Below are 55997 nucleotides of genomic sequence, written 5' to 3' on the forward strand. Positions count from 1 at the left end.
CGGCCAACGTCAAGCGCGATGCGTACCGCCATCCGGCACAGACCCTGTCGTTCTTCGGCGTTGCGCCGGGCCAGACCGTCATCGAGATCACCCCGGGCAACGGTTGGTACTCGGAGATCCTGGCGCCGCTGCTGCACGAGAAGGGCCAGTACGTGGCCGCCGTGGTCGATCCGATGGCCGTGGCGGAAGGGCGTGGCCGCGACTACCAGCAGCGCAGCCGAGAGGGACTTGAAAAGAAGTTCGCCGGTGACGCCGCGGTGTTCGGCAAGAGCCGCGTAGTCGCCTATGACCCGAAGGCCCCGGTGTTCGGCCCGGCCAACTCGGCCGATGTGGTGCTGACCTTCCGCAACGTGCACAACTGGCGCAGCAGCGGCCAGGCCGAGGGCATGTTCAAAGGCTTCTTCTCGGTGCTCAAGCCGGGCGGCGTGCTCGGCGTGGTGGAACACCGTGCCAAGGCCGACGTGCCGGCCGACGACAAGACCGGTTACGTGGGCCAGCAGCAGGTGATCGCGATGGCCAAGGCTGCCGGTTTCGAACTGGCGGGCAGCAGCGAGATCAATACCAATCCGCGCGACACCAAGGATTACCCGAACGGTGTGTGGACGCTGCCGCCGACCAACCAGCATGACGCGGCCGACGAGGCCAAGTACCAGGCGATCGGCGAAAGCGACCGCATGACGCTGCGCTTCGTGAAGCCGGGCAAGTAAGAAACCCGCGCATGAGACAGGGCGCGCGGGCCATTGCCCGCGCGTTCCAGGGACGGTAAAGGAATGCACCATTGAAGAAGCTGCTGTTGATCGGTCTTGCGGCGATGACGCTGATCAAGATCGTTGATTTCGTGTTTTACGGGCAGCACGGCTACGATCTGATGGGGGCGGCCGGCTTCGGGCTGCTGCTCACGGGCGCTGCGCTGGATGGACGCAGCGCGTTCAACGCGCCCGCCACGGGGCGCTGGGCACGGGAAGCCCGCATCGCCAATGTCTGTGGCGTGGTGCTGGTGCTCAGCTACTTCCTGCTCAAGATGAACGTCATCGGCTGACGATCGGGCGGATCGCGGCGGCACCACGGGGATGGGACAATGGGCCATCCCACCGCCGCTGTTGCCTCGATGCTGATCGCCTTCAACAAACCGTTCAACGTGCTGTGCCAGTTCACCGACCGCAGCCAGCCGCCGCGCGCGACCCTGGCCGGCTTCGGATTACCGCCGGCGGTGTATGCGGCCGGACGCCTGGACTACGACAGTGAAGGCCTGCTGCTGCTCACCGATGATGGCGGCCTGGCGCACCAGTTGACCGATCCGCGCCACAAGGCCGACAAGACCTATTGGGTGCAGGTGGAAGGCACGGTGACCGATGAACAGGTGCAGGCGCTGCGCCGTGGCGTGCTGCTCAACGATGGGCCTACCTTGCCGGCGGGTGTCGAACGGTTGGAACCGCCGCCCGGGCTGTGGCCGCGCACGCCGCCGGTCCGCTTCCGCAAGACGGTGCCCGATGCCTGGCTGGCCATCACCCTGCGCGAGGGCCGCAACCGGCAGGTACGCCGCATGACCGCCGCGGTCGGACTGCCGACGCTGCGGCTGGTACGTGTCTCGATGGGCGAGCATGCGATCGGCGACCTGCAACCCGGCCAGTGGCGGGAGATCGGACACTAAAAAACCGCCGGTGGAGACCGGCGGTTTCGATACGCATGCGGTGATGCGTCAGCGGATCAGGCGTCGCTGCCGATATCGCTGGTCTCATCCACCACGGTGTCGTTGCGGCGGTTGCGGGCGCTGATGCGCTGCGCCTGGCCGTTCACCACGCCACCGTTGGCCAGTTTCTTCTTCTGCTGCTTGCGGTACAGCGCGTAGCCCAGCAGGCCCACGCCGACCGCCGCGGCTGCGATGGTCACGGCCGGATTGCGGCGCACCACCTTGGCAGCCACCTTGCTGCCGGTCTTGACCGCGCCGAGTGCGGCGCCCGTCTTGATCCAGTCGGTGGCCTGCGGGCCGAAGTGGCGCAGGTTGCTGCCGGCATGCTTGAGGCCGTCACCAGCGGTGCTGGCGATGTCCAGGGCGCGCTCGAGGGCGCGGTCGGTAATCACAGTCAATCTGCTCATGGGGGGTCCTTGCCTGAGGTTCTGTTCCAGTGTGTCGCGTGGGCCGTGTACGGGGCGTCATCCGCCTGCTACGACCGCATCACGACTGTAGCCGCTCCCCAACCGTTGGAGGCGGGCTTGGACGCGGCACGGTCAGGCGCCAGCCATGAATGCGCGTATCCGGTGACGGTGGTGGTGGGGCGTGCTCAGGTGCCGCGCGGTTTCGCCCGGTGGGTCGCGTTGGCCGTCCACGGGTCGTCCGGCCACGGGTGGCGCGGGTAGCGGCCCTTCATTTCCTTCTTCACTTCCGCGTAGGTGTTCGCCCAGAAATTGCGCAGGTCCTGGGTGACCTGCAGCGGGCGCCCGCCGGGGGAGAGCAGATGCAGCGTCAGCCGAATGCGGCCGTCGGCGATGCGCGGGGTATCGCTCAGGCCGAACAGTTCCTGCAGTTTGACCGCCAGCACCGGCGCCTGCGGCGTGATGCCATCGGCGTCGAGCGCGTAATGGATCGGACGTTCCATGCCCGAAGGCACGGCAATGCGGACCGGTGCGTGGCGATCGACCAGCTGGCGTTGCGCCCAGGGCAGCGGCGACTTCAGCGCTTCACCGAGGGTGGATTCATCAAGGGCATCCAGGCGCGTCCTGCCGTTGAACGCAGGCGTCAGCCACGTCGGCAGCGTCGCCATCAGGGCCGCATCGGAGATGTCCGGCAGATCCAGTTCCGGCATCCACGCGCGCACGGCCAGCGCACGCGCCTGCCATTGGCGCAGGCCCTCCGTCCACGGCAAGGCATCCAGGCCGAGTTCGGCGACGGCGTCGGTCAGGGCTTTCGCGGCGTGGGCGGGGTCCACGCGGCCGGCCGAGCGGCTGTCCAGCACGATGCGATCGAACCGGGTCTCACGGCGGGCGACCAGCGCGCGCTTTTCGCCGTCCCAACGCACCACGTCGTCCTGCGTGAAACGCTCCGGGAAGTCTCGGCGCAGGCGGTTCTCGTCCACCGGCGCGGCGCGCAGCAGCAACGCGTCGCGTGCCTCGTAGCGCAGTTCCACCGCCACCAGCCACGGCTCGCCGCGCAGGTCGCTGGGGTCGAACAGGCGCGCGCTGCGGCCGTTGGCCAGCAGGTAGCGCAGCGGATCGGTGGGATGGCGGGCGGCGATGCGGTCCGGGAAGGCATGGGCGAGCAGGTCACCGAGTTGATGCGCTTCGACCGAGGACGGCGGCGCGGCATCACACCGCAGGCGTCGCCGCCATTGTCTGCTCGCGGCATCGATCGTGGCCAGGCCACCGCGGTTCGCGTCGTGCGGTGCGCGCCCCTGGCGGAACGCGGCCAGTGCACGCCACCGCGCCGCGAGTGCGTCACCGCCCTGGCGCAGGGGATCGCGCGCTTCCACCAGCGCGGCCAGATCGCACGCGAGCGCCTGTTCGACACCACTGCCTGCCGCCATCAGCATCGCCGCCAGCCGCGGATGCGTGCCGAGGGTCAACATGCGCCGGCCCAGCGGGGTCAGCGTGCCGCTGTCGCTTAGCGCGCCCAGGCGCTGCAGCAGTTCCCGCGCGGCGGCCAGGGCACCGGCTGGCGGTGTATCGACGAAGCGGAGGTCGTCACTGCCCCACGCAGCCAGTTCCAGTGCCAGCGAGGCCAGCTCCACCTGGGCGATCTCGGGCCGTCGCTGTGCCTCCAGCCGCTGCGACTGCGGCCACAACCGCCAGGCCCAGCCCTCAGCCACGCGTCCAGCGCGCCCGGCACGCTGATCGGCCGAGGCCTGCGTGATGTTCACCACGTCCAGGCGCGCAAAGCCGCTGTTGGGGTCGTAGCGCGGCTCGCGCGCCAGTCCCGCATCGATCACCACGCGTACGCCGGGCAGGGTCACCGATGACTCGGCCACGTTGGTGGCCAGCACCACGCGGCGGCGACCACCGGGATCGGGCTGCAGCACCTGCGACTGCTGGTCCACCGGCAGTTCGCCGTGCAGCGGCAGCACCTGTACGGCCGGGTCGAGCACGGTCTGCAACGCCGTCTGCACGCGCGTGATCTCGCGCTGGCCCGGCAGGAACACCAGCACGTCGCCGGGATGCTCGGCCAGGGCCTGCTCCACCGCACGCCGCGCCTGCGGCTCCAGCGCCTCGTCGCGGCGCGCGGGGAAATGCGCGACCGTCACCGGGAAGCTGCGGCCTTCGCTGCTCAGGCGCGGCGCATCGAGGAACTGCGCCAGTCGCTCGCCATCGAGCGTGGCCGACATCACCACGATGCGCAGATCCTCGCGCAGCTGCGACTGCACATCCAGCGCCAGCGCCAGACCGAGATCGGCGGCCAGGTGCCGCTCATGGAATTCATCGAACAGCAGCGCGCCCACGTCTTCGAGCAGCGGATCGTCCTGCAGCATCCGGGTCAGGATGCCCTCGGTGACCACTTCGATGCGGGTCCGCGCGGAGATCCTGTTCTCGAAGCGGATGCGGTAACCCACGGTCTCACCGACGCCCTCACCGAGCTGCCGCGCCATGAACTGCGCGGCGCTGCGCGCGGCTACACGACGCGGCTCCAGCATGATGATTTTCCGGCCTTCCAGCCACGGCGCATCCAGCAGGGCCAGCGGCACCTGGGTGGTCTTGCCGGCGCCGGGTGGCGCTTCCAGCACCAGCCGTGTGCCGCTCCCGAGGGCGGTCAGGATCTGCGGCAGCAGCACGGAAATCGGGAACATCGGGGTGGTCATGCGGCAAGGATACGGGGCGCAGGCGAGGGCGGCGAGACGTGCGCGCCGGGGCATCGCCGGGCAGCACGGTAGAATGCGCAGGTTCACTGTCCTGTAGCCCCCCATGCAACTGATCGATATCGGCGCCAACCTCACCCACGACTCCTTCGATCGCGACCGCGACGCCGTGCTGGCGCGTGCGCGCGAGGCCGGGGTGGTGCAGATGGTGATCACCGGCGCCAGCCGCGAGCATTCGCCGATGGCGCTGGATCTGGCCCGGCAGCATCCCGGCTTCCTGTACGCGACGGCTGGCGTGCACCCGCACCATGCGGTGGAATACACCGACGAATGCGATGCGGAGATGCGCGCGCTGCATGCGCATGCCGAGGTGGTCGCCGTGGGCGAGTGCGGGCTGGACTACTTCCGTGATTTCGCGCCGCGTCCGGCGCAGCACCGTGCCTTCGAACGCCAGCTGCAGCTGGCCGCGGAGAACGGCAAGCCGCTGTTCCTGCACCAGCGCGACGCGCATGCCGATTTCATGGCGCAGATGAAGAACTTCGACGGCAAGCTCGGCCCGGCCGTGGTGCACTGTTTCACCGGCGAGCGCCAGGAGCTGTTCGACTACCTGGACCAGGACTGGTACATCGGCATCACCGGCTGGTTGTGCGATGAGCGCCGCGGCGCGCACCTGCGCGAGCTGGTCAAACACATCCCGGCCAACCGGCTGATGATCGAGACGGACGCCCCGTACCTGCTGCCGCGCACGCTCAAGCCGTTGCCCAAGGACCGCCGCAACGAGCCGATGTTCCTCTCGCACATCGTCGAGGAACTGGCGCGCGATCGTGGCGAGGACGTGGAAGCCACGGCAGCCAATGCGACGGCGGCCACGCGCGCGTTCTTCCGGTTCCCGCAGACCCGGTAGGCACCGACCGTTGGTCGGTACGCGTGTCGGTGCGCGGCACCCACGACCGACGGTCGTGGGCTACCGCCCGTCTCCATGGGCCCACGCATCGGCCAGCCCTTCGCGGTAGGTCGGGAACCGCGGCTGCCACTGCAATGCCTCGCGCGTGCCGCGACTGTCGATGCGCTTGTTGCTGCTGTAGAAACGCCGCAGCGAGGCAGGAAGGGCCGGGTCATCCCAGCCCTGAGCGACGGGCAGCGGCACGCCACTCAGTGCCGCCGCATACGCCAGCACGTCCTGCGACGGGGCGGGTTCATCGTCGGCCGGCAGATACAGCGCGTTTTCCTGCGAGCGATGCATCGCTGCCAGCGCTGCGGTGGCGAGGTCCTCGACGTGCAGCCGGTTGAACACCTGGCCCGGCCGCACGACCTGCCGCGCCGTGCCCTGCGCCAACTGGACCAGCGCGTTGCGCCCACGCCCGTACAGCGCGGGCAGCCGGAATACCGCCGAGGCGATGCCGCGCGCCTGTGCGAACGCCTGCCACTGGCCTTCGGCACGCAGGCGCTTCAGTGCGGTGTCGTCGGTGGCATCGGCCGCCGCGTGCAGGTTGATCCAGCCGCCATCACGATCGGCGTAGACGGCGGTCGAAGAGAAATAGCCCAACCAGCGCAGCGCGGGCGCATCCTGCAGCGCTTCGCCGAGCAGGCGTAGCGCAGGATCACCCTCGGCATCGGGCGGAATGCTGCACAGGATCGTGTCGGCGCTGCGGATCGCCTCCTCCAGCGCCGCATCGATGGGGTATCCCTCGGCCAGCCGGTGGCGGATCACACCATCGTCCGGTGCGGTGGAGGGATCGCGCACGGTGCCGCTGCAGGCAATGCCCTGCGCGTGCAGCAGGGCGGCCAGGTGCCGCCCGCTGTAGCCCAGGCCCAGCACCAGCACGCGTGCCGGTGCGGTGTCGGCCGGCACGCTCAGTCCTTGCGCTGCTGCTGGTAGGCCTGCAGGTGCGCATAGGCCACGGCCAGCAGCGGTGCGGCCTGGCCGGCCGCCCGTGCCCGTACCAGCATGTCGCCGACGATGTGCTCGGCCTCGACCTGCTGGCCGGCCTCCAGATCGCGCAGCATGGAGGCTTTCAACGCCGAGCCGGACTGGGTGGTCGCGGCCAGCGCGATCTCGCGGGCCTTGCCCGGGATCGGCTCGCCGGCCGCCTCGGCCACTGCCACGCACTCGTCATACAGGCCACGCACGATCGCCGCGCCGTCATCGGTCGCCACGATCGTGCCGACATCGGCGCGCATCAGGCAGGTCGCCGCCGCCAGCGTGGTCAGGAAGGTGTACTTGATCCACTGCTCCTGGCCGATCGCATCGGTGGCGACGTGGTCCACGCCCGCCTGCACGCAGGCCGCCGCCAGCGCCAGCACGCGCGCGCTGCTGCCGGTGCCGTCCCGCTCGCCGAAGGTCAGCTTGGCCGCCGGCGCCAGATGCACCACCGCGCCGTCGCTGGCCTTGGTCGCGCTGATGAAGCACAGCCCGCCCAGCACTGCGTCGCGGCCGAAGCGTGCGTCGAGATCGGCGTAATGCCGCAGCCCGTTGAGGATCGGCAGCACCGTGGTGCGCGGGCCGACCGCGGGGGCGATCGCCTCGATGGAGCTGGCAAGGTCGTAGGCCTTGCAGCTCAGGATCACCAGGTCGAACGGCTCGGCCGTCGCCAGCGCGGGCAACGCGTCGGCGGTGACGTGCTTGACCGGGAACGTCGCATCGCCCAGCGGGCTGCGGATCACCAGCCCTTCGCCCGCCAGCTGCGCCGCACGCGCCGGGCGGACGAGGAAGGTGACGTCCACGCCGGCCTGGGCCAGGCGACCACCGAAGTACCCGCCGGTCCCGCCGGCGCCGAGGATCAGGATGCGCATCAGCTGCGCATCCCCACGCCACGCTTCAGCAGCCACAGCGCCAGCGCGGTGAGCGCCACCACGAAGCCGATCATCAGCGCATACGCCACCCACAACGGCACGTCGCTGGTGCCGAGCAGGCCGTAGCGGAACGCGTTGACCATGTAGAAGATCGGATTGGCGTGCGTGGCCGCTTCGGCCCAGGTCGGCAGCAGCTTCACCGAATAGAACACACCGCCCAGGTAGGTCAGCGGGGTCAGGATGAAGGTCGGCACGATCGCCACGTCATCGAACTTCTTGGCGTATACCGCGTTGATGAACCCGGCCAGCGAGAAGATCGTCGCGCCCAGCAGCACCGTGGTCAGCGTCACCAGCGGATGCGGGATGCGCACCGGGGTGAAGAACATGGCGATGATCAGCACGATCACGCCGACCATCAGGCCGCGCAGCACAGCACCGGACACATAGCCCCACAGGATCACCCAGTTCGGCATCGGGCTGACCAGCAGCTCTTCGACGTGGCGGCCGAACTTGGCGCCGAAGAACGAGGAGCTGATGTTGCCGTAGCTGTTCTGGATCACGCTCATCATCACCAGGCCCGGCACGATGAACTGCATGTAGCTGTAGCCGCCCATCTCGCCCACGCGCGAGCCGATCAGGCCGCCGAAGATCAGGAAGTACAGGGTCATGGTGATCGCTGGCGGCACCAGGGTCTGGCCCCAGATGCGCAGGATGCGCGCCACTTCGCGGCGCACGATGGTCATCAGGGCGATGCGGTTGCGCTGGCCGTCGGTCAGGACCGGGGTCGGGGTGCTGCTCATGCCACGTTCTCCTGGTTGCCGGTGAGGCGCACGAACAGCTCCTCCAGGCGGTTGCTCTTGGTGCGCATCGAACGCACGCGGATGCCCGCGGCGTTCAAGGCTTCAAACACCCGGTTGAGGTCCATCGCGCGCGGCATGTCCACGTCCAGCGTGTGGCTGTCGGTGGCGATCAGGATCGCGCCCTCGATCTCCGGCAGCTGGGCCGGCAGGCTGCCGTCGATGTCGAACAGGAAGCCTTCCACGTCCAGCTTGGCCAGCAGTTCGCGCATCGGGCCCTGGGTGACGATCTGGCCATGGTTGATGATGGCCAGGTTCCGGCACAGATGCTCGGCTTCTTCCAGGTAATGCGTGGTCAGGATGATCGTGGTGCCGGCGGCGTTGATCTCCTTGAGCACGCGCCACATGTCGCGGCGGATCTCGATGTCCACGCCGGCGGTCGGTTCGTCCAGGATCAGCAGGCGCGGACGGGTCATCATCGCGCGGGCGATCATCAGCCGGCGCTTCATGCCGCCGGACAGGGTGCGGCTCATCACCTGCGCCTTCTCCCACAGGTGGGCGCGCTTGAGCTCTTCTTCGGCCATCTTCTCGGCCTCGGCACGGGCCACGCCATAGAAGCCGGCGTAGTTGACCAGGATGTCGAAGGGCTTTTCGAACAGGTTGAAGTTGATTTCCTGCGGGACCAGGCCGATCAGGCGCATGGTGGCGCTGCGGTTGCGCACCAGGTCGCTGCCGAAGACCTCGACCTGGCCCTCGCTGAGGTTCACCAGCGAGCTGATGATGCCGATCAGGGTCGACTTGCCGGCGCCGTTGGGGCCCAGCAGGGCGAAGAAGTCGCCCGGGGCCACGTCCAGCGAGACGCCCTTCAGCGCCTGGGTGCCGTTGTCGTAGGTTTTGCGGAGGTCACGCACCCGCAGGGCGGGCACGGCGGTGGGCGCGGGAGTGTTCTGGGAAGCCAAACTCTTGCCTTCGCGCCTATGGGCTGGCGCTGGATAGGGGCGGGGAGGGGCTATTATAGAAGACCCCGAGGGCTTGCCCCGGCTACACACTGTCCCGAAAAGTCGTGCCTGCCCAATTCCCCCTCAAACTGGTCGACCGGCGCATGCTGGCGCCGACCGTCGGCCATTACCAGTTCCTGCGTGATGACGGCCAGCCGCTGGATTTCCAGCCCGGCCAGTTCATCCAGGTCCATTTCGAGTACGCCGACGGCACCGCCACCAAGCGCAGTTACTCGCTGGCCACCATTCACAACCACGCCCTCGGCGCGGGCGAAGCGGTCGATATCGCGGTCAGTTTCGTCCCCGGCGGCGCCGCCACGGCCCTGTTCGAGGGCCTGGACATCGGCGGCCACGTCAGCGCCAGCGGCCCGTTCGGCCGGTTCTGCCTGCAGCCGGGCGACCACAATGCCCGCTACCTGCTGATCGCCACCGGCACCGGGGTCACCCCGTACCGCTCCATGCTGCCGCTGCTGGCCACCGCCATGGCCGGGCGCGGCGTGGAGGTGGTCCTGCTGCAGGGCGCCCGCACGCCGACCGAACTGCTCTACAGCGAGGACTTCTACGCCTTCGCGGCTGCCCATCCGGGCTTCCGCTATGTGCCGTGCCTGTCCCGCGAATTGCCGGAAAACCCGCATCCGGACGTGCGCCACGGCTACGTGCAGCAGCATCTGGCCGAATTCGTCCCGGACCCGGCGACCGACATCGCCTACCTGTGCGGCAACCCGGACATGGTCGATGCCACCTTCGAGGTGCTGAAAGCGGCCGGCCTGCCCACGCCGCAGGTGCGGCGCGAGAAGTACGTCAGCAGCAAGTAACCGTGCCCGGCGGCCCTGCCATCGGGCCTGGCCGCCAGCGGCGTCGGGATGCGGGCGGCGGTAAGATGCGCCGCGCGCCGCTTCCGCCTGGCTGACACGATGCCCCTGGATTTCCCCACCATTGCCGTGCTCGGCTTCCTGCTGTGCCTGGGCATCGCCATGGGCTTCTCGCTGTTGCTGCTGGTGCTGCGACGGCAACCGGCCCTGCGGCTGTGGACGGCCAGCCTGTGGATGCTGTCCGTCAGCCTGACCCTGGTCGCGCTGCGGCCCCATCTGCCCCAGGTGCCGGGCATCCTGGCCGGCAACGTTGCCGTAGCGCTGTCCGGCGTCCTGATGCTGTATGGCGTGGCGCGCCATCTTGGCCGTCGGCTGCCGGCGTGGCAGCCCCTGGCATTGGCGACCACCTACCTCGGCGCAATCACGTTCTTCCTGGTCGTCCATCCCAGCCTGGTCATCCGGCTGGATGTCTTCAGCGTGTTCGCGGTGTTGCTCAACGGCTGGATGGCGGGGTTGCTGCTGCGGCATTCACCGTCGGCGCAGCGCATCAGCTGCCGGCTGGCGGCCGCGGTGTTCGCCGCGCAGGCCGTGCTGTACCTGGTCCGTCTGTTCCTGCCGGTGGCGCCCGATGCGGGCGACGACATCCTGCGCGCCGGGGCGCCGGTGTTCGCGACCTATCTGGTCGGGCTGATCCTGGAACTGGCCCGGTGCTTCGCGCTGGTGCTGCTGCTGGTGGAGCGCATGCTGGTCGACCTGCAGCGGCTGGCGCGCACCGACGTGCTGACCGGCCTGCTCAACCGGGGCGCAGTGCTCGCCGACGGTGCCACGCTGCTGCAGCTCAGCCGGCGCCCGCCGAGGCCGCTGGCGCTGCTGCTGCTGGACGTGGATCACTTCAAGCAGATCAATGACCGCTGGGGGCATCTGGCCGGCGATGCGGTGCTGCGCCACGTCGCCGACGTCCTGGCCGCGTGCGTGGCCGATCGCGAGCACCTGCTGGGCCGCTATGGCGGTGAAGAGTTCGTCCTGCTGCTGCCCGGGGCAGACCCGCACCAGGCACGCCAGTGCGCCGATCGCCTGCGCGAGGCACTGCGGGAGTCGCCCGCCCGGATCGACGGTCTTCCGGTACGAGTGACGGCCAGCATCGGCCTGGCCATCGACCAGGGCACGGGCGACCTGGCGCGCCTGCTCGGCGAGGCCGATGCGGCGCTTTACCGGGCCAAGGCCGAGGGCCGTGACCGCACCATCAGCGCGCTGGCCCCCGCGGCCTTCCCCGGCACCGGGGCAGCCGTGTAAGTTGAGTCACATCGCCCACGCCCGTGCGTCGTGGTGACATGATCTTCAACAAGGGGAAGTACGGAAGATGTCTACACACCACCTGAGGCTGGCCGTCGCGCTGGTCGCCGCCCTGTGTGCCGGCTGCGCGCCGGTACCCGACGCTGCACCCGCCGCCGCGGCCGCCCAGCGCCTGTACGGCACGCTCGCGTTCCAGCCCTGCACCCTGACCAGCGCGCAGGCCAGTGCGAATGTCGAGGCGCAGTGCGCCACGCTGCAGGTGCCGGAGAACCCGGCGGCACCGGACGGTCGCAGGATCGGCTTGAACATCGCCTGGCTGGACGCCGGCAATGACGGCGCGGGCAAGGCCGACCCGGTCTTCTTCCTGGCCGGTGGCCCGGGCCAGGCCGCGACGGAGGTCGCCGCCCCGGTCAACATGGCGCTTCGGGACGTGCGCAAGCAGCGCGACATCTTCCTGATCGATCAGCGCGGCACCGGCAAGTCCAACCCGCTCACCTGCCTGGATGCACAGGGCAAGGAGCTGCCGCTGGACGAGAACGCGGCACCGAGCGCCGCGCTCATCGAAGACTACGCCCGCCGCTGTGCGCAGTCGCTGACCGGTCGCGCGGACACCCGCTTCTACACCACCACCGAGGCCATCGGTGATCTGGATACGGTGCGCAAGGCGCTGAGCGTGGACAAGGTCAACCTGGTCGGTGGTTCCTACGGCACCCGCGTGGCGCAGCAGTACGCCGCGCGCTATCCGCAGCACACGCGCACGGTGGTGATCGACGGCGTGGTGCCGAACGACCTGGTGGTCGGCGGTGATTTCGCCACTACTTTCGAAGATGCGATCACCCTGCAATCGGCACAGTGCCGCCAGGATCCGATCTGCGCCAAGCGCTTTCCGGTCGATACCCGCAGCCAGCTGCGCAACGTGATGGCCGCACTGGCCAAGGCACCGGTCGAGGTCGACTACCGCAATCCCGGCACCGGTCAGGCCGAGCGCGATGTGTTGACCGCCGACTCGGTTACCGGACTGGCCTTCATGTTCTCGTACATGCCGGAGTTGTCGTCGCTGCTGCCGGTCACGCTGGATGAAGCCGCGCAGGGCCGCTATGCACCGTTGATGTCGCTGAGCAAGATGGCCAGCCGCACGCTGGGCGTGCAGATGAACCGTGGCATGCAGTGGTCGGTGCTGTGCGCCGAAGATGCCGATCGCTACAAGGAAGGCGACGCGGGCGATCGCGTGCTGGGCCCGGAAGTCGCGCGCATGTTCTTCGCGGCCTGCCCGGCCTGGAATGCCGGTTCGCGGCCGAAGGATTTCATCGCGCCGTTCGCCTCGACGCTGCCGGTGCTGTTGTTGTCGGGCCAGTTCGATCCGGTCACGCCGCCGCGCTACGCCGAGCAGGTGCTCAAGCAGCTGCCCCAGGGGCGCCACCTGCTCGCCAAGGGACAGGGTCACGGCACCATCAACGCCGGCTGCATGCCGCGCATCCTCGGCCAGTTCATCGACACCGCTGACGCGAAATCACTCGACGCCACCTGCCTGGACACCCTCAGCCCGGTGCCCGCCTTCACCTCGTTCAACGGATGGGCCCCATGAACCGTACTTCGTACCGCACCGGGGAGGTGCGCGCATGATCGTCGCCGAGCATCTGCACAAAGCGTTCAAGAGCAAGACCGGCGTGATCCAAGCCGTCCAGAACGTCGGCTTCCAGGCCGACAACGGGCGCATCACCGGCCTGCTCGGCCCCAACGGCGCCGGCAAGACCACCACCATGCGCATGCTGTACACGCTGATGAAGCCCGACGAGGGCCGCGTCGTGGTCGATGGCATCGACGCGGCGATGGACCCGGTCGCGGTGCGTCGCCAGCTGGCGGTGCTGCCGGACGCGCGCGGCGTCTACAAGCGCCTCACCGCGCGCGAGAACATCGCCTACTTCGGCCAGCTGCACGGCCTGAGTGCCGCGCGGATCCGCGAGCGCACCAAGGTACTCTCGGCGGCGCTGGAGATGGAGGACATCCTCGACCGCCAGACCGAAGGGTTCTCGCAGGGACAGCGCACCAAGACCGCGATCGCCCGCGCGCTGGTGCACGATCCGCGCAACGTGATCCTCGATGAGCCGACCAACGGCCTGGACGTGATGACCACGCGCGCGCTGCGCGGGTTCCTGCGCGGACTTCGCGACGAGGGCCGCTGCGTGATCTTCTCCAGCCACATCATGCAGGAGGTGGCCGCGCTGTGCGACCACGTGGTGATCATCGCGCAGGGCACGGTGATGGCGGCCGGCAGCGCCGATGAGCTGCGCGCACAGACCGGGGAAAGCAACCTCGAAGATGCCTTCGTCAAGGCGATCGGTACCGAAGAAGGATTGCACGCATGAGTTCGTTCGCTACGCTGTTGACCGTGATGCGCAAGGAACTGCGCGACCTCTCGCGTGACCGCCGCACGCTCGCGCTGACGCTGCTGCTCGGGCCGTTGCTGTACCCGGTGCTGATCCTGGGCATGAGCAAGCTCGCCGAAAGCCGGGTGAAGACACAGATCGAGCAGCCGCTGGACATCCCGATGATCGGCGGCGAGCATGCGCCCAACCTGGTGCGCTTCCTGGCCGCGCAGGGTCTCAATGCGACCGAGGCGCCGAAGGACCTGACGGATGCGATCCGCAGCCAGCGCATCGATGTGGCGCTGCGGATCAGTCCAGAGTTCGGCAAGGACTGGAGCGAGGGCCGTCCGGCGCTGGTCGAGATCATCAAGGACAGTACCCGCCGTGCTGCCGATATTCCCAGCAGCCGGCTGGAGGCGGCGCTGGGCGGCTACAGCCAGCAGGTCGGTGCGCTGCGCCTGCTGGCGCGCGGGATCGATCCGCAGGTCGCGCGACCGCTGGATGTCGCCGCGCAGGATCTGGCGACGGCTGAGGCCAAGCGCGGGATGATGCTGTCGGTGTTGTTGCCGATCCTGTTGACCATCACCTCGTTCCTGGGCGGCGCGTATCTGGTGATGGACACCACCGCGGGCGAGCGCGAGCGGCAATCGCTGGAGCCACTGCTGGCGACGCCGGCGCCGCGCAGCGCGATCGTCAGCGGCAAGATCGCCGCGGCCTGCGCGGTCGGTGTGGCGTCGTTGCTGCTGACCCTGGCGGCCTTAAAGATCAGCGCGCAGCTGTCCTCCGGCGGGGTAGGCCGGCAGCTCAACATGGGCTTCCTGCCGATGCTGCAGATGCTGCTGATCATGCTGCCGATGCTGTTCATCGGCACCTCGCTGCTGACCTTCCTGTCGGCGGCGGCCAAGAGCATGAAGGAAGCCCAGAGCCACATGACCTGGCTGATGCTGTTGCCGATGCTGCCGGGCTACGCGCTGATGGTGTACCCGATCAAGAGTGAGCTCTGGCAGTTCGCGGTGCCATTCCTGGCGCAGAACCAGATGCTGCTCAAGATCATCCGCCACGAAGCGATCAGCCCGCAGATGTGGGCGGTCTACCTCGGCGCAGGCTTCGGCTTGGCGGCCCTGTTCTGGTACGCCGCCGTGCGTCGTTACCATCAGGAACGGTTGGCGATCTCGGGTTGATGCACGAAGGGCTCCGCAAGGAGCCCTTCTTCATAACGGGGACGGAGGTAGTTAATAACAGGGACGGAGGTGGTTAATCCGGCGGCCGTCAATTCCTTTGCGGTCGGGACGCTGACGCAGGTCCGGCTAGTCGCCCTGTTCCTTGACGGGTCTTCCCGCAGGCCTGCACACCACGGACCTCTGCAATGCCCGCCCCACCATGTCCTGGAAGCGCGGGCTGCCCAACGCGCGCTCCTGCGCGATGTAGGCGACGATCCGCTCTCTTTCCTGCGGTTGGATGCCGGCCTGCAGCCATTGGCTGTAAGCCACTGCGCGGGCTTTCGGTGTAGCGCCGAGGGCGGTGTAGCCGGCGTGGGGTGTCAGCATCGGGTTGTACTCAAGCCCCAGGTACGCCCGAGCGCTGGACCATCGATAGCTCTCGGGGAGGGCCACCAGCGCGGCCCGCACCGGATTCAATTCTATGTAGCGATGGACCATCAGCAGGTAGCCATCGGAATCCACCAGGCACGACTTGAAGCGGCCCTGCAGCAGCGTTCCGCTCCGAACATGTCGCTTGTTGAAGTACTGGACGTAGTTCTGCCCGCACCTCCGCATCGCTGAAGCCAGCCCTTCGGCCACCATCGGCGTTACCAGGAGATGCACGTGGTTGCCCATCAGTACGAAGGCGTGGATCAGGACGCCATGCCTTCGGCAGGCAGAGCGCAACAGACGCAGGTAGTGGGTCCGATCATCGTCGTCGATGAACAGCGCAGCGCGATTGACGCCACGCTGGATGACATGGAGGGGAATGCCAGGCAGAACCAGACGAGGGGAGCGGGGCATGGTCGCAACCGGGATGGCGAGGCATCACTCTGCAGAACCGCACATCAAAACGCGCTAGGTCGGCGGCGCGGAACGCGGTAAGGGAAGTGCGCTTAACTACCTCCGTCCCTGTTATTAACTACCTTCGTCCCCATTAAAAAAGGCCCGGATCGCTCCGGGCCTTTCATCATCCAGCAGTGCGTTGCGATCAGCCGCCTTCAGGCGCGAACGCGAGCGTGCGGCGGGTCGTGACCGGGGCGCCGACCGGTTCGAACTTCCAGCGTTTGACCGCGTTGAGTGCTTCGCGGTCGAACACGCGGGCCGGGGTGGCGCGCAGCACGCGGGCGGCGGTCACCGAGCCGTCCGTGCCGACCGTCAGTTCGACCAGCACTTCGCCGGCGGTGCCCGAACGCAGGGCGTCGGCCGGGTAGCGCGGGGCCGGGGTACTGACCGGGCGCAGGGTCGATGCCGGCGCGGTAGCAGCCGGGGCCTGGCGGGCGGCGGCGGCCTGGGCGGCGGCGGCCTGCTGCTGGCGCTGTTCGGCCTCGCGGCGGGCGGCGGCCTGGCGCTCGGTGTCCTGGTTGTCGATGCGGGCGGCGGCTTCCTGCTGCGCGGCGATCTTCTTCGCTGCTTCGGCTTCCGTGGCCTGTTGCTGGGCCAGTTTCTGCTGTTCCACCAGCTGCTTGGCGCGGGTCTCGGCGTCCTTCTTGACCTTGTCGGTCTCTTCCTGGGTACGCTTGAGCGCGGTCTGCATGCTGCCGCTGATGCCCTGCTTCAGGCGCGGCAGCGCCGGGGCGGTCGGGTCGACCTTTTCGATCAGCGCGACCAGGCGCTGGGTCTCGGCGAAGTCCTCGCGGCCCAGGTTCTGCTCGGCGGCGATCAGGGTGTAGGGCAGAAGATCGGTCAGCGCGCTCTTGACCGAGGCGTCATCCGGGGTCTTGTCGCGCAGTGCCAGGTAATACTCGATGGCGTTGTCGCCGGCCGGGGCATACATGCGGTTCTCGCGCAGCGCCTTGCTGGCCAGCTCCCGCAGTTCCTCAGTGCCCAGCGACTGGACCTTGGCCGACACCGCCGGTGCGGCCGGGGCAGCAGTGGGGGCCGCCGGTGCCGTGGGCGTGGCCGGTGCGGTGTCGTCCTTGCCCGAGCAGGCGGACAGGGCGACCAGCAGGATCATCGGCGCGAACAGGCGCGCCGGGCCATGAGTCTTGACGTGCGACATCCAACTCCCCTTTGAAGACGACGATACGTAGGGCCTGATGCGGTCAGGCCGACCGACGGCCATGGACGTTTCCCGACGCCCATGGCGGACCCGCAGGTGTGCAATCTAGCATCACCCCGCCCGGCCCGGGGGCCAGGCGGTGAGGGCAGGGGGCATCCTCACCGATGCCGCCACTGCCGGGCAAGCCTCAGTGCGACAGCGCCTTGCTCGGCGTGCCGTTCATCAGATTGTCGGTGTAGGCGATGCCGATCGCCGACAGGATGAAGGCGGCATGGATGATGGTCTGCCACATCACGCCGGTCGAGGTCAGCCCACTGGCGCACTTGAAGACCTCGGCCGCGGCCGGACCCTGCGCGGCCACGACGGAGGCGACTGCCTGGATGTAGGTATCGCTGTTGCATGCGGGCAGCGAGTCAAGGCTGCCCGCCGCAATGAACGTCTTCAGCAGGTGGATCGAGGAGATGCCGATGATCGACAGCGCCAGCTTCACCTTCAGCACGCTCGCGTTGACGTGGCTCAGCCACTCCGGCTGGTCGGGGTGGTTCTCCAGGCGCAGGCGCGACACGAAGGTCTCGTAGCCGCCCACGATCACCATCACCAGCAGGTTGGAGATCATCACCACGTCGATCAGGCCCAGCACCAGCAGCATGATCTGCTGCTCGCCCATCTCGTTGGCCTGGTGCAGCAGGTGCCACAACTCCTTGCCGAACAGGAACACATAGACGCATTGCGCCAGGATCAGGCCCAGGTACAGCGGCAGCTGCAGCCAGCGCGAGGCGAAGATCAGGGAGGACAGGGGACTGATGGGGGTCTGGGTCGAACTCATGCTGGAATGCTGCGTTGCGGGGACGGCGCAGCGTAACGGTCCAGCTTGACCCTGCCAAGCCGAGCGACGGACTAGACTCGGGATTCCTTGTCCGCGAGCCCTCGCCATGATCGACCTGTACTACTGGCCTACCCCGAATGGCCACAAAGTCACGCTGATGCTGGAGGAAACCGGCCTGTCGTACCGGATCCAGCCGGTGAACATCGGTGCCGGGGACCAGTTCAAGCCCGACTTCCTGGCGATCTCGCCGAACAACAAGATGCCGGCCCTGGTCGATCACCAGCCCACCGATGGCGGGGCCGCGCAGCCCGTGTTCGAGTCCGGCGCGATCCTGCTGTACCTGGCCGAAAAGACCGGCCGCTTCCTGCCGGCCGACAGCCGCGGCCGGGTGGCGGTGCTGGAATGGCTGTTCTGGCAGATGGCCGGCCTCGGCCCGATGAGCGGCCAGATGGGGCATTTCAACGTCTACGCGCCCGACAAGATTCCCTATGCGATCGAGCGCTACGACAACGAAGTGCGCCGCCTGCATGGGGTGATGGACAAGCGCCTGGCGCAGGCCGCCTACCTCGGCGGTGACGAGTACAGCATCGCCGACATGGCCAGCTACCCCTGGATCGGGGCCTACGACACGCTTCCGGTCGATTTCAGCGCCTTCCCGAACCTCAAGCGCTGGCATGATGCGATCGCAGCACGCCCGGCCACCCAGCGTGCCTATGCCCTGCGCGAGAAGGTGAACCCGCAGGCCGGCAAGCCGCTCAGCGATGAAGAGCGCAAACACCTGTTCGGCCAGCGCTGAGCAGGTGCGTAGTGCCGGCCGCTGGCCGGCTCCCCGGAACGCTTGGCGCGCCCGGACGCCGGCACGCCCCCGGCACGACCGGAACGGTTTTGGTTAGGATGAAGCGTTCCCCGTGCTGCACCCGCGGCCGGGGACTGCCCAGACGCTGCCGGAATCCTTCATGCGCCACCTGTTCGCTTCGCTTGCCCTGATGCTCGCCTCGACCTCGATCGCCCACGCTGAAAAACTCACCCTGGATGCCATCACCGGTCCGCTGCCGTTGTCCGGTCCGACCCTGATGAAGCCCAAGGTGGCCCCGGACGGCTCGCAGGTCAGCTTCCTGCGCGGCAAGGACGCCGACCGCAATCAGCTGGACCTGTGGGCGTACGACATCGCCAGCGGCCAGACCCATCTGCTGGTCGACTCCAAGGTGGTGCTGCCCGGTACGGAAACCCTGAGCGACGCCGAGAAGGCCCGCCGCGAGCGCCAGCGCATCGCCGCGATGACCGGCATCGTCGATTACCAGTGGTCGCCGGATGCACGCACGCTGCTGTTCCCGCTCGGCGGTGAGCTGTACCTGTACGACCTGAGCAGGCAGGGCAAGGCCGCGGTGCGCCAGCTCACCCATGGGGAAGGCTTCGCGACCGATGCCAAGCTGTCGCCGAAGGGCGGCTTCGTCAGCTTCGTGCGTGCCCGCAACCTGTGGGTGATCGACCTGGCCAGCGGCGAGCAGATCCAGCTCACCCGCGATGGCAGCGACACGATCGGCAACGGCGTGGCCGAGTTCGTCGCCGATGAGGAAATGGACCGCCACACCGGCTACTGGTGGGCACCGGACGACTCGGCGATCGCCTTCGCCCGCATCGATGAATCGCCGGTGCCGGTGCAGAAGCGCTACGAGATGTATGCCGACCGCACCGAGATGATCGAACAGCGCTACCCGGCGGCCGGCGACCACAACGTCACCGTGAAGCTGGCCGTGATCGCGCCGCGTCAGAACGCCACGCCGACCTGGATCGACCTGGGCCGCACTCCCGACATCTACCTGGCCCGCGTCGATTGGCGTGATCCGCAGCGCCTGACGTTCCAGCGCCAGTCGCGCGACCAGAAGACGCTCGAACTGATCCAGACCGAGCTGGCCAGCGGCCAGCAGCGCACCCTGGTGACCGAAACCTCGCCGACCTGGGTGCCGCTGCACAACAGCCTGCGCTTCCTCAAGCAGGGCGGCTTCGTGTGGTCGTCCGAGCGCAGTGGTTTCGAGCACCTGTACCGCATCTCCGATGACGGCAGGACCGTCACCGCGCTGACCGCCGGCACCTGGCCGGTGGACGAACTGCTGGCCGTCGACGAAGACGCGGGCAAGGTGTATTTCCGCGCCGGCGTGGACAGCCCGCGCGAAAGCCAGCTCTACGCCGTGTCGCTGCAGGGCGGCACGCCGCAGCGCCTGTCGCAGGCCCCGGGCATGCATACCGCCAGCTTCGCGCGCAATGCCAGCGTCTACGTGGACAGCTGGTCCAGCACCACCACGCCGCCGCAGATCGCGCTGCACCGTGCCAACGGCGAGAAGATCGCGACCCTGGTCGAGAACAACCTGGAAGATCCCGCGCATCCGTATGCGCGCTATCTCGATGCGCAGCGCCCGGTCGAGTTCGGCACGCTGACCGCCGCCGACGGCAAGACGGCACTGCACTACAGCCTGATCAAGCCGACCGGTTTCGATCCGGCCAAGCGCTACCCGGTGGTCGTGTACGTCTATGGCGGCCCGGCCTCGCAGACGGTCACCAACAGCTGGCCCGGCCGTGGCGATCATCTGTTCAACCAGTACCTGGCCCAGCAGGGCTACGTGGTGTTCTCGCTGGACAACCGCGGCACCCCGCGTCGCGGTCGTGATTTCGGCGGCGCGCTGTACGGCGTGCAGGGCACGGTCGAAGTGGCCGACCAACTGCGCGGCGTCGCCTGGCTGAAGCAGCAGGCGTGGGTGGACCCGGCGCGCATCGGCGTGCAGGGCTGGTCCAACGGCGGCTACATGACCCTGATGCTGCTGGCCAAGGCGTCGGACAGTTACGCCTGTGGCGTGGCCGGTGCACCGGTGACCGATTGGGGCCTGTATGACACCCACTACACCGAGCGCTACATGAACCTGCCGGGCAACAACCCGAAAGGCTACGAAGAAGCGCGTGTGCTGGCACACATCGATGGCCTGCGTTCGCGCCTGCTGCTGATCCACGGCATGGCCGACGACAACGTGCTGTTCACCAACTCCACGGTGCTGATGAGCGCCCTGCAGAAGCGCGGCCAACCGTTCGAACTGATGACCTATCCCGGCGCCAAGCACGGCCTGTCGGGCAGCAACGCGCTGCACCGCTACCGCCTGGCCGAGGACTTCCTGGGGCGCTGCCTGGCGCCCTGATCCCCCGTTCCTGCCACCGGCCTGACAAGGAGTTCGCCGATGACATTGCCGCCCGCGCTTCCTGGTTCGACCGTGCCTCCCGGCTGGTGGCACCGCCACTGGCGCTGGGCCATGCCGCTGGCCGTGGTGTCCGGCCTTGCGGCGGCAGTGGGCGCGGTGTGGTTCGCGCTGTATCAGTGGGCGTACTGGAGCAAATCCAGTACGCCCTACCAGGAGGCCATGCGTCGCGCACGCTGCAACATCGAGCTGGTCGAAGCGCTCGGTGAGCCCCTGCGCGATGGCTACCTGCCCGCAGGCTCGATGCACTCCAATGGCCAGAGCCAGTTCGTGATCGCGATCTCCGGCCCACAGGGCAAGGGCCGCGTGTTCCTCAACGCCAAGCGCTCCGGCGACCACTGGGACTACCCGATGCTGTACGTGGTGACCGACAGCAAGGACGCGATCGATCTGGCGGCGCTGGACGACATCGAAGCTGCGGATAGGTGCGCGCTGGACGAATGCCGGGCGAAGGGGGAGTGCCCGCCGTCAACGGGCGGGTTGCAGATCTGAGCGGCGCATGACCTCCGGCCAATTGCCCCCGGCCCGCCAAGTGCGTAGGGTCGCAGGCATCCTGCCCTGGAGTTCCTGCATGAAGCCGCTTGTCCTCGCTGTCGCGTTGGCCCTGTCCGTTCCCGCCGCGTTGTCGGCCCCGCCGGCCCTGGCCGCCCCGGCTGCCGCCAAGCCTGCCGCCTCGCCCGGCTGGGTGACCCGCAGCAACCAGCTGGCGCAGATCCTGCTCGATGCGCAGGGCCCGTTCCAGCCGGAAGAAACCGGCTTCTTCGGCGTACCCGGCTACGACGACAAGGTGGCCGATTTCGGCCCGGACAACGGCGCCCGCTACCGTGCGGCGATGGCCAAGGCGCGCAGCGAGCTGCAGGCCAGGCTCGCCACCGAGCGCGATGCCAACGTCCGCCAGGACCTGGCGATCATGATCGCCGCCGCCGACCAGAACATCGAAGGCAGCGAGCTCAACGAGAAGTACCTGCTGCCGTGGAGCGATACCCCGCAGACGGTGTTCAGCGGCCTCAACCTGCTGCTCTCCGACCAGGTGCCCGCCGAGCGCCGGGCCAAGGCGCTGGATCGCCTGAAGGCCTACGCCGGGCTTGCCCCGGGCAGCCAGCCGGTGACCACGCTGTCGCGCCAGCGCTATGAAGAGCGCCTCGGCGACAAGACACTGCTGCAGCCGACGAAGATCGAAGTCGAGCAGTCGCTGGCCAATGTGGACACCTACATCACCGGCATCGAGCAGCTGTTCGGCAAGTACAAGATCGCCGGCGCCGAGCAGGCGCTGCAGACCATCGCCAGCCAGCTGCGCGAATACCGCGACTGGACCCGCCGTGAAGTGCTGCCCAAGGCGCGCACCGACGCGCGCCTGCCCGAGCCGCTGTATGCCTACCAGCTCAAGCGCGTGGGCATCGACATCGCGCCGGCGCTGCTGATGCAGCGCGCCCAGCTGGAATTCATGGAAACCCGCTCGGCGATGCGCCAGCTGGCGCCGCTGGTGGTACAGGCCAAGGGCCTGAAGGTCACCGACAGCACCGATCCGGTGGCGGTGGTGCGGGCGCTGAAGGGCGACAAGATTCCTGACGACCAGCTCGAGCACCACTACCGTGGCGTGATCGATGCGATCGACCCGATCATCCGCAAGGAAAAGATCGTCGACGTGCCGCAGCGTCCGATGCAGATGCGCCTGGGCTCGGCCGCCGAAAGCGCCGCCTCGCCGGCACCGCATTTCCTGCCGGCGCCGCTGGTCGGCAACACCGGGCAGCAGGGCACCTTCGTGCTGCCGCTGGGCAACCCGGCCGCCGGCGACAAGGCCGCGCAGTACGACGACTTCAACTTCGGCTCGGCTGCCTGGACCCTGAGCGCGCATGAAGGCCGCCCCGGCCACGAGCTGCAGTTCACTGCGATGGTCGAGCGCGGCATCTCGCTGGCGCGCACGATGTTCGCGTTCAACTCGGTCAACGTGGAAGGCTGGGCGCTGTATGCCGAGGCGGAGATGGTGCCGTACGAGCCGCTGGACGGGCAGCTGATCGCGCTGCAGTTCCGCCTGTTGCGTGCCGCGCGCGCGATGCTGGACCCGATGCTCAACCTGGGCCAGATCGACCGTGCCAACGCCGAGCGCGTGCTGATCGACGAGGTCGGCCTGTCCAAGGCGATGGCGACCCAGGAACTGGACCGCTACATGGTGCGGATGCCCGGCCAGGCCGGCAGCTACTTCTACGGCTACACCCGCATCCTGGAACTGCGCATGCAGACCGAGCTGGCGCTCGGCGATCGCTTCGACCGCCTGGCCTTCAACAACTTCCTGCTCGACCAGGGCCTGCTGCCGCCGGACCAGCTGGCCAAGGCGGTCAATGACGTCTTCGTGCCGAAGTACAAAAGCGCCACCAAGCGCTGACGGCTGTCGCGCAGCCACCGACCATCCTTTGGTAGGCACCGACCATCTTCCGGTAGGCACCGACCGTTGGTCGGTGCATTGTTCCAGCAGCCACGACCAACGGTCGTGGCCTACCCCGGTCTGCGTTACCGCGGTTCTCGTTACCGCGTCGGCGTGATCGTCTGCGTCGGCAGGCGCGGGGCCGGCGGCGGATTCGGGACCCAGATGGCCACACCGGCCGCGCGCTTCTGCGTGGTCGGGATGCCGATGCCGACGCCACCGCCCACGTGCGAGCCGTAGCTGCCGGCACCGACGGACATGCCGACCGGCGATCCGCTGGAACCCACGCCCATCAGGATCACGCCATTGGCGCCGAGTGCGGCGGCCTCACGCTTGAGCCGCATCACGGCGGCATCGGTCTGGCCCTGCGTGCCGAATCCGACTGCGCTGGCCGATTCGAGCTGGGCGATTTCCTGCGAACCGGCCGGCGGCGTGGAATAAATCTGCACCGTGGCCGGATCGACTGGCGCGCGCGCCTGGCCGAGCATGACCTTGGAGGTGCTGGCGCAGCCGGCGCTGAGCAGCGCCAGGCCCAGCAATGCAGCGCATCGGATGTTCATGGCGTTACCCCTGTGTGTGATGGCTGGGATGATCGGTGCTGGCGACTGAATCGGTCCCAACCCCTGCCAGCGCACCCTAGCACCGGCCCGGTGAGGCCTCCGCCAACGGCGTCTCGCCGGCGCTTGCGCCTGCGCCGGGAACCGCTATGGTGGGCCACGCATTCACCTCAAGGAGCCGGGCATGGGATTGATCAGTCTGTTGTGGGGCATCGTGTCGCTGCTCTGGATGATTGTGGCCCTGATCCCGCTGCTGGGGTGGGGCAACTGGTTCCTGATCCCGTTCGCCGCGGTGGGCGCGGTCATCGCCGCGATCGGCATCCTGTTCACCCACGCCAGCAAGCGCGGCCGGGCCTGGACCGGGCTGGTGCTCAACGGCATCGTGGTGGTGGGCGGCATCGTCCGGCTGGGGCTGGGCGGCGGCATCATCTGAGCTGCCGGCGTCTGCGTCGCCGGGTGCGACCGACCGTCGCAGCTCACGGCCGCCGGGTACCATCGGCGTAGAATGACCGGCTGCCGCATCCGGCTCCGCCGGCGGTCCACGCCCCTCCGGGCGCTCTCCCTGCACCGATGATCATTCGTCCTCGTCCCCACGGCTGGCAACTGCTCTACATCCTGCGCGGCTCCATCGTTCCGGCGGTGGCGCCGAAGGTTGTGGCGATCCTGCTGTTGTCGGTCGCCGTCGCCGCCCTGGCCGAGCTCTGGCACCCACCGGGCATCGAGCGCGTCTCGGTGGCACCGTTCACCCTGCTGGGCCTGGTGCTGTCGATCTTCCTCAGTTTCCGCAACAACGCCTGTTTCGAGCGCTGGTGGGAAGGCCGCAAGCTGTGGGGCCAGCTGATCTACGAATCACGCAGCCTGGCCCGGTTGTGCCAGGCGCTGCTGGTCGACGATGCCGCGCTGCGCGACCGCGTGTGCCGGCTGTGCATCGGCTTCGCGCATGCGCTGGCCGCCCGCCTGCGCGGTCGCGACATGGCGCTGGCCGCGCTGCCGTGGGTGCCCGAGGCCGACCGTGCGCGGTTCGGCCAGCGCCTCAATGCGCCGGATCAGCTGCTGGCCATGATCGCCACCGACCTGGCCCAGGCGCTGCGTGCCGGGCAACTGGATCCTTACCTGTACACCCAGTTCGAAACGCGCCTGCATGCGTTGTCCAGCATCCAGGCCGGCTGCGAGCGCATCCTGACCACGCCGCTGCCGTTCGCCTACACGTTGCTGCTGCACCGCTGCGCCTGGCTGTTCTGTGTGCTGCTGCCGTTCGGCCTGGCCAGTTCGCTGGGCTGGGCGACGCCCGTGGTGTCGGCCGTACTGGCCTATGCGTTCTTCGGTCTGGACCAGCTCGGCGAGGAAATGGAAGAACCCTTCGGGCTGGAATCCAACGACCTGCCGCTGGATGCCATGGTGCGCATCATCGAGATCGACCTGCTCGACAGCCTGGGCGTCCAGCCGCTGCCCGAGCCGCTGCAACCGCGGCAGTACCTGCTGCAGTAGTTCCTGCACTCCTTCCTGCATTCCGTTCCGGAGTTCCTCATGGCACACCCCGACTATCGCCCCCGCCGCATGCGTCACGACGAGTTCTCGCGCCGCCTGATGCGTGAGAACACGCTGACCACCGACGACCTGATCTACCCGGTGTTCGTGCACGAACTGGCCGGCCGCGCGGCGGTGGCCTCGATGCCGGGCGTGGAGCGGCTGTCGATCGACGAGCTGCTCAAGGTGGCGGAAGAAGCGCTGGAACTGGGCATCCCGGTGATCGACCTGTTCCCGGTGATCGATCCGGCCGGCAAGTCGCTCGATGCGGCGGCGGCATGGGACGACAACGGCCTCGCGCAGCGTGCGATCCGCGCGCTGAAGTCGCGTTTCCCGGAACTGGGCGTGATGACCGACGTCGCGCTGGATCCGTACACCACGCATGGCCAGGACGGCATCATCGATGACAAGGGCTACGTGCTCAACGACATCACCGTCGAGGCACTGGTGAAGCAGTCGTTGTCGCATGCCGCGGCGGGCGTGGACATCATTTCGCCCTCGGACATGATGGACGGCCGCATCGGTGCGATCCGCCGCGCGCTGGATGCCGCCGGCCACGTCAACGTGCGCATCATGGCCTACTCGGCCAAGTACGCCTCGGCGTTCTACGGTCCGTTCCGCGATGCGGTCGGCAGCTCCACCGGCCTCGGCAAGGCGGACAAGAAGACCTACCAGATGGACCCGGCCAACGGTGACGAGGCCATGCGCGAGATCGCGCTGGACCTGGAAGAGGGTGCGGACATGGTGATGGTCAAGCCCGGCATGCCCTACCTGGACCTCGTGCGCCGGGTGAAGCAGCAGTTCGGCGTGCCGACCTTCGCCTACCAGGTCAGCGGCGAGTACGCGATGATGAAGGCCGCCTTCGCCAATGGCTGGCTGGACGAGCGGGCCTGCGTGATGGAGTCGCTGATCGGCTTCAAGCGTGCCGGCGCCGATGGCGTGCTGACCTATTTCGCCCCGCAGGTGGCGCGTTGGCTGCGCGAGCGCTGACAATACGCGCCCACCCCGAGACAGGACGACGATGATGCAGACGATGGGATGGCTACAGTGGGTGACCTGGAGTGCCGGTGTACTGGCCTTCGCCGTGGTCATCGGGCTGGTGATCCGTGGCGTGCGCCGCGCCGCGCGGCAGGCACCGGAGCAACCCTCCGCCGCCGCCCGCATCGCCCGTGAGGCGCAGCTGTCGCCCGCGTTGCAGGCGCAGCTGGCCGCGTTGAACCAGCGCAAGGACCACGGCGAGATCAGCGAAGCGCAGTACGAGCAGCAACGTGCGGCGCTGCTGCAGGGCCATTGACGCTGGGCGACGCCGCCTCCACGGGTAGAGCCACGCCACGCGTGGCTGCCTTTCGGCCCCGCAACGTCAACCGCAGCCCGGACCCCGGGGCGCTGACGGCGTCTTGATCCGGTACAGATCCAGCCCGCCGGCACGCGGTGCGCGTGCCACGCCAGCCAGGACCATCTCCGACGGCTTCGAGGCGTCCACCACCGGCGCGCCGGTCTGGCCGTCGGCGGTATTGAATGACAGCGTCAGCGGCTCCGCCGCCTGGCGGTGATCGCAGCCCACCCGCCACACCTGCGAATGCCCATCGGTCGCGCGGGTGAAGGCCAGTGCGCCCTCATTGTCCAGCCAGGCGGCACCGAGTTCGTCGGCCGCGGTATTGAGCGGAGCAGGCAGGGCCTGCGCGGTGCCGAAGCCCTCGCCCTGCACGCGCGCCAGATACAGATCGAAGCCGCCCTGGGTCTGCTTGCCATGGCGTGAGAACAGAAGGGTGCGTCCATCCGGTCGCAGTGCGGGCGCACGTTCGTCATCGCGGGTGTTGAGCGGTGCTGGCAGGGCCTGGACGGGGCCGAGGGTGCCATCGGCACCCACCGGGACGCGGTACAGATCGAACCCGCCCCGGCCGCCGCTGCGGTCGGAGGCGAAGTACAGCCAGTGGCCATCGTGGCTGAAGTAGGGATCGCGTTCGTCGCGTGCGCTGTTGAGCGCGAGCGGGGAGGCATCCTGCCAGCGGCCATCGCGCAGCACCGCCTGCCACAGGTCCCAGCCGCCGCTGCCCCCGGCGCGGTCGCTGGCCCAGACGATGCGCTGGCCGTCCGGCGCGATCGTGGCCTGGGCCTCATTGGCCTTGGTCGAGACCACGCCCATGCCCTCGATGCCGAATTCGGAAAGCGCCATCGCGGCGGGTGTGCAGAGTAAACTGGCGCTCAGCGCGAGCAGAGACAATGGAATGCGCATCATCGCGTCCGTTGGGGTTTGCGTTCCATTCTAGGCCCGGAGCAGAAAACCCATGACCGACCGTTACGCCGTATTCGGCCAGCCCATCGCGCATTCGCAGTCGCCGCACATCCATGCCACGTTCGGCCGGCAGGAAGGCCTGGCGCTGGATTACCGCGCGATCGAGGCATCGCCGGCTGAATTCCTGGCGGCCCTGGAGGCCTTTGCCGCCGAGGGGGGCGTGGGCGCCAACATCACCGCGCCGCACAAGGAAGCCGCCTTCGCGCTGTGCACCACGCTGACCTCGCGCGCGCGCCGCGCCGGTGCGGTCAACACGCTGCTGCGCAAGGGCGACCGCTGGCACGGCGACACCACCGATGGTATCGGCCTGGTCCGCGACCTCACCGACCGCCACGGACTGGACCTGCGTGGCCGCCGCACCCTGCTGATCGGCGCCGGCGGCTCGGCCCGCAGCGTGGCCCCGGCCCTGCTGGATGCCGGCATCCTGGAGCTGGTCGTGGTCAACCGCACGCCGGAACGCGCCGACGCGCTGATCGACGCGATGGGCGAGCCGGGCCGCGCGATCACCCGCTACTGGGAAGACATCCGCGAACTGGGCGATTTCGAGCTGATCATCAACGCCACCTCGGCCGGCCGCGACCGCGCCGCGGAGTTCAAGCTGCCGCTGTCGCTGGTCAACAGCATGACCACCGCGGTGGACCTCAATTACGGCGAGGCGGCCATCGCCTTCACTGCGTGGGCGCGCTCGGCCGGCTGCCGCAACATCGTCGATGGCCTGGGCATGCTGGTCGAACAGGCCGCCGAGAGCTTCCTGCAGTGGCACGCGGTGCGTCCGCAGACCGATGCGGTCTACACCGAACTGCGAACCCAACTGGCGCCGCTGGTCGGCGAGGACTGAGCCGGTGAACATGGACCTGCTGATTTCGATGCTGGGCATGGTCGGCGTACGCCTGCCCGTGCTGATCGCGCTGGCGATCGCCGTGGTCTGGGTGGTGGATACCCCGCGCGGGTCGATCCGCAGCGTGGCCCTGTGGGCCCTGGGCGTGCTGGCCCTGACCACCCTGGCAAGCCTGGTACTGAACGTGGTGCCGATGTGGCTGGTGCAGCAGGGCAACTACGAGAACCTGCAGCTGATGTCGACGCTGCTGGGTGTTGGCCACTTCGCGCTCAACCTGTTCGAGGCGCTCGCGCTGGTCCTGCTGGTCTGGGCGATGACCCGCGCGCTGCGCGGCCGCGCCGTCCAACCGCTGCCGCCGCTGCCGCCGCGCTGAGCGGGTACTGCCGCCTGTCGTGGTCCACACCTTTCGCGTGGGCCGCGTCACGGATATGAACCGGCGCGGAAAATGGCGCCGGTCACGGCACCCGGGTCGTGAGAAAATGGGGACCGTGATCCAGTCAGGCAGTCCCCCGGCGTGACCGAAAAAGTTGAAGCCCCCCGCGCCCTGAACGACGAGCTCAAGGCCGGCATCCGCGACGCCTACGCCAAGCTGCAGGCCAATACGCCCGGCTTCAGTACCCGGCGCTCGCAGAGCCAGATGATCGGCGTGGTGTCGCGTGCGCTTTCGCACAGTGGCGGCGTCGGCGTGGTCGAAGCGCCGACCGGCGTCGGCAAGTCGCTGGGCTACCTGACCGCCGGCGTGCCGATCGCGCTGGCGACCAAGAAGAAGCTGGTGATCAGCACCGGCACCGTGGCGCTGCAGTCGCAGCTGGTCGAGCGCGACATCCCCAATTTCCTCAAGGCCACCGGCATCGAAGCGACCGTGGCGCTGGCCAAGGGCCGCACCCGTTACCTGTGCACCCGCAATGCCGCCGAAGCGCATGGCGACGGCGCGCAGGAAGGCATGTTCGAGGACGAGCAGCCGCTGTTCGATCGCCCGCTGGCACCGATTGAAATGGACCTGGCGCAATCGCTGAGCAAGGCCTTCCTCGAAGGCCGCTGGAACGGTGACCTGGACAACGCCCCGGAAACGATCAGCAACACCCTGCGCTCGCGCATCACCACGCCGGCCTCGGGCTGCGCCGGGCGCAAGTGCGCCTACTCCGCGCAGTGTGCGGTGCTGCGCTCGCGCAACACGGTGCGCGAGGCGCAGATCGTGGTGACCAATCACGCGCTGCTGTTGTCGGCGCTGTCGATCGGGGAGAGCGACAACGGCCAGCCGCTGATCGCGCCGCCGTCGGACATGCTGCTGGTCCTCGACGAAGGCCATCACATCGGCAACGTCGCCATCGACCAAGGCGCGGCCAGCCTCGCGCTGGACGAGATGGCCAAGCGTACCGGCCGCCTGCAGGTGCTGATCGCCGCGTCCTACCGCGCGGTGGACAAGGACAAGCTGGGCAACCTGCTGCCCAACGAGGCCATCGAGGCCGCCGCCAAGGTCAGCAAGCAGCTCAAGGCCTTCCGCGACGTGATCGACCGCAGCTGGCGGCCGGACCCGTCCGCGCAGGAGCCGATGTGGCGCGCCCCGAACGGTCGCCTGCCGGAGATCTGGATGCCGGATATCGAGGCCATCGCCGACGATACCCGCGCGCTGTTCAACTGGGCGCACGCCGCGCTGACCCAGGTGGCCAAGGGCAAGCCCGAGGATGCCGCGCGCGAGCGCCTGCAGCGCAACCTCGGCATGGCGCTGGAGATGATCGAGCAGCAGCACAACCTGTGGACCGGCTGGCGCCGCGAAGACAAGGACGGCCAGCCGCCGACCGCGCGCTGGATCACCCTCTCGCGCGATGGTGACCTGGTCCTGCATGGCTCGCCGGTCTCGGCCGCGAACGTGCTGCGCAAGCTGCTCTGGGATGAAGTGGATTCGGTGGTGATGACCTCGGCCACGCTCACCGGCGGCGGGGACTTCCAGGCGCTGGCGATCGACAACGGCATTCCGGCCGAGGCCGAGATGGTCTCGCTCGCGTCGCCGTTCGATCTGCCCAACCAGGCGCAGCTGATCGTGCCGGCATTCCCGGTCACCCCGGATGACAAGGAAGGTCACCCCAAGGAAATCGCCAAGTACCTGGTCAAGGAACTGGACTGGGACAAGGGCAGCATCGTGCTGTTCACTTCGCGCTGGAAGATGGAAAAGGTGGCCGAGCTGATGCCGGCCGCGCAGCGCAGACAGGTGCTGGTGCAGGGCGAAACCGCCAAGCAGAAGATGATCGACGAGCACTTGCGGCGTACCTCGGCCGGCGAGGGCTCGGTGCTGTTCGGGCTTAATTCCTTCGGCGAAGGCCTCGACCTGCCGGGCGAAGCCTGCACCACGGTGGTCATCACCCAGGTGCCGTTCGCGGTCCCGACCGACCCGCAGACCTCCACCCTGAGCGAGTGGTTCGAAAGCCGCGGGTTGAACGCCTTCAACCTGATCGCGATCCCGCACGCGTTGCGTACGCTCACCCAGTTCTCCGGCCGGTTGATCCGCACCTCCACCGATACCGGCCGCGTGATCATCCTCGACTCGCGGCTGCTGACCCGCCGCTACGGCAAGCGCATCATCGATTCACTGCCGCCGTTCAAGCGGGTGATCGGGTAGGGATGCATCAGACAGCCACGGGGTCGTGGCGTTCACAACGGTAGAGCCACGCCGTGCGTGGCTGCTCTCCGATGAGAACGCGCCGCAGCCTGAAACTGCACGCGTCCACGCATGGCGTGGACCTACTCTTCCAGCTTCGCCAGGTCCCGCACCGCACCCTTGTCGGCACTGGTGGCCAGCAACGCATAGGCCTTCAGCGCGCCGGTGACCTTGCGCGGGCGGGCCTCGCGCGGCTTCCAGCCCAGTGCATCCTGCTCGGCGCGGCGTGCGGCCAGCGTGGCGTCATCGAGCAGCAGATCGATGCGCCGTGCGGGAATGTCGATGCGGATGCGGTCGCCGTCGCGGACCAGGCCGATGGTGCCGCCCGAGGCCGCTTCCGGCGAGGCATGCCCGATCGACAGGCCCGAAGTGCCGCCGGAGAAACGACCGTCGGTGAGCAGCGCGCATTGCTTGCCCAGGCCCTTGGATTTCAGATAGCTGGTCGGGTACAGCATTTCCTGCATGCCCGGGCCGCCCTTCGGGCCTTCATAGCGGATCACCACCACGTCGCCGGCCACTACCGTGTCGGCGAGGATGCCGGCCACGGCGGCGTCCTGGCTTTCGAACACACGCGCGTTGCCTTCGAACACATGGATCGATTCATCGACGCCGGCGGTCTTCACCACGCAGCCATCGACGGCCAGATTGCCACGCAGCACCGCCAACCCGCCCTCGGCCGAATAGGCATGCGCCACGGCGCGGATGCAGCCTTCGGCACGGTCCACGTCCAGCGTCGGCCAGCGCGTGGCCTGGCTGAAGGCGACCTGGGTCGGGATGCCGGCGGGCCCGGCACGGAAGAAGTCGTGCACCGTTTCATCGGTGCTCACCGCGACATCCCAGCGCGCGATCGCCTCGGCCAGGGTGCGGCTGTGCACGGTCGGCACGTCGGTATGCAGCAGCCCCCCGCGCGCGAGTTCGCCGAGGATGCCGAACACACCGCCAGCTCGATGCACATCCTCCATGTGGTACTTCGGGGTATTCGGCGCGACTTTGCACAGCTGCGGCACACGGCGCGACAGCGCATCGATGGCATGCAGGTCGAAGTCGACTTCCGCCTCCTGCGCGGCGGCCAGCAGGTGCAGGATGGTGTTGGTGGAACCGCCCATCGCGATATCCAGCGTCATCGCGTTCTCGAACGCCGCGCGGGTCGCGATGCCACGCGGCAGGGCACCGATCTCCTCACCGCCATACCAGCGATGGCACAGCTCCACGATCAGTCGCCCGGCGCGGCGGAACAGCTGCTCGCGGTCGGCATGCGTGGCCAGGGTCGAGCCGTTTCCGGGCAGCGACAGGCCCAGCGCTTCGGTCAGGCAGTTCATCGAGTTGGCGGTGAACATGCCCGAACACGAGCCACAGGTAGGGCAGGCGCTGCGCTCGTACTCGGCGACCTTCTCATCGCTGGCGCTTTCATCCGCGGCGATCACCATCGCATCGACCAGGTCCAGCTTGTGCTCGGACAGGCGCGTCTTGCCCGCTTCCATCGGCCCACCGGAGACAAATACCACCGGGATGTTCAGGCGCAGCGCGGCCATCAGCATGCCGGGGGTGATCTTGTCGCAGTTGGAGATGCACACCAGCGCATCGGCGCAGTGCGCGTTGACCATGTACTCCACCGAGTCCGCGATGATTTCGCGGCTGGGCAGCGAATACAGCATGCCGTCGTGGCCCATGGCGATACCGTCATCCACCGCGATGGTGTTGAACTCCTTCGCCACGCCGCCGACCTGCTCGATCTCGCGCGCCACGAGCTGGCCCAGGTCCTTGAGGTGCACGTGGCCGGGCACGAACTGGGTGAACGAGTTGGCGACGGCGATGATCGGCTTGTGGAAGTCGCCGTCGGTCATCCCGGTGGCGCGCCACAGGGCGCGTGCACCAGCCATGTTGCGGCCGGCGGTGGAGGTGCGGGAGCGGTATTCAGGCATGGTGGCTGGCAGGATCTGGCGGGCCGTGGGGGCGCGTTTCACCTCGATTCTGCCGAAAAATTCCGGTTGCGTTTGCAACCACCTTCGCCGCTGCCGCGCGATCGAATCCTGAAACGCTGTTCATGTTTTGGACTTTGCCGGTTTTGGTTGTTCGCCCCGATCAGGCATGATTGGGGAGATAACCGTATTAGGGGGCATGACGCCATGAAACGTTCCAGGACCACTGCGCTGCTGCTGATGAGCGCTGCGCCGCTGCTGTTCACCGCCTGCCAGAAGAACGAGGCCGTGCAGGTGCAGGAAGGGCTCTACACCTCGGTGCAGGCCTGTACCGAAGCCACCGGCGATCCGTCCAGCTGCCGCACGGCCTTTGCCGAAGCGCAGAAGCAGTCTGCCGATGCCGCCCCCAAGTACGCCTCGCGTGAAGCCTGCGAAGCCGAGTACAACGCCGAGCAGTGCGTGGAACAGAAGACCTCCACCGGCCATTCGTTCATCGGCCCGATGATGATGGGCTTCTTCATGTCGCAGATGCTCAGCAACCGCGGCGGCGCAGGCCTGGCCCAGCAGCCGGCCGCGAGCCCGGCCTATCAGGACAAGGCCAAGGGCTGGGCACGCCCGGGTCCGTCGACCGGTGGCATGAACACCGCCAGCGGCATCGGCGCCGGCAAGGCCGGCCTGGCCCCGGTCAATGCCACCCCGAACCGGGCGGTCACCGCCAGCCGCGGTGGCTTCGGCAACACCAGCAGCAACCGCAGCAGCGTCGGCGGCTGATCGATGCAGCGCGTGCGTATCGCCGAGCGCAGCCAATGGCGCGCCCGGGCCGAAGAGTCGGGGTTCCGTTTCCACACCATCGATGGCCTGCCGTACTGGGATGAAACCGCGTACTACGCCTTCACCCTGCGTCAGATCGAACAGGACATCGAAGATCCCAGCGCCGAGCTGCATGCGATGGCGATGGATCTGGTCGACGAGGTGGTGGGCAGCCAGCAGTTGATGGACCAGCTGGCGATCCCGCCGCAGTTCCGCGACTGGATCGCGGACAGCTGGCGCCGCCGCGAGCCGCATCTGTATGGGCGGCTGGATTTCGCCTACGACGGCAGCGGCCCGGCCAAGCTGTACGAGCTGAATTACGACACGCCCACCTCGCTGTTCGAGGCCTCGTTCTTCCAGTGGCAGTGGCTGGAGGACCAGCGCAACCAGAACCGGTTGCCGCCGCATGCCGATCAGTTCAACGCGATCCATGAGGCGCTGGTCGAACGTTTCGGCGAACTGGCGGCCCAGTTGCCGCCGCCGCTGTATTTCAGTGCGGTCGGTGCTTCGGAAGAAGACCAGGGCACCGTCGCCTACCTGCGCGACTGTGCGGCCCAGGCCGGCCTGCGTGGCGAAGCGATCGCGATCGAGGATATCGGCCTGTCCGAGGACGGGCGCTTCACCGCGCTCGACGACACCGTGATCGGCAGCCTGTTCAAGCTGTACCCGCTGGAAGACCTGATGACAGAGTCGTTCGGCCAGGCGCTGCCCGCCTCGGGCGTGCAGCTGCTGGAACCGGCCTGGAAGGCGATCCTCAGCAACAAGGGCGTGCTGCCGCTGCTGTGGCAGCGTCACCGTGGCCACCCGAACCTGCTCGCCGCCGAGTTCGACGACGGCAGCGAGCTGCCGCGCGGCTGGGTGCGCAAGCCCTTGTTCTCGCGCGAGGGCGCCAACGTGGCCATGCACCTGGCCGACGGCAGCTGGCAGGAAAGCGAAGGCCCCTACACCGGCCCGGCGATCCGCCAGGCCGCGCATCCGCTCACCGCGTTCGATGGCGGCTATCCGCTGATCGGCAGTTGGATCGTGGGCGACCAGGCCTGTGGCATGGGCATCCGCGAAGACAACAGCCGGATCACCCGCGACAGCGCCCGCTTCGTACCGCACGCGATCATCGACGAAGCGCCGACGCGTATCTATCTTTGATGGCTGTTCAACGTCGGCCCGGCTCGCGCGGGCGCACAACACCTGTTGCCGGCCGTCACTTCGATGACGGCCGCAGCCTGCAGGCGTTTGCCGATCGCGTGGCTGTACGCTGCCACCGCTGCGATACGCCTGGCTGGGTGCTGGCGAGCTGGGCACCGTATCGCTGGACCGCACGCTTCCGCTGCACCGGTTGCAGCGCGGCATTGGACAGCGTCGACAACCCCTGGGTGGGCCCGGTCCGCCTGGATGGGCGTCGGCCCTGTGGCCACTGCGGACATCAATGGCTGTCCGTACACCAGCACCGACCATCTGCGACCACCGGGGTGCCGGGCACGTTGCCTGCGGAGTGCGCGCAATGCGGGCGCAGCAGCGAGGTCAGCGTCACGGTACGCCCACTGCGGGCTGGGGACCCGGCCGATCCGCATTTCGGCCTACCCCTGCGCCTGGTCGAGCCGACCCGCGCCGGTCTGCTATGGGCGTACAACACAGCGCATCTGCAGGCCCTTCTGGATTACGTCAACGCGTCACTGCGCGAAAGCCGTGGCGTGCATCGTTCAATGTTCTCCCGCCTGCCGGGGTGGATGAAGCTTGCCCGCAATCGTGCGGTCGTGCAGAAGGCGATAACGCGCCTGATCGTCAGCGCCCGCATCGCTGAGTAGGTACCGACCGTTGGTCGGTACGCGTTACAACAACCCATCCCGCTTGACCGCCAGATAGCGCTCCACCAGCGCGCCGGGAAGCGCATCGGCGGTGACGTCCAGCACCATCACCCGATGGCTGCGCAGCGCGTCATGTGCGTCGCTGCGCTGCTGCAGGTAGCGGGCGATCGCACCGGCCTGGGTGGCGTCCTGCAGGGTCTCCACCGGCTGGGCCAGCGCATCGTCCAGCGCGCGTTCGCGCAGGCTGGCCACGCACACCAGGTGCTGGCGCTGCAGCAGGCGCACGGCCGCGAGGAGGTCTTCGATGTCTTCATCGCGCACGTTGGTGACCAGCATCACCAGCGAGCGCCGGCGTTGCCGCAGCGAAAGCTCGGTGGCCGCGGCGAGGTAATCAGTGGCGACCGGTTGCGCCTGCAGGTCGTAGCTGGCGCGCAGCAGAGTATCGATGGTGCCCATGCCGCGTTTCGGTGCGACCCAGCGGCTTTCGCCACCGGCGGCGAACAGGCCCACGCCGTCACCCTGGCGCAGCGCGAGGTAGGAGACCACCAGCGCTGCATTGAGCACATGATCGAAGTGCGACAGGCCGCCTTCGCTGGCCATCATGCGCCGGCCGGTGTCGATCATGAGCACCAGCTGCTGGTTCTTCTCGTCCTGGTATTCGCGTGAGATCAGCTTGCGCGCCCGCGCGGTCGCCTTCCAGTCGATCTGGCGCAGGCTGTCGCCGATGCGGTACTCGCGCATCTGGTGGAAATCGGTGCCTTCGCCGCGACGGCGCTTGAGGTGGGCACCGACCAGGCGCGAGGCCTGTTCGGCACTGAACAACGCAAAGCGGGTCAGCGGTGCGAAGTTGGGGTACACGCGCACCGTCATCGCGGGCGGCAGCTGCCGCCGCTGATGCCACAGCCGCCAGGCGCTGTGCACGCGCAGGTGCACGCCCTCGAACACGAAGCGGCCACGCGCGGTGGGCGTCAGCCGATACGCCACGCTGCTGCTGACCATCGGCTTGAGCGCCAGCGCACGCGGCAGGCCCTGCAGGGCCCAGCCACCGGGCACCAGATCGAACACCTCCACGCGCTGGTGCCGGCTCGATTCCAGCCGCAGCGTGGCCTCGCGCTCGACGTTCAGCGCCAGCGACTCCGGCAGCGCGCGGTGCACGCTGGGCGAGGGCTGGCGGCGCAGGCGCAGCAGGTCCACCAGTGCGATCAGGCCCACGCCGGCACCGATCGCCCACCAGGCCGCGTGCGGCCAGGCACCGAGCACCACCGGCACGCCGAGCAGGCCCCAGCCGGCCAGCAGTGCCAGCAGCAGCGGTCCCGGCCTCATGCCGGTCGCCCGCGATGGACGGCGCGTGCACTCATTTGCGTGGTGCGTCCACCTTGGCCAGCAGTGCGGTCAGTGCATCGTCGGCGCTTTGTCCTTCGATCTGCAGTTCCGGTGCCAAGGCGATGCGGTGGCGCAATGCCGGCTTGGCGATGTCGCGCACGTCGTCGGGGGTGACGAAATCACGGCCGGACAGCACCGCCTGCGCACGCGCCGCACGCACCAGCGCGATGCTGCCGCGGGGGCCGGCACCGAGCGCGATACCCGGCCACTGCCGCGTGGCGGCGACGATACGCACCGCGTAGTCGATCACTTCCGGATCGACCGTGATCGCCGCGGTCGCCTGCTGCAGCGCGACCACCTCGGCCCCGTTCAGCACGCGTGGCACCTGCGAGAGATCGAAGTCGGCCGCGCTGCGGCCGGTGGTGATGGCATCGACCATGCGCTTCTCGTCGTCCAGCGTCGGGTAATCGATCAGCACCTTGAGCAGGAAGCGGTCCAGCTGCGCTTCGGGCAGCGGGTAGGTGCCTTCCTGCTCGACCGGGTTCTGCGTGGCCAGGGTCAGGAACGGCGGGGTCAGTGCGAACGCCTTGCCCTCGATCGTGACCTGGCCTTCCTGCATCACTTCCAGCAGGGCCGACTGGGTCTTGGCCGGGGCGCGGTTGATTTCATCGGCGAGCAGCAGGTTGGTGAACACCGGGCCGCGACGGATCTTGAAGCTCTCGGTCTTCGGGTCGTACACCGCATGGCCGCTGACATCGCTGGGCATCAGGTCCGGGGTGAACTGCACGCGGCCATAGTCCAGCTCCAGCGCCTGGGCGAGGGCACGCACGAGCAGGGTCTTGCCCAGCCCGGGAACGCCTTCGATCAGCACATGGCCACCGGCCAGCAGGGCGATCAGGATCTGGTCGAGCACCTCGGGCTGGCCGATGAAAGCGCGGCCGACGGCGTCGCGCACGGCATCGACGCGCTCGGACAACGGCGACGGCGACGGCGGCGCGGTCACGGCAGGAGGGGACAGCGGCGGCGGAAGCGTCGGCTCGGTCATAGCAGGTTTCTCATCTGGATCAGCAGGCGGATGCGGTCGCGCAGGCCGGCGACGTCGTGGGAAGCGGGTGGGGTCAAGGCGGTCTGCACGCGTGCGTGCGACCACTGCAGCAGCGTGGCGATGGTGTGCACCTGGGCCTCGCCGGCCAGCGCGGCGGCCGTCGGTGAGCGCCGTCGCAGGCGAGCCAGGAAGGCACGGCGGACCGCGTCGTACAACAGCGGCGCTTTGCCGAAGCGCAACAGGTGCTCGCCGCTGGCGCGGATGTGTTCCAGCAGGGAGCGGCGTTCGGCCGGCAGCGAAGGCAGTTCGCTGCCCAGCCGCTGCGCACGCTGCCACAGCCAGCCGAGCAGGGCCAGCAGCAACGGTGCCCACACCGGCCAGCCGAGGTAGAACACGCGGTTCCACAGCGAGGGCGGACGGGAGGCGTAGACCAGCCACATCGTGCCCTTGCCATGGTTCGGCGCCAGCACGTAACGGGTCAGATCGCGGTGCGCCTTGTCGTGCAGGCCATCGATGATCGCGTTGGCAGCGTTCGGGGGGACCGCCGGGTTGGGTCGGCCCTTGCCGTGCATGAAGGCCATGTCGGCCAGCACATCGATGCGGCCATGGCCGTGGCGCAGGCGGGCGAAGACCCGGCTTTCCTCTTCTCCCCAGCCCCGCTCGAGCGTGATGCCGGTGGGCGGCGCGACCGCGAAGCGGCGTCCATTGCAGAACTCGACATGCTGCGGGTCATCGCGCACGTGGAACGGCTGGCAATAGCTCTCTTGGCCTTCGCTGTCCACGCCGAGCGCTTCCAGCAGCGGCCCGTTGCGCGCGTCGTCCTTGCCGATCGGTGGCGTGCGCACGATCAGATGCCCGCCGCGTGCCACCCAGGCCATCAGGGCGGCCACGGCGGGTGCGGGGACCTCCGCACTGTCCTGCAGCAGCACGACGGTATCGCCCGGCGCCAACGGCATCCGGGTCAGGTCCAGGCGCGGTCGCGACTGCACCGTGAGGCCGTCCGCACGCAGCGCCTGGCCGAGCACATACAGAGGGTTGTAGCTCGCTTCGCCCTGCGGGGGCAGGCGTTCCACTTCGGTCACCCGCTCGTGCGTGCGCAGGAACAGGATCGCCAGCGGCACCGCGATCACCAGCAGCACGAGGCCAACCAGCAGCCAGCGCAGGCGGGCGCTCATGCGCGCCACCCGAACTGGGCCTGCAGCGTGGAGGCCAGCGTGTCGAAGTCGTCATCGCTCGGCAACTGGCCCGCATAGGCGGCGTACTGCCAGACCCGCACGATGCGCGCGAACAGGCTGCGGTCGGCCTCGACCGGCATCCGTCGCGAGGCGCGCAGGCACTGCGCTTCGGTGGCCCCCGGTGGCAGGCTGACCTGCGCGCGTTCGCTCATGGTGTCCACACTGGCGCGATACAACAACGCCAGCGCCTGGCGGGGGCGTCCCTCCTGCCACAGCGCACGCGCACGTGCGGCGGGATCGGGCGGTGCCACGTCCGGTATCCGGATCGCGTCTTCCACGACCGCCGTCGCCGTTGCGCGACGGCGCTGGCCAGAGCCGCGCAGCCACGGCAGCCAGCGCGGCGCGGTGGCCAGCAGCAGCACCACCAGCAGCCCCACGAACGCCCACAGCGTCCACTCGGCGATCTGTGCCGGCAACAACGGACCCTTGGCACCGCGTTGAGAGGTGCCCTTGGTCGCGGCCTCGCGCTTGGCCTTCTCGACATCGACTGCGTCGGTGTCCGTGCGCTTCCACTCGGTCACCTCGCGGGTCGGGCTCTGCAGCGGGTCTTCGTACGCGCGCTGCACGGCCTGGCGGAAGCCGGCCGTATCCACCGCATCGCCGCCGAAGATGCCGACCGGTGTGTTGGCCGGATCGTTGTCGTAGGTCAGCGGTGGATCGTCTTCTTCGTCTACTTCTTCGCCGTCTTCGTCAGCGGCGTCGGCCGCATCGGAGGCGGGCGCCAGGCCGTCCTCGAGCGACGGCGTACCATCGGCCGGTGCCGCCACCGCGCCCTTGGCGTTCGACGGCGGCACCTGCTGGGCGTGCAGCGCCGCGCCCGGCCAGATCAGCACCAGGGCCAGTATCAGCAACGGCGCCGCCTGCTGCAGCCGTACGCGCAGGCGCCGGAAGGCGATCTCCAGATCCCACGCCTCCATCTGCGTACGCCGGTCCAGGTACAGCCCGAAGCCCGCGCCGGCGTAGAACGGACCGATCACCGTGGCCGCGACCCAGAACAGCAGGTTCACGCCCAGCTGCATCCACGCCGGCATGTCCTGCTTGGCCAGCTCCCACGCCGCGCGCCAGGATTCGGACAGCAGGTCCACCGGAATGAACAGGAATACCGCCGCGATGCCGCCGGCCACCAGCACGATCTCGAACACCATGCACACCAGCGTGAGCAGCAGCGCATGGCCCATCGCGCCCCCGGCGATCGCACGGCGCCGCTGGCGCCGCTGGCGCCGATGCGCCGGATCAGCACCTTCCAGCAGGTTGACCGGCAGCAGCACCGAGCGCAGCGGGCTCAGGCGTCGCCAGCCGAGATAACCCCAGAAGCCCTGCCAGCCCCAGGAGCGCTGCGCGCGCAGGGTCTGCCGGGTCGTCGACGCATCGCCGAACACCCCGCGCGAGATCACGTACAGCGCGATGCGCTCGAACAGCGGCTTGAGCCACCACATCGCCAGCCAGGCCCAGCCGAAGCTGTCGGTCCACCACGCCACGGCGTTGAGCAGCACGAACACCGGCAGCGACACGGCCAGCCAGGGGGCCCAGACCGCGGCCGCATGGCGGCGCACCAGGGCCATGCCCAGCTCCATGGCTTCCCAGCCCGAGCGTGCGCGCAGCACGACGTTGAGCCGATCAATCTGCATCGGCCGCCCCGCGCCCACCGCGCCACAACCAGACGAACACCGTGGTCCACAGCACCGCGGCCACGCTGTATTTCCCCCAGGCCGGGATCGCCGCGATCGAGGACCAGAAGGCTTCGATGAAGGCGGCGATCAGCAGCATCGCCGCGACCCCCACGCACAGCTTGGCCCCGATCACGCCGCCCTCGACCAGCGCATCGATGCGCCGCCGGCGACCGGGCGCGAGCAGTTTCATGCCCAGCTGCAGGCCGGCGCCGCCGGCGATCACGATCGCGGTCAGCTCGAACGCGCCATGGCCGGCCACGAAGCGCCAGAACGGATCGCCGTGGCCGATGTGCTGCAGATGGCCGGCGACCGAGCCGATGCCGACACCGTTGAACAGCATCACCAGCACCGTGCCGACGCCGGCGATCAACCCGAAGGCGAACGTGCGCAGGCCGATGCTGATGTTGTTCATGATGTAGTAGCCGAACATGGTCCAGTTGGTGCCGCTGTCGCGGCCCAGGTTCGGCGAGGCCGGATCGTACATGCGCTCGAATTCGGCGATGCGCGCGTTGTCCAGCAGCAGGTGGATCAGCTCCGGGCGCCACAGCACCAGCGCGAAACTGCCCACCAGCGGCACCACGAACAAGGCCGCGGCCACCCACATGCTGCGCGCCTGGCTGCGCACCAGCTGCGGGAAGTCGGCGAACAGGAAGGCGAGCGCGCGCTGCCACTGCGGTCGCGGCGTGCGGTAGAGCAGGGTGTGGCCCTGCTGCATCAGCTGCTGCAACCGCGCGACCAGCTGCGGGCTGTAACCGCGTCGGCGCGCCAGTGCCAGCTGCTGGCACAGGCGGCGGTAGCGCTGCGGGAAATCACCGTCGTCCAGGCCTTCGGGGGCGGATTGCCGACGTGCTTGCCGTGGATGCTCGCCGCGCTGGGTCAGCCACTGCTCCAGCGCCTGCCATTCGGCCTGGTAGCGGGCGACGAACTGTTCCTGTCTCATCGGCGTCCCAACAGCCAGTTGGCCATCGCATACAGGCGCAGCACGCCGACCTGGCCGCGGCTTCCGGTGAGCGGCGCGGCGATATCGGCCAGCTCCTGCTGGCGCGGGGTCGACAGCCGCGGCGCACGCTCGGCGAAGGCGACCACGGCCGCCTGCTCGGCCGGCTGCAAGGGGTGCGGTGGCACCAGCACGCTGCCGACCGGCACGCTGCCGCCCAGCGGCGGCGCACCCTGGTGGATCACCACGGTGCCGGCGACCAGATCGCCGAGACGGCGGCCATGCGCATCGAACAGACTCGACAGCAGGCCGAGCGCGTAGCCGAACGGCAGCATGTCCACGGTGCGCAGCAGGTTGCGGGTGATCGCGCTCATCCAGCCGATCGGTCCGCCATCGCGCGCGACCACGCGCAGGCCCATGGCGCGTTTGCCCAGGGTGCGGCCCCAGCACGCTTCCTGGACGATGGTATAGGCCCACAGCAACAGGAACATCAGGCCCAGGTAGAGGCCTTGGCCGAAGCCCCCGAGGAAGGCCAGCGGAATGCTGAGGATCATCAGCGCGCCGATGCGGATCACGAAGTCGATCGCCCAGGCCAGCGCACGCGGCAACGGACCGGCCACGGGCAGGTGCAGGGGCACGCCTTCGGGGGTGATGACCTCCCGGTAGGTGTCCAGCATGGGCGCGCTCATCGGCGGCACGTCACGGTGGATCGTACGGAAGGCCACAGGGGACGCCGGATTCCTCTCCGGTCTGCCAGCGGGGGCATGCGGGTCTCGACTGCTTCCTGGTCGGCTGAGGACTTTACCGCAATCAACCGCGGTACTGATCCTTCAGGCGCACATAGTGATCGGCCGAGTAGTGCAGCGACTCGATCTCCTTGTCGCTGAGCCTGCGCGCCAGCCGCGCCGGGTTGCCCAGCCACAGCTCGCCTTCGCCGACCACCTTGCCGGGGCCGAGCACCGCGCCCGCGCCGAGGAAACCGTGCGTGCCCACCTTGGCGCCATCGAGGATGCAGGCACCCATGCCGATCAGGCAGTAATCGCCGATGGTGCAGGCATGGATGATGGTGCCGTGGCCGACCGTCACGCCTTCACCGATCAGGGTCGGGTAGCCGCCCTTGTTGAACGGGCTGTGGTGGCTGACGTGGATGATGGTGCCGTCCTGGATGTTGCTGCGCGCGCCGATCCGCACGTGGTTCACATCGCCGCGGATCACCGTGCCCGGCCACACCGAGACGTCATCGCCCAGCACCACGTCACCGATGATCGTGCAGGCCGGGTCGATGTAGACGCGCTCGCCGAGCGCGGGGAGTTTGTCGAGGAAGGGGCGGATCGGGGGCATGCGGGCTCCAGGCAATGACGCGCCCTGCTGGGCGCGGGGTCATGATACCGGGCGCTGTTGTTACGCGACTCTGCTGCGACGCGCGCGTTCCAGGTGCACCAGCAGCAGCGAGATCGCCGCCGGCGTCATGCCGGGGATGCGCTGGGCCTGGCCGATGGTCTGCGGCCGCACCCGTTCGAGCTTCTGCTGCACCTCGGCCGAGAGGCCGCGCACGCCGGCGTAATCGAACTCCGCGGCGATGGCGGTGTTCTCGTGGCGCTGCTGGCGCGCGATCTCATCGCGCTGGCGGTCCAGGTAACCGGCGTACTTCACCCCGATCTCGACCTGCTCGGCGACCTTGGCGTCGGCCACGGCCGGCCCGAGCGAGGGCACCTGCATCAGCGTGGCGTAATCCAGTTCGGGACGCTTGATCAGGTCCAGCACGTTGGTTTCGCGGCTGACCGCCACGCCCAGGGTGGCCTCCACTTCGCGGCCGAGCGCATTGCCCGGCGTTGCCCACAGTGCACGCAGGCGCGCGGTTTCCCGTGCGACGGCATCCTGTTTGGTCTGGAACGCGCTCCAGCGACGGTCATCCACCAGGCCCAGTTCGCGGCCGGGGCCGGTCAGGCGCACGTCGGCATTGTCTTCGCGCAGCTGCAGCCGGTACTCGGCGCGGCTGGTGAACATGCGGTACGGCTCGTTGGTGCCATGGGTGATCAGGTCGTCGACCAGCACGCCCAGGTACGCCTCGTCGCGCCGCGGGCACCAGCCGGCGTCGTCGCGGGTGAAGCGGGCGGCGTTGAGGCCGGCCAGCAGGCCCTGCGCGGCGGCCTCTTCATAGCCGGTGGTGCCGTTGATCTGGCCGGCGAAGAACAGGCCGCTGACGGTCTTGGTCTCCAGCGTGTTCTTCAGCCCGCGCGGATCGAAGAAGTCGTACTCGATCGCGTAGCCCGGCCGGGTGATATGCGCGTTCTCGAAGCCGCGCATGCTGCGCACCAGCTCCAGCTGCACATCGAAGGGCAGCGAGGTGGAGATGCCGTTGGGGTAGATCTCGACGACGTCCAGCCCTTCGGGCTCGACGAAAATCTGGTGGCTGGCCTTCTCGGCGAAGCGCACCACCTTGTCCTCGATGGATGGGCAGTAGCGCGGGCCGATGCCTTCGATCTGCCCGCTGTACAGCGGCGAACGGTGCAGCGCGTTGCGGATGATCTCGTGGGTGCGCTCGCTGGTGTGGGTGATCCAGCAGCTGACCTGCGCCGGATGCTCGGCCACGCTGCCAAGGAAGGACATCACCGGGCGCGGGTCGTCGCCGGGCTGTTCTTCCATGAGGCTGTAGTCCAGCGAGCGGCCATCGATGCGCGGCGGCGTGCCGGTCTTGAGGCGGTCGAGCACGAACGGGCGCTCGCGCAGGCGCGCGGCCAGCGTGGTCGCCGGCGGGTCGCCCATGCGGCCGGCGGCGTACTGGGTTTCACCGACGTGGATCTTGCCGGCTAGGAAAGTACCGGCGGTGAGTACCACGGCCGCCGCGCTGAAGCGCAGGCCGGTCTGGGTGATCGCACCGCGCACGGCGTCGCCTTCGATGATCAGGTCATCGACCGCCGCCTGGAACACGGTCAGGTTGGGCTGGGCCTCGACGATCTGGCGGATCGCCATGCGGTAGAGATTGCGGTCGGCCTGGCAGCGCGTGGCGCGCACAGCCGGGCCCTTGGAGGCGTTGAGCGTGCGCCACTGGATGCCGGCGCGGTCGGCGGCATGCGCCATCGCGCCGCCGAGGGCATCGATCTCCTTGACCAGGTGGCCCTTGCCGATCCCGCCGATGGCCGGGTTGCAGCTCATCGCGCCGATCGTTTCCACGTTGTGGGTCAGCAGCAGGGTGCGCGCACCGCTGCGCGCGGCCGCCAGCGCGGCCTCGGTGCCGGCGTGGCCGCCGCCGATGACGATCACGTCGTAGCGGTAGAAGGAGTCAGTCATGGCGGAGGAGCTCGGGACGGGGCCGGGCGGCCCGGATCAGCCCTGGCGACAGGGCGCGGGTGGCGATTTTAGCGCCATTCGTCGGGGGCCATGAAATCCACCCTCAAGTTGGCACGTTTTCTGCAGATAACCCAATAGCACCCAGGATGGCATGCGCCTTGTGCGCAACGGACCGGAATTGGAACAGGGGCCGGTCCAAGCGCATCGTGGGGAAGCAGAGGGGCCGGCAGTCGGGGGACTGCCGGCCCTGTTTTTTTGCCGTTCCCGGCCGGGCCGGTGGCCCAAATACAGAAGGCCCCGCCAGTAGCGGGGCCTTCTGCGTTTAAGGTGCCGACATCCGACAGGGCCGGAACAGGGGGGATCCAGATGTTCCTGGCGGATATCGACATAGAGCCGAATGTGACGCCACTTGTCGCTTTTGACACTTTGTGACCGTGGCAGTCACCGCCCGGCTAGAGTGAACCGCCGGGCGCGTGAAAATCAAGCGATCTCAGGGCTCAACTGTGCGTTGGTTCGCATTGTTGAGATTCCGCCACGGGGAGCCGTTCATCCTCGGCGCAGCCGGACGCGGGGCCTGGGCCGGGCGTGCCTGCGGCGGACGCGAGGGTCGCTGCTGCTGCTGTTGCTGCGGTCGGCGCGGGCCACCCACCGAATCCATGTTCCGCCACGGCGAGCCGCCGTTGGTCGGACGCGGACGATCCGGCGGACGGGTCGGATGACCCCCATTGCCGTTGCCGGGACGCGGCGGCGGGCGATGATTGTGCGGCGGACGGTAGTTCGGATAAGGGCGATACACCGGGTAGCCGTAACCACCGCCATAGCCGCCGCCATAACCGTAATACCCGCCACCGCCGTAGTAGCCGCTGCCGTAGCCATAGGGATAGCCGGCCGGGTAGCGGTACTCGACCGACGGTGCGCCGTGGTAGTAGCCACTGCCGCCACCGCCACCGCCGACATAGTCGTACGTCGCGCAGCCGGACAGGGCCAACAACAGGCCACCGGCAAGAACAAGGCGCATTTTCATGATGGGTCCCCCCAAAGGGCTGTAGGGCCAGCTTCGGCCCACGGCATTGAATCGGCCCTTAACTCGGCCCGATCCGAATGAATGGTTGCCATGCTGACACGTTCATCAGGGCGCATGTGGCCGTGGGGCATACGTTAATCTTGCGTCATGAGCGATTCACCCTTGCCCTGTGTTGACGACGTGCTGGCGGCGGCGGCGCGCATTGCCGCGCACGCCTGCGTGACCCCGGTGCTGCGCTCGCGCACGCTGGATGCGATGACCGGCGCCACGATCTTCTTCAAGGCCGAACACCTGCAGCGCAGCGGAGCCTTCAAGTTCCGCGGCGCGTGCAATGCCGTCTGGGCGCTGGACGATGACCAGGCCAGGCGCGGGGTGGTCACCCACTCCTCCGGCAACCATGGCGCCGCCCTGGCGCTGGCCGCGCGTACCCGCGGCATTGCCTGCCATGTGATCGTGCCCGAGGGCGCCGTGGCGGCCAAGCTGGCCAACATCGGTCGCCACGGGGCCACGCTGTGGCGCTGCGATGCCTCGATCGCCGCGCGCGAAGCGATGTGCGCGCAGGTCCAGGCCGAAACCGGGGCGACCCTGGTGCATCCCTACACCGATGCCCGGGTGATCGCCGGCCAGGGCACGGCTGCGCTGGAGCTGCTGCACGCCACCGAAGGCGTGGACATGATGGTGGTGCCGGTGGGCGGCGGTGGCCTGGCCTCGGGCACGCGGCTGGCGCTGCAGGCGGTCGCCCCGGCGACCGGGCTGGTTCTGGCCGAACCGCTGGGGGCCGCCGATACGGCGCGCTCGCTGGAGGCCGGCGAGCGCCGCATCGATTTCACCCCCGATACCGTCTGCGATGGCCTGCGTGGCACGCTGGGCACGCCGAACTTCGCACTGCTGCACGGCGCGGCGCAGGTGATCACCGTGGCCGATGACGCCACCATCGCCGCGATGCGGCTGATCTGGCAGGTGCTCAAGCAGGTGGTCGAGCCGTCCTCCGCGATCGCGCTGGCGGCGATCCTCGCCGAACCGGCGCGCTTTGCCGGCAAACGCGTCGGTGTGGTGCTGTCGGGCGGCAACGTCGACCTGGACGCCCTGCCGTGGAGCGCGGCATGAGCCGGCGCACCGGGGTGGGGTTCTTCGGCTGGCTGTGGCGGCTGTGCATCGTGCTGGCCGTGTGGCTGCTCGGGGTCACGGCGTGGATTGTCTGGATCGGCGAGCGCGACCAGGCACAGAAGGCCGACGCGATCATCGTGCTCGGTGCGGCGGCGTATGACGCCAAGCCCTCGCCGGTGTTCGAAGAGCGCATCCGGCACGGCCTGGATCTGTACCAGCAGGGCTATGCGCCGCTGCTGATCTTCACCGGTGGCTACGGCGGCACCGGCGCGCGCTTTTCCGAATCGCAGGTGGCACGTCGCTACGCGCTCAAGCAGGGCGTACCGGATGACGCGATCCTGATCGAGACCGCCTCACGCACCACCCGGCAGAACCTGATCGAAGCACGGCGACTGATGGACCAGCGCAAGCTGCACCGCGTGATCATCGTCAGCGATCCGCTGCACATGGCGCGCGCGCTGCGCCTGTGCCGGGAACTGGGCATCGATGCGCTGGCCTCGTCCACGCCGAGCACGCGCTTCCGCAGCTTCCACACCAGCTGGCGGTTCCTGGCGCAGGAAATCTACTTCTTCCACCGCGACCTGTTTCCGGCGTCCTAGCGCAGCGCTTCGCCCCGGCCCTACGCCGTAGCGCCGGCCAGACGCCGGCGCATCACGTCGTCCGCCGACGGATCGGAATCGCCGAGATCGGCACGGTGGCGACATCGTGGCCGCGCTCGCGGATCGGCGCGCCGCCCTCCGGTGCCCAGGCATGGGCGTAGATCACTTCCCAGCTGCTGGGCAGCTTGCCATCCTCGCGGCGCAGCGGCTCGTACGCCGCCCGCGCGGCATCGAAGCGCCCGCGCCCGGTCAGGGTGTGGCGGCGGTCCTGGCGTGCGTTGGTGGCGCCGATCGCCTGCAGCTCGCGCATCAGCGCGGTCAGGTCGTCGTAGGTCAGGGTGAACAGGTCGCGGTCCAGCACCGGATCGCGGAAGCCGGACATCATCAGCGCATCGCCGAACTGCGCGATCGGGGCGAAGCGGCTGACATGCGGCACGTCGTCGGCGGCGGCGAACGCATCGCGCAGTTCGATCAGGGTTTCCGGCCCGAACGTGGAGACCAGCAGCAGGCCACCGGGCTTGAGCGCGCGGCGGAACCCGGCGAACACCGCCGGCAGATCCTCCACCCACTGCAGGCACAGGTTGCTGAAGATCACATCCACGCTCTGGTCCAGCACCGGCAACGCCTGCGCATCGCCGCATACGCGCGAGAACGGCTTCCACCAGCCGGCCTGCTTCTTCGCCTCGCGCAGCATCGGCTGGGCCAGGTCGAGCGCGATCACCTGCGCCTTCGGCCAGCGCTTCTTCATCACGGCGCTGGCGTGGCCGGTGCCGCTGCCGACATCGAGCACCACCTGCGGCTGGCGGCTTTCCAGGTAGTCCAGCGATTCGAGCAGGCGCTTTTCCACCTCGCGCTGCAGCGCCGCGGCGGCGTCGTAACTGCTGGCGGCGCGCGAGAAGGCGCGGCGGACGTGATGGGGATCGAAGCTGGACGTCATGGGGTACTCACGGCTCAAAACGGTGGTGCGGGTGGACTCAGAAGGTGCCCGGGTAGGCGCCGCCATCGATCAGCAGGTTCTGCCCGGTGATGTAGCCGGCCTGCGCACTGCACAGGAACGCGCAGGCGGCGCCGAACTCATCGGCGGTGCCGAAGCGGCCGGCGGGAATGTGGGTGCGCTTGCGTTCGGCGAGCTGACCGGCATCGATGCCCTGCTGCTGCGCCAGGTAGGCGAAGTTGCCGCGCAGGCGGTCGGTATCGAACTGGCCCGGCAGCAGATTGTTGAGGGTGACATTGTGGGCAACGGTCCTGCGTGCCAGCCCGGCCACGAAGCCGGTCAGCCCGGAGCGTGCGCCGTTGGAGAGCCCGAGGATGTCGATCGGCGCCTTCACCGAGGACGAGGTGATGTTGACCACGCGGCCGAAGCCGCGCTCGATCATGCCGTCCACAGTGGCGCGGATCAGCTCGATCGGAGCCAGCATGTTGGCATCCAGCGCGGCGATCCAGTCGTCGCGGGTGAACTGGCGGAAATCGCCCGCCGGTGGTCCCCCCGCGTTGTTGACCAGGATGTCGACCTGCGGGCAGGCGGCCAGCGCCGCGGCGCGGCCCTCCGGCGTGGTGATGTCGGCGACCACGCCGATCACCCTGCGGGCGCCCGGCAGGGCCTGCAGCTCGAGCACGGCGCGATCCAGCGCCGCTTCACCGCGCGCGGCGATCACCACGTTGACGCCTTCGCGTGCCAGCGCACGCGCACAGCCCAGCCCGAGGCCTTTGCTGGCGGCGCAGACCAGGGCCCAGCGGCCGGCGATTCCAAGATCCATGGGTCAGTCCTGTGGCATGAGGCAGGCGTACATGATCGGCGATGCGTGGCCGGGAGAGGTCAAGACTGGGCGGCAACAAAGTGTTGCAGCTGCGCGGCGACCTCGTCGGCGTGGCCGAGGAACGGGGCATGCCCGCCGTGGGCGACCACATGGACCTGCGCGGCGGGCGCCAGCGCGCCGGCAGCCTGCATGGCCCGCGCCGAGACCAGCCGGTCGCGCTGGCCGGCCAGCCACAGGCTGGGTTTGCCCAGCGGGGCCAGGGCGCCGCGGAGATCGGTGTTCTCCAGCAGTCCCAGGCCTTCCTGCAACGCACGGGGGGCCGGTTCTCCGCGCGCGACCAGCATCTCGCGCAGCGTGCGCAGTTCCTGGCGGGCGTGTTCGGACCCCATCGCGTCCAGCGCGAGGAAGCGCTCCAGCGTGCCGCGATAGTCCTTCGCGAGGTCCTGGCCGAACTGGCCGAACACCGCCGGCTCGACCGCATGCGGCCAATCGTCGCCGCGAACGAATCGCGGGGTGGCGGCGATCATCGCCAGGGCGCGCACCTGCGGCAGCGTCGCGGCGGCATGCAGGGCGAACAGGCCGCCGAGCGACCAGCCGCACCAGACCGCCGGCGGCGTCGCAGCGGCGATGGCGTTGACCACATGCGGCAGGCGCAACGGGGTGGTGTCGTCGCGGCTGGCACCATGGCCGGGCAGATCGACCAGGTGCAGCTGGAGGTGCGGCGACAGCCGCTCCACCAGCGGCGCGAACACGCCGCCATGCAGGGCCCAGCCGTGGATCAGGACCAGTGCCGGGCCCTGGCCGATGACATCGATATGCATGCTCAACTCTGTGGCGTCACGCGGTCAGGGCATTCAACGCGTGCTGCTGCCCCACGGTATCGCGGGCGTGCGCGATCGCATCGACCAGCGCGCGCACCTGCGCCGGCGCATGCAATGCGGACAGCGTCACGCGCAGGCGCGCCTTGCCCTCGGGCACGGTCGGCGGACGGATCGCGCTGACCAGGAAACCCGCCGCCTCCAGCGTGGCCGACATCGCCATCACCGTCGACTCGGCGCCGCACAGCAGCGGTTGGATCGGCGTATCGGACGGCATCAGTTCCAGGCCGTGCTGGCGGGCACCGGCGCGGAAGAGGCCGATCAACTCGGTGAGCTTCTCGCGGCGCCAGTCGTCGCGGCGCGCCAGCTTCACGGCGGCCAGTGCCGCGGCGGCCTGGGCCGGCGGCACGGCGGTGGTGTAGATGTAGGGCCGCGCGGTCTCGGCAAGGTGCTGGATCATCGCCTCGTCGCCGAGCACGACCGCACCACTGCCGCCGAGTGCCTTGCCGAGCGTGGCCAGCTGCAGCGGCACATCGTCGACGCCCAGACCCGCATCGGCCACGCAGCCGCGGCCGTGTTCGCCGACCACGCCGATACCGTGCGCATCATCGACGTACAGCAGCGCTTCCTGCATGCGGGCCACCAGCGACAGCGAGCGCAGCGGGGCGATGTCGCCATCCATGCTGAAGACGCCGTCGGTGGCCAGCATCGCCGCGCCGTTGGGCGCGTGCTTGAGTTGGCGCAGCGCGCCTTCGGTATCCAGGTGCGGATAGCGCCGCAGCCGGCAACCGGCCAGGCGCGAGGCATCGAGCAGGCTGGCGTGGTTGAGCCGGTCCTGCACGCAGACATCGTCTTCTTCGCCGAGCAGCGCCTGCTGCACGGCCAGGTTGGCGGCAAAGCCGCTGCCGAACAGCAGTGCGCGCGGATAGCCGAGCCAGTCGGCCATTTCCTGTTCGAGCGCTTCATGCAGCGCATGGTGGCCACAGATCAGGTGCGAGGCGGTCGCGCCGGCGCCTTCGCGCGCGGCGGCATCCTGCAGTGCGCTGACCACGCCAAACTGCTGCGACAGACCCAGATAGTCATTGCTGCAGAAGTTGGTCAGCCATTGGCCATCCACTTCCAGCTGCACGCCATCGCGCCGGCTCACCACGCGGCGGACACGCAGGCGCCCCTGCGCGTCGCGGAGCTTGCGCTGGGCCTGGATGCGGTCGTGCAGGTCAGGACGGGCCATGGTCGTCAGGGGGTCCGGGTGGGCCGTTAGCGTACCCGGTTGCCGGGCCCGCTGCTCGGGGCTCAGGCCGCCCGCCCACAGCCGCCGCCAGTGGTGATGTCGGCGTGGACCGTGGCCGGGTGATCGTGCCCCGGCGCCTCTACGGTGATCGCCATCGGGCGCAGCCCCAGCCGTTCGAACAGGGCCAGGTCGCGCTCGGTGTCCGGGTTGCCGGTGGTCAGCAGCTTCTCGCCATGGAAGATGGAGTTGGCCCCGGCCAGGAAGCACAGCGCCTGCAGCTCGTCGCTCATCGCCTCGCGCCCGGCCGAAAGCCGCACCATCGAACGCGGCATCACGATGCGGGCCACCGCGATCATCCGCACGAACTCGAACGGGTCCAGCGCGGCGGTGCCGTGCAGGGGGGTGCCGGCAACCTGCACCAGGCGGTTGATCGGCACCGAGTCCGGGTGGGCGGGCAGGGTGGCCAGCGCCAGCAGCAGGCCGGCACGGTGTTCGCGCGTCTCGCCCATGCCGACGATGCCCCCGCAGCAGGTCTTCAGCCCGGCATCGCGCACGTGCGCCAGCGTGTCCAGGCGGTCCTGGTACTGGCGCGTGTGGATGATCGAGTCGTAGTAGTCCGGTGCGGTGTCCAGGTTGTGGTTGTAGTAGTCCAGCCCGGCCTCGCGCAGGGCGGTGGCCTGCGCGCCGCTGAGCATGCCCAGCGTGGCGCAGGTTTCCAGGCCGAGCGCCTTCACCTCGCGGATCATCGCCGCCACCTTGGGGATGTCGCGGTCTTTCGGCGAGCGCCAGGCCGCGCCCATGCAGAACCGCGAGGCGCCGGCGGCCTTGGCCTGGCGCGCCTTGGCGACCACATCGTCGGTGGCCATCAGCTTCTGCGCGTCCACGCCGGTGCTGTAGCGCTGTGCCTGCGGGCAGTAGGCGCAGTCTTCCGGACAGCCGCCGGTCTTGACCGAGAGCAGGGTCGAGATCTGCACTTCCGCCGGATCAAACTGCTCGCGGTGCACGCTGGCCGCGCGGTGCAGCAGCGCCGGGAACGGCAGTTCGAACAGCGCCAGCAGCTCCTCGCGGTGCCAGTCGTGTCGGATGACAGAAGCCATGGGGATGTCCTGACAGATAGGGGAACGAAAGGGCGGCAGTCTGGTGAGGAGGTCGCCATCTGTCAACCACATGATCATTTCAAAAGTTTACGGAGCCTTGGGGTGGCTGCGCTGGCAGATGCTGCCGCTGCGCTGCCTGGTCTGCGAGTGCCCCGGCGAGGATGGAATGGACCTGTGCCGCGCCTGCCATCGGGCGTTGCCCTGGAACGACCATGCCTGCCGCCGCTGCGCGCTGCCCTTGGCGGCGGCCGACCGCAGCGAAGAAACGGACGACCACTGCGGGCGCTGCGTCGACGAGCATCCCCGCCAGGCCGCCGCCAGCGCGGCGTTCCTGTATGCGGCGCCGATCGACCGCCTGCTGATCCGGTTCAAGTTCCACCAGGATCTGGCTGCCGGCCGATTGCTGTCGCAGCTGATGCTGCAGCGCGTGCCGCCGTTCCTGGCCGGGCCGCTGCAGCCGATGCCGCTGCATCGCCGGCGGCTGCGCCAGCGCGGCTACAACCAGGCGCTGGAATTGGCCCGGCCGCTGGCGCGCGGGCTGTGCTGCCCGCTCTGGCAGGGTCTGCAACGGACCCGCGAAACGGCCGCGCAGTCGAATCTGGATGCCGATGCCCGCCGCTGCAACCTGCGCGATGCGTTCGCGGTGCGGGGGCATCCGCCCGCCGGGCTGACCGTGGTCGACGATGTGATGACCACCGGGGCGACCACCGATGCCGCGCTGCGCGCGCTGCAGTACGCCGGTGCCGGGCCGATGCAGGTCTGGGTCTGTGCGCGCGTGCCGTGAGCGCCGTTGTACGGCGTCTTCGCCACCCGCTGCGCCCACGCAGCAGCGATACTGCTGTCATCCCCTCATGGAGAGACACGCATGCGAAGTTCCCTGTTGATCATGACGATGTTGCTGGGGTCCGGCCTGGGCGCCTGCACGCAGACATCCCCGCCTCCGGCGGCGGCAGACGTGCCGGCGGGCGTCTCACCGCTGGCGCAGGCACGCATCCAGATGCGTGAGGTCGCCGCGGAGGCAGGTGGCTCCAACAGCACAACGCTCACGGACCGCGATGGCAACGCCCTGCCGCTGCTCGAACCGGCGTTCATCACCACCAGCGACATCGCCTCGGTTGCCGTCGGCACCGATGGACACAACGGACAGGACACCCTTGTCCTGCGCTTCACCGATGCAGCCGCACCGCGCATTCTTGCCGCGACCGAAGCACGCGTGGGCAAGCGGGTGGCATTCACCATCGGCGACCAGGTCCTCAATGTCGCCGTCATCGCCGGTCCGTTCGCGCAGTCCATGCAGGTGACCGGACTGGATGGCAGCGACGAAGCCCACCGGCTGTTCACCGAGATCACCGGCAAGGCGCCCTGATCCCGTCGGGCAGGGCAGCTGCCGCTCAGCGGAAGTTCGCCTCGATCTGCTCCAGCGACTTGCCCTTGGTCTCCGGCAGCCAGAACGCGGCGATCAGGAAGTACAGCAGCGTGCAGCCGGCCCAGAAGAAGAACATGCTGGCGTAGCCGTAGTGACCGACCGTGGGCAGGAAGATCGCGGCGATCACCGTGGAGACGAACTGGTTGATCAGCAGCGCGATGCTCATGCCGTTGGAGCGGATGCGGGTCGGCATCAGCTCGGACAGCGCCAGCCACACGCACACGCCGGGGCCTACCGCGAAGAACGCGACGAACAACAGGATGCAGCCGGCGACGAGCCAGCCGTGCGTGGGCGAGGGCACCGGGCCGATCACCGCGCGTTCGATCACCAGCGGTGCGTTGGCGGCCTGCGCGGGATCCGGGAACGGGTTGAGGTGCAGGGTACGGAAGAAGCGGCCGATCACGCTGTCGGCCGAGACCGCGTCCTCGCGGCGGATCTGCAGGGTGGCATCGATCGGGTTGTCGCTGCGCAGCGAGCGCACATTGCTGAAGCCGCCGTAGGCATAGGACACGGTCAGCTGTTGCGGCGCGGTGCCGGCAGTGCCGTCCAGCCGCTGCCATTGCGCGGCATCCAGCGGCAGCGACAGGGTGGTGCCGCTCACCTGCTGCTGCAGCGTGGCCTGCACATCCAGCCGCCCGCGTTCGCTCTGCACGAACAGCAGGGCGGCCGCCAGCAGCGACAGCGTGATGCCGCCACTGCCCAGCATCAGCAGGAACTTGCGGCCCTTGCGGTCCACCAGCACCAGCGCCACCACGGTCATCACCGCGTTGAGCAGCTTGATCGCCACATCCGCACCATTGGCCACCGAGCCGGGCAGGCCGGCCTGGTTGAGGATGTTGACCGCGTAGGCCAGCACCGAGTTGATGCCGGTGGCCTGGGTGAACGCCAGCACCAGGCAGGCCAGCACGAAGGGCCACACGTAGCGGCGGCTGAGCAGTGGATCGCGTTTGCCGTTGCGGCCGATCTGGCGTTCTTCCGGCGCCTGCATGCGCTGCAGGGTCGGCTCGACGTCGGCCGCGGCGACCGTGCGCTGCAGCGCGCTGCGCGCCTTGTCGATGCGGCCACGGCGCACCAGCCAGCGCGGTGATTCACTGATCAGCAGCACGCCCCCGGTGAACACCAGGCCGGGCAGCAGGCAGCTCCAGAAGATCGTGCGCCAGGCATGGTCCTTGACGTCGAACAGCAGGCGCAGCTGTTCGGCACCGGGCAGATGGCGCACCGCGGCGGTCGCCGCATCCACCGCATGGGCGTGGTACAGCCCGATCACGGCGGCCAGTACCAGGCCGATGGTGAGCAGCAACTGGAACATCGCGGCGCCGCGACCGCGCCGTTCCGGGCTGAGGACTTCGGCGAGGTACAGCGGCACCACCACGCCGATCAGGCCGCCGCTGATGCCCTGCAGCAGCCGCCCCATCAACAGCGCGCCGTACCCATCGGACAGCGCCATCACCGGGATGCTGGCAGTGAACAGCACGCCGGCCAGCAGCATCGCGCCGCG

At 68.7% G+C, this 55997-nt stretch carries 54 protein-coding genes (2 of these 54 only partly in view); 27 read left to right on the top strand and 27 right to left on the bottom strand.

The window, feature by feature from the left end; all coding sequences use genetic code 11:
- From HH110_RS00575 to HH110_RS00585, 3 genes are all read left to right on the top strand, one after another.
- Window positions 1-707, top strand: the 3' portion of a protein-coding gene (locus HH110_RS00575; protein ID WP_241696387.1) for a class I SAM-dependent methyltransferase. The gene continues 103 nt to the left of window position 1, outside the view; only the last 707 of its 810 coding nucleotides appear in the window; its start codon lies beyond the left edge, outside the window; the stop codon is at window positions 705-707.
- Window positions 708-778: 71 nt separating this feature from the next.
- A complete protein-coding gene (locus HH110_RS00580) occupies window positions 779-1039 on the top strand; it encodes a hypothetical protein (RefSeq protein ID WP_176987851.1) in 261 nt (86 codons plus the stop codon).
- A gap of 69 nt (window positions 1040-1108) precedes the next feature.
- Window positions 1109-1651 (top strand): pseudouridine synthase, encoded by a 543-nt coding sequence (locus HH110_RS00585; protein ID WP_176988455.1) that lies wholly within the window; start codon window positions 1109-1111, stop codon window positions 1649-1651.
- Window positions 1652-1707: 56 nt separating this feature from the next.
- Here HH110_RS00585 and HH110_RS00590 read toward each other — a convergent pair whose 3' ends face one another.
- Window positions 1708-2097, bottom strand: coding sequence for a hypothetical protein (locus tag HH110_RS00590; protein ID WP_019185464.1), 390 nt, complete (start codon window positions 2095-2097; stop codon window positions 1708-1710).
- A gap of 185 nt (window positions 2098-2282) precedes the next feature.
- Entirely contained in the window at window positions 2283-4787 is a 2505-nt protein-coding gene (gene hrpB, locus HH110_RS00595; RefSeq protein ID WP_176987852.1) for an ATP-dependent helicase HrpB, read from the bottom strand.
- Between the two features lie 103 nt (window positions 4788-4890).
- Between hrpB and HH110_RS00600 the strand changes: the two genes are divergently transcribed.
- Complete coding sequence (locus HH110_RS00600) at window positions 4891-5688, top strand: TatD family hydrolase (RefSeq protein ID WP_176987853.1); 798 nt, start codon at window positions 4891-4893, stop codon at window positions 5686-5688.
- Window positions 5689-5748: 60 nt separating this feature from the next.
- Here HH110_RS00600 and HH110_RS00605 read toward each other — a convergent pair whose 3' ends face one another.
- The 4 genes from HH110_RS00605 to HH110_RS00620 are packed head-to-tail and all read right to left on the bottom strand — an operon-like array spanning window position 5749 to window position 9333.
- Complete coding sequence (locus tag HH110_RS00605; protein ID WP_176987854.1) at window positions 5749-6636, bottom strand: epimerase; 888 nt, start codon at window positions 6634-6636, stop codon at window positions 5749-5751.
- 2 nt (window positions 6637-6638) lie between these two features.
- Window positions 6639-7577, bottom strand: coding sequence for a 2-dehydropantoate 2-reductase (panE, locus tag HH110_RS00610; RefSeq protein WP_176987855.1), 939 nt, complete (start codon window positions 7575-7577; stop codon window positions 6639-6641).
- Window positions 7577-8377 (bottom strand): ABC transporter permease, encoded by an 801-nt coding sequence (locus HH110_RS00615; RefSeq protein ID WP_019185458.1) that lies wholly within the window; start codon window positions 8375-8377, stop codon window positions 7577-7579. Before HH110_RS00615 ends, panE begins: the two co-directional genes overlap by 1 nt.
- Window positions 8374-9333 carry an ABC transporter ATP-binding protein gene (locus HH110_RS00620; RefSeq protein ID WP_176987856.1) on the bottom strand — a complete coding sequence of 320 codons (960 nt, stop codon included), beginning with the start codon at window positions 9331-9333 and terminating at the stop codon, window positions 8374-8376. Before HH110_RS00620 ends, HH110_RS00615 begins: the two co-directional genes overlap by 4 nt.
- A gap of 104 nt (window positions 9334-9437) precedes the next feature.
- On the opposite strand from HH110_RS00620, the gene HH110_RS00625 reads away from it, so the two are divergent.
- From HH110_RS00625 to HH110_RS00645, 5 genes are all read left to right on the top strand, one after another.
- Window positions 9438-10187: an FAD-binding oxidoreductase gene (locus tag HH110_RS00625; protein ID WP_176987857.1), complete on the top strand. Its 750-nt coding sequence runs from the start codon at window positions 9438-9440 to the stop codon at window positions 10185-10187.
- Window positions 10188-10286: 99 nt separating this feature from the next.
- Window positions 10287-11477 (top strand): GGDEF domain-containing protein, encoded by a 1191-nt coding sequence (locus tag HH110_RS00630; protein WP_176987858.1) that lies wholly within the window; start codon window positions 10287-10289, stop codon window positions 11475-11477.
- A 67-nt stretch (window positions 11478-11544) separates the two neighbouring features.
- The gene (locus HH110_RS00635) at window positions 11545-13062 is read left to right on the top strand and encodes an alpha/beta hydrolase (protein ID WP_176987859.1); all 1518 of its coding nucleotides are present in this window, start codon (window positions 11545-11547) and stop codon (window positions 13060-13062) included.
- Window positions 13063-13096: 34 nt separating this feature from the next.
- Window positions 13097-13843, top strand: coding sequence for an ATP-binding cassette domain-containing protein (locus HH110_RS00640; protein ID WP_176987860.1), 747 nt, complete (start codon window positions 13097-13099; stop codon window positions 13841-13843).
- Window positions 13840-15024: an ABC transporter permease gene (locus HH110_RS00645; protein ID WP_176987861.1), complete on the top strand. Its 1185-nt coding sequence runs from the start codon at window positions 13840-13842 to the stop codon at window positions 15022-15024. The genes HH110_RS00640 and HH110_RS00645 overlap by 4 nt, the downstream gene beginning before the upstream one ends.
- 126 nt (window positions 15025-15150) lie before the next feature.
- Here HH110_RS00645 and HH110_RS00650 read toward each other — a convergent pair whose 3' ends face one another.
- The 3 genes from HH110_RS00650 to HH110_RS00660 all read right to left on the bottom strand — a co-directional run bounded on the left by HH110_RS00650 (window position 15151) and on the right by HH110_RS00660 (window position 17870).
- The gene (locus HH110_RS00650; protein ID WP_176987862.1) at window positions 15151-15846 is read right to left on the bottom strand and encodes a transposase; all 696 of its coding nucleotides are present in this window, start codon (window positions 15844-15846) and stop codon (window positions 15151-15153) included.
- 187 nt (window positions 15847-16033) lie between these two features.
- Entirely contained in the window at window positions 16034-17044 is a 1011-nt protein-coding gene (locus HH110_RS00655) for an energy transducer TonB (RefSeq protein ID WP_176987863.1), read from the bottom strand.
- 187 nt (window positions 17045-17231) lie between these two features.
- Window positions 17232-17870 (bottom strand): TIGR00645 family protein, encoded by a 639-nt coding sequence (locus HH110_RS00660; protein WP_176987864.1) that lies wholly within the window; start codon window positions 17868-17870, stop codon window positions 17232-17234.
- Between the two features lie 106 nt (window positions 17871-17976).
- On the opposite strand from HH110_RS00660, the gene HH110_RS00665 reads away from it, so the two are divergent.
- From HH110_RS00665 to HH110_RS00680, 4 genes are all read left to right on the top strand, one after another.
- Window positions 17977-18666 (top strand): glutathione binding-like protein, encoded by a 690-nt coding sequence (locus HH110_RS00665; RefSeq protein WP_176987865.1) that lies wholly within the window; start codon window positions 17977-17979, stop codon window positions 18664-18666.
- A 160-nt stretch (window positions 18667-18826) separates the two neighbouring features.
- A complete protein-coding gene (locus HH110_RS00670; RefSeq protein ID WP_176987866.1) occupies window positions 18827-21055 on the top strand; it encodes a S9 family peptidase in 2229 nt (742 codons plus the stop codon).
- A 39-nt stretch (window positions 21056-21094) separates the two neighbouring features.
- The gene (locus tag HH110_RS00675) at window positions 21095-21604 is read left to right on the top strand and encodes a cytochrome c oxidase assembly factor Coa1 family protein (RefSeq protein ID WP_176987867.1); all 510 of its coding nucleotides are present in this window, start codon (window positions 21095-21097) and stop codon (window positions 21602-21604) included.
- A gap of 79 nt (window positions 21605-21683) precedes the next feature.
- A complete protein-coding gene (locus HH110_RS00680; protein ID WP_176987868.1) occupies window positions 21684-23495 on the top strand; it encodes a DUF885 domain-containing protein in 1812 nt (603 codons plus the stop codon).
- A gap of 140 nt (window positions 23496-23635) precedes the next feature.
- On the opposite strand, the gene HH110_RS00685 is transcribed toward HH110_RS00680, so the two are convergent.
- Window positions 23636-24094, bottom strand: a complete 459-nt coding sequence (locus tag HH110_RS00685) for a hypothetical protein (protein ID WP_176987869.1) — start codon at window positions 24092-24094, stop codon at window positions 23636-23638.
- A 181-nt stretch (window positions 24095-24275) separates the two neighbouring features.
- Between HH110_RS00685 and HH110_RS00690 the strand changes: the two genes are divergently transcribed.
- From HH110_RS00690 to HH110_RS00705, 4 genes are all read left to right on the top strand, one after another.
- Window positions 24276-24524, top strand: a complete 249-nt coding sequence (locus HH110_RS00690; RefSeq protein ID WP_176987870.1) for a hypothetical protein — start codon at window positions 24276-24278, stop codon at window positions 24522-24524.
- 137 nt (window positions 24525-24661) lie between these two features.
- Window positions 24662-25579 carry a bestrophin family protein gene (locus HH110_RS00695; protein ID WP_176987871.1) on the top strand — a complete coding sequence of 306 codons (918 nt, stop codon included), beginning with the start codon at window positions 24662-24664 and terminating at the stop codon, window positions 25577-25579.
- A gap of 39 nt (window positions 25580-25618) precedes the next feature.
- On the top strand, window positions 25619-26608 hold the full coding sequence (gene hemB / locus HH110_RS00700) for a porphobilinogen synthase (protein WP_176987872.1): 990 nt from the start codon (window positions 25619-25621) through the stop codon (window positions 26606-26608).
- A 34-nt stretch (window positions 26609-26642) separates the two neighbouring features.
- Window positions 26643-26912 carry an SHOCT domain-containing protein gene (locus HH110_RS00705; protein ID WP_241696354.1) on the top strand — a complete coding sequence of 90 codons (270 nt, stop codon included), beginning with the start codon at window positions 26643-26645 and terminating at the stop codon, window positions 26910-26912.
- Between the two features lie 66 nt (window positions 26913-26978).
- On the opposite strand, the gene HH110_RS00710 is transcribed toward HH110_RS00705, so the two are convergent.
- Window positions 26979-27854, bottom strand: a complete 876-nt coding sequence (locus tag HH110_RS00710; RefSeq protein WP_176987874.1) for a PD40 domain-containing protein — start codon at window positions 27852-27854, stop codon at window positions 26979-26981.
- Between the two features lie 52 nt (window positions 27855-27906).
- Between HH110_RS00710 and aroE the strand changes: the two genes are divergently transcribed.
- From aroE to dinG, 3 genes are all read left to right on the top strand, one after another.
- Window positions 27907-28752 carry a shikimate dehydrogenase gene (gene aroE, locus HH110_RS00715; protein WP_176987875.1) on the top strand — a complete coding sequence of 282 codons (846 nt, stop codon included), beginning with the start codon at window positions 27907-27909 and terminating at the stop codon, window positions 28750-28752.
- Between the two features lie 10 nt (window positions 28753-28762).
- Window positions 28763-29125 carry a hypothetical protein gene (locus HH110_RS00720; RefSeq protein WP_176987876.1) on the top strand — a complete coding sequence of 121 codons (363 nt, stop codon included), beginning with the start codon at window positions 28763-28765 and terminating at the stop codon, window positions 29123-29125.
- 141 nt (window positions 29126-29266) lie between these two features.
- Window positions 29267-31369: an ATP-dependent DNA helicase DinG gene (gene dinG, locus HH110_RS00725; protein ID WP_176987877.1), complete on the top strand. Its 2103-nt coding sequence runs from the start codon at window positions 29267-29269 to the stop codon at window positions 31367-31369.
- A gap of 122 nt (window positions 31370-31491) precedes the next feature.
- Here dinG and ilvD read toward each other — a convergent pair whose 3' ends face one another.
- Window positions 31492-33330, bottom strand: coding sequence for a dihydroxy-acid dehydratase (gene ilvD / locus HH110_RS00730; RefSeq protein WP_176988456.1), 1839 nt, complete (start codon window positions 33328-33330; stop codon window positions 31492-31494).
- Between the two features lie 204 nt (window positions 33331-33534).
- Between ilvD and HH110_RS00735 the strand changes: the two genes are divergently transcribed.
- Genes HH110_RS00735 through HH110_RS00745 form a run of 3 tightly spaced genes read left to right on the top strand, consistent with a single transcriptional unit; the run spans window position 33535 to window position 35939 of the window.
- On the top strand, window positions 33535-34098 hold the full coding sequence (locus HH110_RS00735) for a DUF1190 domain-containing protein (RefSeq protein ID WP_176987878.1): 564 nt from the start codon (window positions 33535-33537) through the stop codon (window positions 34096-34098).
- 3 nt (window positions 34099-34101) lie between these two features.
- Window positions 34102-35280 (top strand): glutathionylspermidine synthase family protein, encoded by a 1179-nt coding sequence (locus HH110_RS00740; RefSeq protein WP_176987879.1) that lies wholly within the window; start codon window positions 34102-34104, stop codon window positions 35278-35280.
- Window positions 35280-35939, top strand: coding sequence for a hypothetical protein (locus HH110_RS00745; protein WP_176987880.1), 660 nt, complete (start codon window positions 35280-35282; stop codon window positions 35937-35939). Before HH110_RS00740 ends, HH110_RS00745 begins: the two co-directional genes overlap by 1 nt.
- A 24-nt stretch (window positions 35940-35963) precedes the next feature.
- Here the strand turns inward: HH110_RS00745 and HH110_RS00750 are convergent, their stop codons facing one another.
- The 9 genes from HH110_RS00750 to HH110_RS00790 all read right to left on the bottom strand — a co-directional run bounded on the left by HH110_RS00750 (window position 35964) and on the right by HH110_RS00790 (window position 46464).
- On the bottom strand, window positions 35964-37262 hold the full coding sequence (locus tag HH110_RS00750) for a DUF58 domain-containing protein (protein ID WP_176987881.1): 1299 nt from the start codon (window positions 37260-37262) through the stop codon (window positions 35964-35966).
- A 31-nt stretch (window positions 37263-37293) separates the two neighbouring features.
- Window positions 37294-38307 (bottom strand): MoxR family ATPase, encoded by a 1014-nt coding sequence (locus HH110_RS00755; protein WP_241696355.1) that lies wholly within the window; start codon window positions 38305-38307, stop codon window positions 37294-37296.
- Window positions 38304-39482, bottom strand: a complete 1179-nt coding sequence (locus HH110_RS00760; protein ID WP_176987882.1) for a DUF4350 domain-containing protein — start codon at window positions 39480-39482, stop codon at window positions 38304-38306. Before HH110_RS00760 ends, HH110_RS00755 begins: the two co-directional genes overlap by 4 nt.
- Window positions 39479-41170 (bottom strand): DUF4129 domain-containing protein, encoded by a 1692-nt coding sequence (locus HH110_RS00765; RefSeq protein WP_176987883.1) that lies wholly within the window; start codon window positions 41168-41170, stop codon window positions 39479-39481. The genes HH110_RS00760 and HH110_RS00765 overlap by 4 nt, the downstream gene beginning before the upstream one ends.
- Window positions 41160-42152 carry a stage II sporulation protein M gene (locus HH110_RS00770; RefSeq protein WP_176987884.1) on the bottom strand — a complete coding sequence of 331 codons (993 nt, stop codon included), beginning with the start codon at window positions 42150-42152 and terminating at the stop codon, window positions 41160-41162. Before HH110_RS00770 ends, HH110_RS00765 begins: the two co-directional genes overlap by 11 nt.
- Window positions 42149-42838 (bottom strand): RDD family protein, encoded by a 690-nt coding sequence (locus HH110_RS00775; RefSeq protein WP_176987885.1) that lies wholly within the window; start codon window positions 42836-42838, stop codon window positions 42149-42151. The genes HH110_RS00770 and HH110_RS00775 overlap by 4 nt, the downstream gene beginning before the upstream one ends.
- Before the next feature lie 121 nt (window positions 42839-42959).
- Window positions 42960-43490: a gamma carbonic anhydrase family protein gene (locus tag HH110_RS00780; protein ID WP_176987886.1), complete on the bottom strand. Its 531-nt coding sequence runs from the start codon at window positions 43488-43490 to the stop codon at window positions 42960-42962.
- A 60-nt stretch (window positions 43491-43550) separates the two neighbouring features.
- Window positions 43551-45440 (bottom strand): tRNA uridine-5-carboxymethylaminomethyl(34) synthesis enzyme MnmG, encoded by a 1890-nt coding sequence (gene mnmG / locus HH110_RS00785; RefSeq protein WP_176987887.1) that lies wholly within the window; start codon window positions 45438-45440, stop codon window positions 43551-43553.
- 490 nt (window positions 45441-45930) lie between these two features.
- Window positions 45931-46464 carry a hypothetical protein gene (locus tag HH110_RS00790; RefSeq protein ID WP_176987888.1) on the bottom strand — a complete coding sequence of 178 codons (534 nt, stop codon included), beginning with the start codon at window positions 46462-46464 and terminating at the stop codon, window positions 45931-45933.
- Window positions 46465-46611: 147 nt separating this feature from the next.
- On the opposite strand from HH110_RS00790, the gene HH110_RS00795 reads away from it, so the two are divergent.
- Window positions 46612-47571 (top strand): pyridoxal-phosphate dependent enzyme, encoded by a 960-nt coding sequence (locus HH110_RS00795; RefSeq protein ID WP_176987889.1) that lies wholly within the window; start codon window positions 46612-46614, stop codon window positions 47569-47571.
- On the top strand, window positions 47556-48170 hold the full coding sequence (locus tag HH110_RS00800) for an ElyC/SanA/YdcF family protein (RefSeq protein ID WP_176987890.1): 615 nt from the start codon (window positions 47556-47558) through the stop codon (window positions 48168-48170). The genes HH110_RS00795 and HH110_RS00800 overlap by 16 nt, the downstream gene beginning before the upstream one ends.
- 52 nt (window positions 48171-48222) lie before the next feature.
- Here HH110_RS00800 and bioC read toward each other — a convergent pair whose 3' ends face one another.
- The 5 genes from bioC to bioB all read right to left on the bottom strand — a co-directional run bounded on the left by bioC (window position 48223) and on the right by bioB (window position 53073).
- Window positions 48223-49107 carry a malonyl-ACP O-methyltransferase BioC gene (gene bioC / locus HH110_RS00805; RefSeq protein WP_176987891.1) on the bottom strand — a complete coding sequence of 295 codons (885 nt, stop codon included), beginning with the start codon at window positions 49105-49107 and terminating at the stop codon, window positions 48223-48225.
- A gap of 37 nt (window positions 49108-49144) precedes the next feature.
- Entirely contained in the window at window positions 49145-49927 is a 783-nt protein-coding gene (locus HH110_RS00810; RefSeq protein WP_176987892.1) for an SDR family oxidoreductase, read from the bottom strand.
- 59 nt (window positions 49928-49986) lie between these two features.
- Window positions 49987-50748, bottom strand: a complete 762-nt coding sequence (bioH, locus tag HH110_RS00815; protein ID WP_176987893.1) for a pimeloyl-ACP methyl ester esterase BioH — start codon at window positions 50746-50748, stop codon at window positions 49987-49989.
- Window positions 50749-50764: 16 nt separating this feature from the next.
- Window positions 50765-51976 carry an 8-amino-7-oxononanoate synthase gene (gene bioF, locus HH110_RS00820; protein WP_176987894.1) on the bottom strand — a complete coding sequence of 404 codons (1212 nt, stop codon included), beginning with the start codon at window positions 51974-51976 and terminating at the stop codon, window positions 50765-50767.
- Between the two features lie 62 nt (window positions 51977-52038).
- Window positions 52039-53073 (bottom strand): biotin synthase BioB, encoded by a 1035-nt coding sequence (bioB, locus tag HH110_RS00825; RefSeq protein WP_176987895.1) that lies wholly within the window; start codon window positions 53071-53073, stop codon window positions 52039-52041.
- A gap of 70 nt (window positions 53074-53143) precedes the next feature.
- Between bioB and HH110_RS00830 the strand changes: the two genes are divergently transcribed.
- Both HH110_RS00830 and HH110_RS00835 read left to right on the top strand, forming a co-directional pair.
- Entirely contained in the window at window positions 53144-53857 is a 714-nt protein-coding gene (locus HH110_RS00830) for a ComF family protein (RefSeq protein ID WP_176987896.1), read from the top strand.
- An 81-nt stretch (window positions 53858-53938) separates the two neighbouring features.
- On the top strand, window positions 53939-54439 hold the full coding sequence (locus tag HH110_RS00835) for a hypothetical protein (RefSeq protein ID WP_176987897.1): 501 nt from the start codon (window positions 53939-53941) through the stop codon (window positions 54437-54439).
- 25 nt (window positions 54440-54464) lie between these two features.
- Here the strand turns inward: HH110_RS00835 and HH110_RS00840 are convergent, their stop codons facing one another.
- A protein-coding gene (locus tag HH110_RS00840) for an MFS transporter (protein ID WP_176987898.1) crosses the window boundary here: on the bottom strand, window positions 54465-55997 show its 3' portion. The gene runs 273 nt beyond the window's last position; 1533 of the gene's 1806 nt are visible here — the last part of the coding sequence; the start codon falls outside the window, past its right edge — the gene reads right to left on this strand; the stop codon is at window positions 54465-54467.

The sequence above is a fragment of the Stenotrophomonas sp. SAM-B genome (assembly GCF_013387485.1).
Taxonomy (GTDB): Bacteria; Pseudomonadota; Gammaproteobacteria; order Xanthomonadales; family Xanthomonadaceae; genus Stenotrophomonas; species Stenotrophomonas maltophilia_AA.

Bases quoted from the DNA above. Each gene is read 5' to 3' on its own strand.
- HH110_RS00585 (WP_176988455.1), top strand. From the start codon at position 1,109: ATGCTGATCGCCTTCAACAAACCGTTCAACGTGCTGTGCCAGTTCACC.
- HH110_RS00590 (WP_019185464.1), bottom strand. From the start codon at position 2,097: ATGAGCAGATTGACTGTGATTACCGACCGCGCCCTCGAGCGCGCCCTG.
- hrpB (WP_176987852.1), bottom strand. From the start codon at position 4,787: ATGACCACCCCGATGTTCCCGATTTCCGTGCTGCTGCCGCAGATCCTG.
- HH110_RS00600 (WP_176987853.1), top strand. From the start codon at position 4,891: ATGCAACTGATCGATATCGGCGCCAACCTCACCCACGACTCCTTCGAT.
- panE (WP_176987855.1), bottom strand. From the start codon at position 7,577: ATGCGCATCCTGATCCTCGGCGCCGGCGGGACCGGCGGGTACTTCGGT.
- HH110_RS00615 (WP_019185458.1), bottom strand. From the start codon at position 8,377: ATGAGCAGCACCCCGACCCCGGTCCTGACCGACGGCCAGCGCAACCGC.
- HH110_RS00630 (WP_176987858.1), top strand. From the start codon at position 10,287: ATGCCCCTGGATTTCCCCACCATTGCCGTGCTCGGCTTCCTGCTGTGC.
- HH110_RS00635 (WP_176987859.1), top strand. From the start codon at position 11,545: ATGTCTACACACCACCTGAGGCTGGCCGTCGCGCTGGTCGCCGCCCTG.
- HH110_RS00640 (WP_176987860.1), top strand. From the start codon at position 13,097: ATGATCGTCGCCGAGCATCTGCACAAAGCGTTCAAGAGCAAGACCGGC.
- HH110_RS00645 (WP_176987861.1), top strand. From the start codon at position 13,840: ATGAGTTCGTTCGCTACGCTGTTGACCGTGATGCGCAAGGAACTGCGC.
- HH110_RS00650 (WP_176987862.1), bottom strand. From the start codon at position 15,846: ATGCCCCGCTCCCCTCGTCTGGTTCTGCCTGGCATTCCCCTCCATGTC.
- HH110_RS00655 (WP_176987863.1), bottom strand. From the start codon at position 17,044: ATGTCGCACGTCAAGACTCATGGCCCGGCGCGCCTGTTCGCGCCGATG.
- HH110_RS00660 (WP_176987864.1), bottom strand. From the start codon at position 17,870: ATGAGTTCGACCCAGACCCCCATCAGTCCCCTGTCCTCCCTGATCTTC.
- HH110_RS00665 (WP_176987865.1), top strand. From the start codon at position 17,977: ATGATCGACCTGTACTACTGGCCTACCCCGAATGGCCACAAAGTCACG.
- HH110_RS00670 (WP_176987866.1), top strand. From the start codon at position 18,827: ATGCGCCACCTGTTCGCTTCGCTTGCCCTGATGCTCGCCTCGACCTCG.
- HH110_RS00675 (WP_176987867.1), top strand. From the start codon at position 21,095: ATGACATTGCCGCCCGCGCTTCCTGGTTCGACCGTGCCTCCCGGCTGG.
- HH110_RS00680 (WP_176987868.1), top strand. From the start codon at position 21,684: ATGAAGCCGCTTGTCCTCGCTGTCGCGTTGGCCCTGTCCGTTCCCGCC.
- HH110_RS00685 (WP_176987869.1), bottom strand. From the start codon at position 24,094: ATGAACATCCGATGCGCTGCATTGCTGGGCCTGGCGCTGCTCAGCGCC.
- HH110_RS00690 (WP_176987870.1), top strand. From the start codon at position 24,276: ATGGGATTGATCAGTCTGTTGTGGGGCATCGTGTCGCTGCTCTGGATG.
- HH110_RS00695 (WP_176987871.1), top strand. From the start codon at position 24,662: ATGATCATTCGTCCTCGTCCCCACGGCTGGCAACTGCTCTACATCCTG.
- hemB (WP_176987872.1), top strand. From the start codon at position 25,619: ATGGCACACCCCGACTATCGCCCCCGCCGCATGCGTCACGACGAGTTC.
- HH110_RS00705 (WP_241696354.1), top strand. From the start codon at position 26,643: ATGCAGACGATGGGATGGCTACAGTGGGTGACCTGGAGTGCCGGTGTA.
- HH110_RS00710 (WP_176987874.1), bottom strand. From the start codon at position 27,854: ATGCGCATTCCATTGTCTCTGCTCGCGCTGAGCGCCAGTTTACTCTGC.
- aroE (WP_176987875.1), top strand. From the start codon at position 27,907: ATGACCGACCGTTACGCCGTATTCGGCCAGCCCATCGCGCATTCGCAG.
- HH110_RS00720 (WP_176987876.1), top strand. From the start codon at position 28,763: ATGGACCTGCTGATTTCGATGCTGGGCATGGTCGGCGTACGCCTGCCC.
- ilvD (WP_176988456.1), bottom strand. From the start codon at position 33,330: ATGCCTGAATACCGCTCCCGCACCTCCACCGCCGGCCGCAACATGGCT.
- HH110_RS00735 (WP_176987878.1), top strand. From the start codon at position 33,535: ATGAAACGTTCCAGGACCACTGCGCTGCTGCTGATGAGCGCTGCGCCG.
- HH110_RS00740 (WP_176987879.1), top strand. From the start codon at position 34,102: ATGCAGCGCGTGCGTATCGCCGAGCGCAGCCAATGGCGCGCCCGGGCC.
- HH110_RS00745 (WP_176987880.1), top strand. From the start codon at position 35,280: ATGGCTGTTCAACGTCGGCCCGGCTCGCGCGGGCGCACAACACCTGTT.
- HH110_RS00750 (WP_176987881.1), bottom strand. From the start codon at position 37,262: ATGAGGCCGGGACCGCTGCTGCTGGCACTGCTGGCCGGCTGGGGCCTG.
- HH110_RS00755 (WP_241696355.1), bottom strand. From the start codon at position 38,307: ATGACCGAGCCGACGCTTCCGCCGCCGCTGTCCCCTCCTGCCGTGACC.
- HH110_RS00760 (WP_176987882.1), bottom strand. From the start codon at position 39,482: ATGAGCGCCCGCCTGCGCTGGCTGCTGGTTGGCCTCGTGCTGCTGGTG.
- HH110_RS00765 (WP_176987883.1), bottom strand. From the start codon at position 41,170: ATGCAGATTGATCGGCTCAACGTCGTGCTGCGCGCACGCTCGGGCTGG.
- HH110_RS00770 (WP_176987884.1), bottom strand. From the start codon at position 42,152: ATGAGACAGGAACAGTTCGTCGCCCGCTACCAGGCCGAATGGCAGGCG.
- HH110_RS00775 (WP_176987885.1), bottom strand. From the start codon at position 42,838: ATGAGCGCGCCCATGCTGGACACCTACCGGGAGGTCATCACCCCCGAA.
- HH110_RS00780 (WP_176987886.1), bottom strand. From the start codon at position 43,490: ATGCCCCCGATCCGCCCCTTCCTCGACAAACTCCCCGCGCTCGGCGAG.
- mnmG (WP_176987887.1), bottom strand. From the start codon at position 45,440: ATGACTGACTCCTTCTACCGCTACGACGTGATCGTCATCGGCGGCGGC.
- HH110_RS00790 (WP_176987888.1), bottom strand. From the start codon at position 46,464: ATGAAAATGCGCCTTGTTCTTGCCGGTGGCCTGTTGTTGGCCCTGTCC.
- HH110_RS00795 (WP_176987889.1), top strand. From the start codon at position 46,612: ATGAGCGATTCACCCTTGCCCTGTGTTGACGACGTGCTGGCGGCGGCG.
- bioC (WP_176987891.1), bottom strand. From the start codon at position 49,107: ATGACGTCCAGCTTCGATCCCCATCACGTCCGCCGCGCCTTCTCGCGC.
- HH110_RS00810 (WP_176987892.1), bottom strand. From the start codon at position 49,927: ATGGATCTTGGAATCGCCGGCCGCTGGGCCCTGGTCTGCGCCGCCAGC.
- bioH (WP_176987893.1), bottom strand. From the start codon at position 50,748: ATGCATATCGATGTCATCGGCCAGGGCCCGGCACTGGTCCTGATCCAC.
- bioF (WP_176987894.1), bottom strand. From the start codon at position 51,976: ATGGCCCGTCCTGACCTGCACGACCGCATCCAGGCCCAGCGCAAGCTC.
- bioB (WP_176987895.1), bottom strand. From the start codon at position 53,073: ATGGCTTCTGTCATCCGACACGACTGGCACCGCGAGGAGCTGCTGGCG.
- HH110_RS00830 (WP_176987896.1), top strand. From the start codon at position 53,144: ATGATCATTTCAAAAGTTTACGGAGCCTTGGGGTGGCTGCGCTGGCAG.
- HH110_RS00835 (WP_176987897.1), top strand. From the start codon at position 53,939: ATGCGAAGTTCCCTGTTGATCATGACGATGTTGCTGGGGTCCGGCCTG.